Below are 57507 nucleotides of genomic sequence, written 5' to 3' on the forward strand. Positions count from 1 at the left end.
GTCCGGGCGGCAAGACGCTCACCTCGGCCAGTCGGGCTCGCTGCAGGCCGAGGCGGCGGTAGGAGTCCTTGTCGACCCGTTTCAGGTCCAGGACGTGTGTTAGAGCCGCGAGCAAGATCTGGTTTTCCGGGATATCGACGGTGTACTCGTCGAAGGAGATCTCCATCGGCATTGTCTGGCCATACCGACGGCGAAGCTGATCATTCTCCCGGATCCGCCCGCGGAGCGTGTACGAGCTTTCATCCACGGTCCGGTAACCCTGCAGAACCCCCAGCTGCAAGGCATCCTCCGCCTGCCGCCAGAGGATTTGCGCCACCGCCGCGAACACGCCCTCCGCCGTTCCGACGTCGACGGTGTCCTGCTGCCAGCCTGTGGAATTGCGGGCGTAGCCCGCCAGGAAGAGCAGCCTCGCGACGGAGATCTTCGGGTTGACTCGGATCTCCAGCGCACCCGCCCGAACAGTGCCGACCTTCCCGCGCTTGCCCGTCACCGTCCACAGGTGGGCGCCGCGCGCCGACTTGGTCACCGTGACCAACTCGGACGCCTCCAGCCTGCGGGCCTGTTCCGGGGTGAGCTCGACGACTTTCCCCTTCGATTCCCCGAGCTCGACCGGTGTCACGGTTACCCACCACCGACGGCGCTGCGAATCGACTCGAGTGCGTACTGCTCGAGGATGCTTCCGCCCGTACCGAAGTGATGCTCTGCCAGCAGTGGGAGGATTGATGCCTGCCAGACCCGCTCCAGGCCATCCTCCCGCCGGTAGATGCTCGGGCGCATCAGGAACGACGGGCCGATCGCGAGATTGCGGTCGCTGATTCGGATGTTCAGCTCATCGAGAACCAGCGGCGTATCCAGGTTGTGGACGACCTCTTGCGGGTTCTCGGCTCGGTGCCTGTTCAACCACGCTGCCAGCAGACCCTTTGTCGGTGCATCGGAGGGGTGCAGTTCGGTGAACACGAATCGGCGGCGGATCGCGGCGTCGACGTGGGCGATCGACCGGTCCGCGGTGTTCATGGTGCCGATGACGAACAGGTTCTCGGGAAGCGTGAACTCCGATTCGGCCGAGTAGAGCAGGTCGATGGGCGCGTTCCGGTACTCCAGCAGGAAGTACAGCTCGCCGAACACCTTCGCCAGGTTCGCCCGGTTGATCTCGTCGATGACCAGGATGTGCGGCTCGCCCGGGCGTTCGCGGGCGGCGTCGACCAGGTTGCGGAACGGGCCGGGGTGCAGTTTGAACGTCACCCCGCCGTTCTCTTGGACGGGCCGGAACCCTTCGAAGAAGTCCTCGTAGGTGTACGACGGGTGGAACTGCACCAGTTTCACCGCGTTGCGCTCCGCGAGATGCCAGGCCAGCTTCCTGGCCAAAAAGGTCTTTCCGGTGCCGGGGGGACCATGCAGGATCATCTGCTTGTAGTCCCAGAGCAGATCCGCCTGTCGTTGCAGCCAGCTGTGCTCGACGAACAGCTCCTCGGCCAGTTTGGCGCTGACCGGCCGAAACGCCAGCTGTCTGGCGGGGTTCACATTGGGCTTGGCCGCACCTGCGCCGTCAGCCAGGAGTTCCTCGATCGCGGCGAGATGTTCGGTCAGCTCCACGACCTCGGACTGGCTGTTGAGCTTCGCCTGCAATTCCCCCGGCAGGTCCGTGAACCTGCTGCTCCGCTGGAGCCAGCGCGCGAACCTGCGCAGGTTGGACTGCTGATCGGCCGACCGCAGGTAGGACGCCTCGCCCGTGATCTCGCCGAAGTGGACGGTGTCGCCGGATTCGGCGAGCAGGTGGTCGCCGGGGCGCATCCGGTTGAGGAACGCGTTGAACTCGGTGGTCCGCGCCTCCCGCACGGCGTAGGAGGTGTGCTGGTAGTCCTCATCGACGATCACCCTGAGCTCATCCCTGGAGACCGGTGGTGAGATAGGGCGCAGGTTCGTCGCGGGCAGCGAGACGAACTTCTCGGCGATCCACGACCGCACTAGGTCGTGGCCGTCGCCTGCGGCGCCGCGAATCAGCCAGGCCCGTTTGGTCTGCGGTTGCTCCTGCTCGACCTCTCCCAGTTCGGCCAGCCGCTGCTCCAGGTCGTCGGCTGTCATCTGCTGGGTCTGGGCCGCGCGGCCCTCGGTATCGAACTCAACCCCCTCGGCCTGGAGTTTGCGCCTGAGGTCCATCCCGCGGTGCAGGGCGTGCAGCGCGTTGTCCGGGGGCACCGAGCCATCCCGGTTCAGCACCCGGTACGCGCCGCTGATCGGCTTCTTGCCACCTGCGAGGAAGTGCGGGATGTCGGCGGGCTTCTTCCCGATCAGTTCGGCAACGTCGTCGTAGGAGGTCCACGATCCGGGCTCGACGACGTTCAACGCCCGCGCGACGAGCTGCTCCGAGCCGCTGAGTTCCTGCACAGCCCTGGCCCTACGACGGCGGATGTCGTTGTAGAGACGCCTGAGCTCGGAGACGAACTGTTCCTCGTCGTAGGTGTCGAGCGCTGTCTCACCCGCCTCGGTGAGGTCCCAGAGTCCGTCGCGCTTGGACATCCAGCCCACGGTCGCCACATCACCGGTGTGCCAGCGGAGGTGGTTTTCCCAGCGCGGCTGACCGGAATCCGGATAGGGCTCCCGCTCGTAGTCGGTGAGTTCGACGCGATCTCTGACCTGGCGGAAAACCTCACTGCCTGGTACGGGGCTCGGCGACTCCCTGAGCACCTGAAGACAGGCCCTGAGCAACGGCGCGATTCGAACGGCATCAGCCATCTCGGTTCCCCTGCCACTATTCGCGATGCAAGCCTGCGAATCTTAGCTATGCGGTCATGGCCTCAAGAAATCGCTGTGTTTCGGCGTCGGTGGAATACACACAAATCCCTCGCATTCCGCGAGTGAGCAGCACCTTGTAGGTGTTGGTGATCAGCGCGGTGAAACGGTTCTGATCGGTCTTGCGCAGGCTCGGGTCCTTGGACTTCGACGGGTCGACCACCCAGGATCCGTTGCGGTGAAGGAAGTCTGGACCGATAATCACGCCCGCCCAGTCGTATTCGAAACCCTGGGCTGTGTAGACGCAGCCGACTTGACCAAACCCACGCTCGTCCGATGCCCAGTAATCGGCGTCGGGCGCGTCGGGTACTTGCTTTCCGGGTTTGGCGTTCCAGGGGCGCTGCCAGTCGCCGATCCGGACGTCGTCGACGAGCTTGCGTCCGTGCTCGGTGTCGGCAGGATCGCTCCACGGCCAGCAGTAGCCCGCGGTGATCCGTGCTGTTCCGCCAAGGGCCCTGCTCTTGTTCTGCAACCACGTTTCCATGGCCCGCGGAGACTCCACGCAGGCCACCGTGAAATCCGCGTCCAGCGTAGTGGCAATGCGACTCCAGGGCACAGGCGGCTTGCGGTCAATGCCGAGCAGCCTGGCCACCCAGGAATCAAACGACACCGAACCACCGCAGCGGAACTGGCCGTCCAGGTGAACCACGTCCAGGTTCGAGCCGCGCGCCTCTGCCGCTGCAGCGATTTCCCCGAGCGAGCCCATCTCGCCGGGCCGCACGATCTGGTTCTCATCCAGGAGAAAGACCGGAACCCAGGCGACATCGAGCAGTTCGTCTATCTGCCTGCCTGCTTGTTCCCGGACCTGTTTCCCGGTGAAGCGGTTGACACTGGTTTCCCGAATGCGGTGGGACTCGTCACAGATCAGGACGCCCAGCTCTTTCGGCTCCGCACTCACATAGCTGTTGAAGTATTTGAACAGGGTCTTCTTCTGCTTGCGGCTTCCCTCGAACTTCCGCATGGTCATAGTGAACGCACGGGAGCCGGTGGCATGCTCCACGCGGAACCCGCGACTCTCCATTTCATAGAGCAGGGTGAGTGCGATGGCGCTCTTGCCGGAGCCAGGGCCGCCCAGCACCACGACAACCGTCTGCTGCTTCGCCGCCCGGGCGCGTTCCACGGCGCGCAGTACCTGCCGGTACGCGACCTGCTGCTCGTCGAGCAGGACGAAGCGCCGATGGTCCCGCGCCTTCAACGCGGACGGCTCAATCAAGGGCTTGGCCTTGCCGTTGCCCCACTGCGTGAACCGGTGGCCTGCATCCTGCGCGGCCGACCGCTCGGCGTCGACATCCAGTAGCGAACGCAGGTGGTACTGCAGGTCTGCGTGGTCGTCGGCGGTGAAGAGCCTGCCGAAGTCGGTGGCCCGGTACTGCATCAGCGACGACAGGCCATCGGCGTGATGGTTGTACAAGTAGGCGACCCCGTGCACGGCGTGGGGCCGCTCGGCCAATGGCGGTGCCACGTCCACCAGGTACTCGCAGTACTGCTGAACCTGTTCCGCGGGGTGGAGCACAGGCTGGCGCCTCCCCCCAACCTGGACCAAGCCCGCGGCCAGAAGCTCCGCATCCGACCACTTCGCCAACTGCACGAGTACATAGCTCGGTTCACCGGAATGGGGGTGGACGCCGCAGAGCACGGCACTGATCCGCTTGGGGCTGTTGGGAAGCTTGTGCTCCAGCAGGACTTCCACCTGGCCGAGACCCGCGTCGACCAGCAGGCGCAGGAAAGGCGGGACGAGTTCCCGCCACTGGAGCGTTTCGGCCGTTCCCGCGCGGGGTTCGGTCTCGTCCCGAACTGGACCGGCCGCGAGACGGCCGCTCTCCGCGGCAGCCAGCAGATCGACGGCACTTCCCTGGACAAGAGCCACTTCTTTTCCCCCACTGGACACACGTGAACCACGTGCGGGTGGGGGCAGCGACGAAGTGGCGCTTCGGTGCCCGGCGGGCCGCAACACCACAAAATAGAGGATCTCGGATGATCCGGCTTGGGCAGGTGCGCGTGACACCCGCCCAGCCGTCGCGTTCAGCCGGTATAGCCTGCGAAGATCTTGGCGAAGTCGTAGGGGCTTTGCTGGATGTTGGTGCACTGGTGGAGGGCGCCGTTGCAGGCGTTGCGGTCGCGGACGGTGTCCCACAGGGAGAGCATGCCGAGGTGCTTGGTTTTCGCGAAGGCGACTAGTTCCTGGGCGTCTTCCTGGTAGAAGATCTCGTTGCGGGAGTCGTTCATGCCGATCATCGGCGTGACGCCGACCATCGACCACAGGGCCGCGTCGGATTTCTCCGGGTAGACGGTCTTGAGTTGGGCGAAGAGGCTCATCGCGGCCTGGATGGCCTTCTTGCCCTGGTCGGCGGGGCCTTGGTAGTAGTCCATAGCCATGATGTCGACGAGGTCGAGGTTGACGCCGGCGGCCTTGGCGGACTTGACGACGTTGAGGCCGTGTTCGGTGAGGCCGGTGGGCAGGACCGGCAGGGTGAGGGAGATCTTCAGCTGGGGGTAGCGGCGCTGGAGGTCGGCCAGGGCCTGGGAGCGGCGCTCGACGGACGGCTTGTCCTGGACGGCGGTGCCTTCGATGTCGAGGTCCATGTAGACCAGGTCGTAGGCCTTGATGACGGCCTCGTATTCGCGGATGGTGCTCGCGACATCGCTACAGCCGACGGCGATCTCGATGCCGCTGGCGCCGCCGAAGGAGATCTTGACGTCACCGCCACCCGCGCGGATCTTGTCGATTTCCTCGCGCTGCCAACCGGTTCTGGGGTCGAAGGCGGCGAACCAGCTTGCCTTGCAGGCGGCTCCGGTGATGAAGCCGAGGGAGAAGCCCTTAGCCCCGCCCGCCTTCTGCATCTCGGTGAGGACCGGGGTCGGCCAGGCGCCCATGTCGACGTACGGCGCGTTGGGCAGCGCGGGGGCCGCGGCTGCCGGGGTGGGGGTGACGAGGGCGAGCGCCATCGCCACGACAGCGAGCAGTCTCATATCGCATGACCTCCTGCAGGGAAGGAGAGGCGGCGACATTGGTGTAGACCAGATGGTCTCACTGGTTGGCGAGCTTGGCCAGCGACTCAGGGTTGGTGTTGCCGCCGGACAGGACCATCACGATGGTGGCGGTCTCGGGGATGCGTTTGCGTTCGATGGCCGCCAGCCCGACTGCTGCGGAGGGCTCCACCAGCAGCTTCGTGGTGTCCATCAGGCGCCACCACGCCGAGAGGATCTGCTCCTCGGTGACCTCCACGGTGGCATCGACAAACGCCCTGACGTGCGCCATCGTGTGCACCCCGGCGAACGGTGCGCCGAGGCCGTCGGCGATGGTCTGCGGCGGGCCTGGCAGCGGTTCGGGGTGGCCCGCTTTCATCGCGCGGGTCAAGGCGTTGGCGGTGACCGGCTCGACGCCGACGATCCTGGTCTTGGGCCAGCCCGATTTGACCGCGGCGGCGGTGCCGCTGATCAGCCCCCCGCCGCCGACCGGCACCAGCAGCAGATCGGGTTCGGGGCAGTCCAGCAGGATCTCCCGGCCGACGGTGCCCTGGCCCGCGATGACGTCCAGGTCGTCGAACGGGTGCAGCAGGTCGTAGCCGCGTTCGGCGCCCAGCCGTTCGCAGGTGCCGACCAGGTCGTCGGTCGCCACCACCTCGCCGCCGTAGCGGCGCACCGCCTCGACCTTGGTGTCCACCGCCGTCGGCGGCATGCACACCATCGCGGGGATGCCGAGGTGGGCGGCGGCGTAGGCGACCGCTGCGCCGTGGTTGCCCGCGGAGAAGGTGACCACGCCCGAGGGGAAGGCGCCGCGTTCGCGGCGGGCGAGCAGGGCGTTGAACACGCCGCGGATCTTGAAGCTGCCGGTGTGCTGGAGGTTCTCCACCTTGACCAGCACGCGGGCGCCCAGATACTCGCTCAACCGCGGGCTCTCCAGGGCGGGCGTGCGGTTGACGTGCGGCTCGATGCGTTGCGCTGCCCGCTCGATGTCAGCGGGTCCGATGAGTTCTGGCTGCGACGTGATCACCCCGCGCTGAATTCAACCTCACCCCATTGCCGCAATCAAGACAGCGCGGACGCGAACTCTGGACAGCCAGGCATTTCCTCGTGATCAAGGGCTTCATCAGCGCAAACCCACATGTTCATTCAGAGGATAAGCACTGTGCGATGTCGATCTGGTGACGCTTGTGAGACGGACCACCTATTTTTCGCTCGGCTCGACTGACACCTTCTCCCCCTGCAGAAAGGAGGCGGTCAGCGTGAGCGAATCACGTCTGCGGCGATGGTTGCCCATCGGCGCGGCGGTGGGCGGTGCCGTGCTCATCGTGGCGTCCAACGTCGCGGCCAAGGACCACCCTGTCCAGGCCTCGGCGGAACTCCCGTTCGCCGTCAACGCGGCCCCGGCCAATATCACCCCGCAGGTCGTCCAGGACGGTGTGCGGACGGCGGCGGTCCGGGTCGGGGCCGTCGGGTCCGCGGCCAGGACCGAGCGGATCTGCCAGTCCGACGCCGCCTGGATGCGACTGCGCTTCGACCGGCTCTCCCTCAAAGGCGACGACTCCCTGACCGTGACCGGGTCCAAGGGCGGCAGCTTCACCTTCCGCGGCGACCACTGGGCGGGGCGGACGTTCACCACGAACACCTTCGACGGCGACTGCGTGACGGTCAGCCCCAGGATGATCAACCCGGCCAGCGGCTACTCGGTCGCGGCGGCCGAGTCCGGCACCGCGGCGGAGACGGTCGTGATCGCCGGGGCGGGCGATGTCTGCGGCTCCAACTGCGCGGCGACCGCCAGGGTGCTCGACGGGATCAACCCCGGCGCGGTGTTCATGGCGGGCGACGGTGCCTACAACGACGGCACGCTGAGCGAGTACCGCCAGAACTACGACCCGACCTGGGGCAGGTTCAAGAGCAGGACCTTCCCCTCGCCCGGCAACCACGAGTACAACACCCCCGGCGCCAAGGGCTACTACGACTACTTCGGCAGCATCGCGGGGACTCCCGGCCTCGGCTACAAGAGCTGGGACATCGGCGACTGGCATTTCGTCGGCCTGAACAGCAACAAGTCCAAGCTCGGCGACTCCGGGTGGAACACCCAGCTCCAGTGGTTGGAGAACGACCTCACCCGCAACACCAAGCCCTGCGTCGCGGCGTTCTGGCACCACCCGCTGTTCAGCATCGGCAACTACAACGGCGGGATCAGCACGGTCAGGCCGTTCCACGAGATCCTGGACAAGAAGACGGCCGATCTGATCCTCGTCGGCCACGACCACAACTACCAGCGGTGGGCCCCGAAGCTGGCCAACGGCACCCGCGACGATGTCAACGGCACCCGCCAGATCCTGGTCGGCACCGGCGGCAAGAGCTTCTACAACCTGAGCGGATCGCACCGCGATGTCGAGAAGGCGGGCAAGGCACACGGTGTGCTCAAGCTGACCGGCACCGGCACCGACTACAAGTGGGACTTCGTCAACGCCGAGGGCTACGACCTCGTCGACAGCGGAACCGGCAAGTGCAAGGCCAAGTCCGGCGGCACGCCCACCTCGACACCGACCACACCGCCGACCACGACGCCGAACCCCGGCAACCAGCTCTTCGCCGACGACTTCGAGTCCGACAAGGGCTGGGTCGTCAACCCCACCCGCGCCGACACCGCCACCACCGGCGCGTGGGAGCGCGGCAACCCCGAGAGCACCACGGACGTGAGCAGGCCCGCGCAGCTCGGCGACACCCCGAGTGGCAGCAACTGCCTGGTCACCGGGGCCGCAGCGGGTTCGGGACCGGGCAGCTTCGATCTGGACGGTGGAAAGACCTCCGTCCAGTCACCGGAGATCACCCTGCCCACCGACGGCGCGTTGCAGCTGTCTTTCAAGTACAGCTTCGCATCGGGTAACAACGCCACCTCGGAGGACTACTTCAAGGTCATCGTCATCGGGACGAACTCCACCGCCGTGCTCGACAAGCGCGGCACCGGCGCCGTGGTCGGCGGCGCATGGCAGGACCACACCGCCGACCTGTCCTCGTTCGCGGGCCAGAAGGTGCGCATCCTCATCGAAACCGCCGATGTCGGCACCGGCAGCCTCATCGAGGCCCAGGTCGATGACCTGAAGATCACGAAGATCTAGCCGATGTACCTCACCTCCGACACTCTGCGGCGACTGCGGCTCTCGTCCGCCAAGGCCGCCGTGCCGTCCACCGTGCTGACCCTCGGGACGGTCAGCCTTCTCACCGATATCTCCTCGGAGATGGTGACCGCCTTCCTGCCGGTGTACCTGATCTACGGGCTGGGCGTGGGTTACCTGCAGTTCGGCGTGCTGGACGCGGTGTACACGGGAGCGTCGGCGGTGTTGCGGCTGGTCGGCGGTCACGCCGCCGACCAGCTCGGCAGACCCAAAGCGGTCGCCGCGGTCGGCTACGGCCTGTCCGCGGTGACCAAGCTGGGCTTCCCCATGGTGGGCGGCTCGCTGACCGGGATCGGCGCCATGCTGGCGGTGGACCGCACCGGCAAGGGCATACGCACCGCGCCCCGCGATGCGCTCATCACCCTGACCACTCCGCCGGAGATGCTGGGCCGCGCCTTCGGCGTGCACCGTGCGATGGACACCGTCGGTGCGCTGATCGGCCCGCTGCTGGCGTTCGTGCTGCTCGCCTACGTCGGCGATGCCTACGACTCGCTGTTCGTGGTCAGCTTCTGCTTCGCCGCGATCGGCCTGATCGTGCTGCTCGCCTACGTGCGCGAGCCCGCGATCACCCGGCCCCGCCCACGCAGATCCCTCGACCTGCGCGCCGGGCTGCGGCTGCTGAGCGACCCGAAGTTCCGCCGCGTCTGCCTGCTCGCCGTGGTGCTCGGCCTGGCCACCGCGGGGGACGCGTTCCTGCTGCTGGCCACCCAACAGCGCGCCGGGCTGGACCTGCGGGCGCTGCCGTTGCTGCCGCTGGTGGTGGCGGCGACGTTCCTGCTGGCCGCCATACCCGTCGGCCGCGTCGCCGACACCATCGGCCGGTGGCCGATCTTCCTCGCGGGCCACGCCCTACTGGCCGTCGTGTACCTGCTGGTGGCGTCCTCGTTGGGCGGCTGGCCGCTGCTCATCGTGGCGCTGGGCCTGCACGGCCTGTTCTACGCCGCCACCGACGGCGTGCTGATGGCGCACGCGGGCCCGCTGTTGCCCGAGGACCTGCGCAGCAGCGGCCTCGCGGTGCTCCAGACCGGGCAGGCGCTGGCCAGGATGACCGCCGCCATCACCTTCGGCGCCGCGGCCACCACCTGGGGCCTCCAGCACGCTTTCGCCGGGTTCGCCTTCGTCCTGATCATCGGAATCGCTTGGGGGTGGACCCGCCGGTGAAACGCACCCTGCTGGTGACACTGTCCATTGTGGCTCTGCTCGCCGCGGGAGGCGTCTACGTGGCGATCGCCGTGGCGCGCAACGCCACCGCCCCGGATGAGCCGATCCGGCTTGACCCCACCGCGGCCGGAACCGTGCTTTACGTGGACGAGTCCAGCCGGAGGGTCGGCCAGGTGTCGCTGCGCGATCCCGCCGCGCAGACCGCGAACAGCCTGGGCTGCCAGCGCGTCTACTCGGCGGGCGGCACCACGGTGTGCCTGTACTCGGTCGCCGTGCCGCCGTCCTGGGAGGCCAAGGTGTTCGACTCGGCCATGCGGCCGGTCAAGACGATCCTGCTCGACGGCACGCCCAGCAGGGCGCGGGTCTCGCCATCGGGCAGGCTGACGGCGTGGACCGTGTTCCGGACCGGGGACACCTACCTGCCCGCGGGCTCCTTCTCCACCACGGCAGGCATCTACGACCGTGTCACCGGCAAGGTGTACGGCTCGCTGGAGAACTTCGAGTCCTTTGTGGACGGCGCACCGGACAGATCGGTGGACCGCAACTTCTGGGGCGTCACCTTCGCCACGGATGACCGCACGTTCTACGCCACCATGGCCACCGGCGGCCGAACCTGGCTGATGCGTGGCGACCTGGAGACCAGGAGGCTGGAGTCGGTGCGGGGCAACGCCGAATGCCCCTCGCTGTCGCCGGATGGCACCAGGATCGCCTACAAGAAGAAGATCGGCGACGGCTGGCGGCTGGTCGTGCTCGACCTGGCCACCGGCACCGAAACCGCCTCCGCCGAACGGGAGAACGTGGACGACCAGGCCGCGTGGCTGGACGACCGCACGCTCGCCTACGCCCGTTCGCCCGCTCGCGGTGAGCGGTCCGCGCTGTACTCGGTGCCCGCGGACGGCAGCGGCAGCCCGACGCTGTTGCGGCGGGACGCGTCCTCGCCGTCACCGCTGGGCGTCACTCCCAGTCCCAGCCGATGAGGTAGATGCCCGGCTTCGGGTCCACCTGCACCAGCTGCGCGGTGTGCGAGGCGCCCAGCAGCAGATCGCAGACCTCGACCCCGGTCTCGGCCGCCGTCGTGCGGTAGGTGCGGTAGCAGCGCGCGGGCAGCATCGAGGGCTCGAACTGCACCTGAAGCGACAGATCGCGCATGGTCCCGGCGGTGCGGAACGAGATGTAGTGGTCGTCCGGGTCCTCCGGAGTGCGCACGGTGTACTCGTAGACGACCAGTTCGCCCATCCGCAGCGGCTGGTCGAGAAGCAGTTCGACGAGGTGGAAGCCGGTCTCGTCATCCCGCCGCTGGCGGCCCGCCCGGCAGCCGCGGGTCTCGCTGATCACGCAGGCCGCCGGGTCGTCGCTGTTGTTGCGGTGCACGGCGATCGCCCGGTCCACGCCGTCGCGCTCGGCGCGTCCGACGACGGTGTAGTGCAGTCCGGCGATCCCGCGCTGCTCGTCCACGCGGCAGACGATGTGGGTGGCCACCTTCGCGACCGCGGTGGTGTCCTCGAGGGAGACACCCAGCCGGTCCAGTGCCCTGGCCAGCCCGTCCGGCCGGGCCCAGGCCTGGTCGGGGCGAAGTTCGCCGGGGGATTGGTGCAGCCACCGGCCCCGCGGCCGAGGTGGGCCGAGCAATGAGGACAGCGACTCAGGGCGCAGCCCGAGCACCTCTTCCAGCACGGCCAGCGCCCGCAGCGATTCGGGGCGTTCCGGCTGGTTGTGGCCGCGCTGCCAGTAGCTCAGCGCGGTGGTGCTGATCCGAACGCCGCGCTCGCGAAGCCGGTACTGGATGCGGTCCAGGCTCAGACCGCTGCCCTGCACCGCCAGCCGCAGGGCGAGGCTGAAGGGGCCGGAGGCCAGCGCCTGCGCGAGCTGCCTCCGATGGGTGTCAGACGGCATAACACCCCCAATCGGCGGGTATCGGAACTGGAAGCTTACGGCCGTTCGCGACCCCGGTGATGCCCCTCACGGTCTCCCGACACATGCACGTTTCGCTATATATTGAATGCCCTGGAAGGGAGTTGAACCATGGGTCAGGGTCACGGGCACGGGGTGTCGATGGCCGAGGCGGCCAGTGCGTCCGGCAGGCACCTGCGGGTCCTGTGGATAGCGGCGGGTCTGGGCGTCCTCACGCTGGTCATGCAGGTCGTCGTCGGGCTGTGGACCTCCTCGCTGGCACTGCTGTCGGACTCGGCGCACGTCTTCACCGACGTGTTGGGTATCGCCATGGCCATCGGCGCGATCCTCATCGCCCGGCTCGGCTCCCGGAACACCAGCCGCACCTTCGGCCTCTACCGGGCCGAGGTCTTCGCCGCGCTGGTCAACGCCTTCCTGCTGTTCGGCGTGGCCATCGCTGTCGGTTACGAGGCCATGACGCGCTTCGACTCCCCGCCCGCGGTGCCCGGCCTGCCGGTCGCGATCGTGGCCACCATCGGCTTGGTCAACAACGTCATCGCCTTCCTGCTGCTGCGCAGCGGCGCCAAGGAGAGCCTGAACGTGCGCGGCGCCTACCTCGAGGTGATGGCCGACATGATCGGCTCCGTCGGCGTGCTGCTCTCCGGTGTGCTGACGCTGGCCTTCGGCTGGCGCTACGCCGACCCGGTGATCGGCGTGGCGATCGGTCTGTTCGTGCTGCCCAGGGCGTATTCGCTGGGCAGGCAGGCGCTGCGCATCCTGCTCCAGCACGCCCCCGACGCGGTCGACGTGACCGCTATGCGCACCGAACTCGGCGGCCTCGCAGGCGTCACCGAGGTCCACGACCTGCACGTGTGGACGCTGACCTCGGGGATGGAGGTGTGCTCGGCGCACCTCATCACGCAGGCCGAGGCCGACGACCAGGACGTGCTGCGCCGCGCCCAGCAGTTGCTGGCCGAGCGGTTCCACATCGAGCACGCCACCCTCCAGGTGGAGTCCACGGCGAGCGCCCACCGCTGCCGCGAACTCACCTGGTAGTTCCTAGCGGACGAGGTGCAGCAGCCGGTTCGGGCTGTTCTCGGGGTCGGTGATCTTGCCTGACGTGGCGCTGTCGAGCAGCGCCTTGGTCACCTCGGCGGCACTCGCGGTCGGGTGCGCCGAGAGGTAGAGCGCGGCAACGCCCGCCACGAACGGCGCCGCCTCCGAGGTGCCCTGGACGCGGTGGGTCGCGGTGTCGGACTTGATGTCGGCGACGGTGATGTCCACGCCCGGTGCGAACAGGTCGACGCACTTGCCGTGGCTGGAAAAATCGCCGCGTCGGTCGTTGCGGTCCGAGGCGGCCACGGTGATCACGGCGGGCTCGCGGGCAGGCGAGTGGGAGCAGGCATCGTCGCTCGAGTTGCCCGCCGCCACCACCACCGCGATACCCGCGTCGACCACCCGCTTGGCGGCGGCGTCGAGCTCGGGGGAGGCGTCGACACCGAGGCTGACGTTGACCACGGCGGGCTTCTTGGCGTTCTTGGCGACCCAGTCCAATGCCTTGGGGATGTCGTCGAGGGCCTCGACCGACCACAGCGTGGCCTTGGGTGCGACGCCGATCCCGGTGCCGCCCGCGACCGACGCGACGCCGGTGCGGTGGCCCCATTTGTCGCCGGGTTCGCCGTAGGCGTGTTTCACCCGGCCGCTCATGGTGCGGTGGGTCGTGCTGATTCCACTGTCGACGATGTAGATGTTGACGTTCTCACCACCATTCGGCGGAGTGAATTTGTCATCCAGCGGCAGGTCGCGCTGGTCGATGCGGTCCAGACCCCATTGGCTGACTGGAGCGGCATTGGCGGAGGAACCGGAGAAACAGACCGCGGCCACCGCGATGATCAGCGCGGTCAGCCGGGATGCAGGGGAATTCACGGTCCCACTATCGGGCCAAACGCCCGTTCCGCGCCGGCTTTGGGCGCCGCATTATCCCGTATTCTTATATCCCATTCCTCCGCTTTCACCCCAACGGAGATTTTTCCCTGTTGCGCGGGCGTGCATCGCCGCTAGGTTCGAGGCATCCCTGCTCGGTGAGGAAAGGACCGATATGGCACGGCGTTTTCTCTGCACGCTGATGACCACCGCGGTGGCGGCTCTCGGTATCGCGCTGACCACCGGCCCCGCGACCGCGGCTACCACGGCGGCGCCCGACTACACCGGAATCATCAAGCTCAACAACTGCTCCGGTTCGCTGGTGCGGCTGCCCAACTCGAAGGACACCGACAAGGCGCTGGCGCTCACCAACGGCCACTGCCATGAGAATGGAATGCCCTCCCAGGGCACGGTGATCGTGGACAAGCCGTCCAGCCGCAGCATGACCCTGCTGGGCCCCACCGGCAGCAACCTCGGCACCGTCAAGGCAACCAAGACGGCCTACGCCACGATGACCGACACCGACGTCGCGGTGTACGAGCTCAGCACCACCTACGAGCAGATCGCGACCCAGCTCAAGGGCAAGGCCCTGGAGATCTCCGCGACCAAGCCCGTCGCGGGCGCCAAGATCAGCGTGGTGTCGGGTTACTTCAAGCGCACCTGGACCTGCAACATCGACAAGTTCGTCTACCAGCTCAAAGAGGGCGGCTGGACCTGGAAGGACTCGATCCGGTACTCCCAGCCCGGATGCGAGACCATCCACGGCACGTCCGGTTCGCCGGTGATCGACCACGCGACGAACAAGGTCGTCGGCGTCAACAACACGGGAAATGACGACGGCGAAGAGTGCACGTTCAACAACCCATGTGAGATCGACGAGCAGGGCAAGGTCACGTACAAGCAGGGCCTGACCTACGGCCAGCAGACGTACTGGATCGCCACCTGCGTGGATGACGGAAACAAGATCAACCTGGCGAAGCAGGGCTGCCTGCTCCCCAAGGGCAACAAGTAGGCGAAGCGGTGGGCTGACTCCGCACCTACGGGGTCAGCCCACCGCTGCCGGCTCTAGGAAATCCCGCACCAGGCGGCGAAACCGCGAACGGTGTCCGTTGCCCTGGCCTCGCTCCTGGCGAGCATCCGGATCGTCTCGTGCACCATCGGGTGGTACCGGGTCTGCGTCGGCGCGACCGCTCGCGCCTTGTGCAGGCTCTCGAAAGCCGATTTCCGATCACCGTGGATCAGATACGCCCGGGCCAGATCGATGTAGTGGTGTCCGACCCGCTCGCGCTGCATCGTTCTCGGGATGGTGACACTCGCCGACCGCTTGACTGCCTCGGTGCCATCCATCGCCTCGACCGCGAGCCCCACCGACCAGATGTCGACGTTCGTCGGGCCGAAGCAGAGCCGGTAGTCATCCCGGTCGACACCGAGCCGTCGAGCCGCATCCTTCGCTTCGGCCAAGTGATCATCGGCGAGGTCGGGCCTGCCCGCACGGGCTGCGGCCAAGCCGGATTTGAGATGCAGGTTTCCCCACATCGCCAGGACTGGAGGGTCGCCTGCACCGACTTGTGTCTCGATACGAGATCGGCTCCGCTCAAGGAATCGGAGTGCCAAACGCCAATCGGCAGTGCCGATCAGCTCCCCGGCGCGTTGGTAGTCACCAACGAGGACTGCCAGTTCGTCGCCTGATTGTGCGGCCGCCCATTCGTACCGCTCGACGGTGAGAGAAGCGAGATCGACATATCCGAGCCGCCAGGCCAACTGCCCGGCCGCAGCATAGGTTTCGGCGAGCAGACCGAAGGCTCGTTCGCGATGCGTTCCGGCCAGTGTGTGGATCGCCGCGCGCAGTTCGACCAGCAGCCCGGGCAGTTCTGCTCCCAGTTGGACCAAGCTGGCCGAGTGCCTGAGCTTGGATGCTTTCGCCACATCCGCGGCGACCAGGTGCAACTCGCGCACGGGTGTTCCGTCTATGGGCTCCATGCGGTAGGCGGCGATCTCCCGCCGAATCGGCCCGACGGCCGAAAACACATCCCGATCGTCCCTGCTTACCCGCTGATACGGCTGCTCCAGCAGATCGGCGACTCCGATCCCCAGAGCCTGTGCGACCGCACTGACAAATGCCGGGGAGGCGGGCGCCGCCCCCTGTTCCACCTTGCGCAGCAGGCTCAATGAGATGTGAGCGGAACGAGCCAACTCGGCTTGCTTCAAGCCGGCCAGCTTCCGCTCCTCCGCCACCCGCGACCCAACACCCGATGCTGCTTGCGTCCTGGCCACCAAGCCACCTCCGCGTACAGGGTTCCTCATCCACGATGCCACGCGCGGTTGAAGGGCCAGAAGCCGACTCCTCTTGGTCACTGATTTGTCACTAGAAGTTACGAAGCACTTCTAGCGTCTTGGTTGGCGGACTGGCATGCCCCCCGACCATGCCGGTCCGCCTCCGCGGATCGGGAGGGAGCCGATATGGACAGGGAAATCCGCCAACTGGATCTTGAGGATCTACTCAGCGAACTGCGGCTGCGCGGCTGGACCCTCTTCATCTTCGGGCCGCGGGAGTCCCCACAACTCGTGGCCGCCGCCTTTCACCACTCCGACTGCTCAGACGTCCTCATCCTCCGCGGTCCCAGCGATGCCACCGCCTACCGCCTCGTCCGCTTCCCCGACACCGACTTCTTCCGGCCAGAACGCATCGTCTGGAAGTACCACGGCAAACCCCTGTGGGCCTTGCGATCGATCCTCATCCTTCCCACTCCCGATGATCCGCTGGCGCCGAGGCGATTCATCCCGCTGGACGAACACTGCGGCGTGCCACCGAACCTCTCCAGGCCGATCACCATCCGCCCGCTGTTATGCCACAGCGGCGCCGCGTCGGAACGCGGCGCCGCCATAGCTACTTGCTAGCAGGTCGGTTCGCCCGAGACCGCACGCACGCTAACGGCCTCCCAGGCCGCCTTCGTCGTGTTGAACTCGGTGCAGCCGGTCGGGAACAGTGCCTTGGCCGCCTCAAGGGTGGCCTTGCGCGCCGCTGCGTGGGTCCAGCCGCTGGTCTTCTTCAACAGGCCGTTGTAGAAGATCTTAGCGGCGTTCTGCACGCCGATGCCGGTGATCGTGGTGTTGTTGCACGTCGGGCTGGTGGGCTTGCCGCCACCGGGGTTGGTGCCTTCGGCCAGCAGGTAGAACCAGTGGTTCTGCGGGCCTGCCGCCGCGTGCACCTCCGTATTGGGGATGCTGGCGCTGTAGCAGTTCGGGTGGTTCACCCTGGACGGGTCGTGCATGTAGCGGATCGGGCCGCGACCCGCGAGGTTGACCTCTTCGCCGACCTCATAGTCGAACGGGTCGTTCGGGTTGTTGGCGTAGGCCTCGGTGAGCGCACCGAAAATGTCGCCGGTGGACTCGTTCAGCCCGCCCGTCTCACGGCCACCGCCGGAACCGCCGGGGGTGTTCTGGAAGATGGCGTGGCCGTACTCGTGGCCAACCACGTCCATCGGCACCACCTGGCGCTGGTTGTCGCTGGAGTGACCGAAAGCCGTCGAGCTTCCGTTCCAGTACGCGTTGACGGCGTTGAGGCCGACGTAGGCCGGGAAGCCGCCGCCGCTGCCGTTGAAACCGTCGCGGCCCAGCCATTCCTTGAGCATCTTCCACTCGGTCTGCGCGGCATAGAGCGCGTCGACGCACGCCGTCTCCAGGTCGGTGCCGGAGCCGTTGCCCCAGTTGTCGTCCGGTCCGGTGTAGGGGCGCTTGGTGCTGTTCGACCCGCAGCTCAGGTTGCGGCGGTTGGGGTCCACTGTGGAGTACTGGCCGCCAGAGGACGTGGTGTCGATGGGCACGCTGTTTCCGTTGTAGTAGCTGTTGCCGGTGCCCGCCTTGACATCGTCGCGGGTGTGCAGCACGGCGCCGGTCTGGGCGTCCACGAAGACGTGCAGCTTGCTGGGCGCGTTCGCGGTGGCCCCGTGCACGAGCACCTCGTGCGCCAACCGCGGTTGGGCGCCCGCCAACACCACCAGGCGCGGCTGCTCGACGCTGTCCACGATGGGCAGCTGGCCGCGGGCGGCGGCCGTGGCCGCGTCGGCGGGCACGCGGGCCGTCGTGTCGACCGCGATCGGGGCGGTCGGCGCGGCGCTGGAGCCACGCAGGTTGCCCGCGCCGTCCACGACGACCACCGCGTCACCGTCCACGACGGGAAGGCCGCGGTAGGTGCGCTCGTAGGCGGCGTAGAACAGGCCCGCGCCGCCGGGGGTGAGGCCGACGCGGTGGAAGTCCTCCTCGGCGCCGTGGCGCAACTCGCCGACGCCGCGGTCGGCGGCCTGGTCGGCGGCGCTCGCGGCGCGTTCCGGCCCGGGTGGGGCCGCCTGGGCGGGCGCGGTCGTGGTGGCCACGGCGAGGGCCAGGCCCGCCACGAGGAAGGGCAGTCGAATCTGTCGCATGGGCAGGGCTCCTTCCGACGATGCCTGACGCGGGGGTCGCTGGGAGGGCATCGCCGAGTAGGGAAAAGACAGGAGTGCCGAAAAACGACAGGGGAGGCACGCCCGTCTTTCTTTGGGTGCCTCAAGTAGAAATTCGACCGCCATCCAAGTCAATTGGCCGTTTGGGGGCACGGACTGTGAAGATTGGTAACTTAAGTGAGTCCCAGATGGGACAGAAAAAGAGTCACCCCGCGTGTACGGGGCGACTCTTTCCGTTGTTGTTACTTCGCGGTGCCGAACTCCTGGGCCCAATACACGTCGTAGGTGCTGTTGGGGTTCGCCGCGTAACCGACGCCGATTTCCTTGAAGTTGCAGTCGAGGATGTTGCGGCGGTGGCCGGGGCTGGCCATCCAGTCATTCACCACCTGCGTGGGGCTGGCCTGTCCACCGGCGATGTTCTCGCCCCACTGCTTGGCGGGGTAGCCCGCCGCGGAGATGCGCTGACCGGGGTTGCGGCCCGCGGGGTCGGTGTGCGACAGGTAGTTCCGGTTGGCCATGTCCTGGCTGTGCCCCCTGGCCGCCTTGGTCAGCGGGCCGTTGGCGGTCACCGGGCCACAGCCGTTCTTTTGTCGGTGCTGATTGGTCAGGACGATGACCTCACCGGGGAAATCCGCGTTCACGCGAATCTCGGCCTGCGTCGGGGGCTGCGCGGCAGGCGGCGCGATGGTCATTCCCAGCGCTGCGGGCAGATATCCGAACAGCACCGTCAGGTTCCACGAAAACATGGGTCGCTCCTTCCAGGGCGTTTGTGCTGGTGGCGCGCCACGGAAGTTGCGGTGGAAATACCCTTGCGAAGATCGGGAAAACGGCTGCCGCGACCGTCACCCGAGTCGTTGCCCGACAGGGGGAGCCCGCGACGCCGGGTAGTACGGCGCGCAGCGCCGCACTACCCGAACAGGTGTCGCATCCGGGGTTTGACCCGGCGAAATCGGGTCAGCCGCGGGGGATCTTGCGGTGCACGTTCTCCTTCACCGAAGCCCCCGGCGCCGCGTCGGCGATCCACGGGCCGGGCACCGACGGGTCGAGCACGCCGTCCTCCAGCCACTGGTGCCTGCCCGCCAGCACCTCACGGACCAGCCGGTTGTCGGCATCGTCGGTGTTGGTCCACAGCTCGTCGAACAACTGCTCCACCCGCACCGTCGCCTGCCGACAGAACACATCCGCCAGTTGCCGGGCCGAGGTGCCCTTGTCGGCGTCCTGCTTGGCCAGCATCTCCGCCCGCACACAGCTCGCGCTCATCGCGAACAGCTCGGCGCCGATGTCGACGATCCTGGCCAGGAACCGCTGCTTGCGCTCCATCTTGGCCTGCCACCGCGACATCGCGTAGAAGGTCTGCCGCGCCAGCCGCCTGCTGCCGCGTTCCACGAACCGCAGGTGCCTGGCCAGCGGACCGAACTCGGCGTACGCGGCGGGCAGGTGGCCCTTGCCGGTGACCAGGGTGGGCAGCCAACGCGCGTAGAACGCACTCGCCTTGCCCGCGGCCTTGGCCTTGTCGTTGAAGCTCGCCTCGGGATCGATGATCTCGCCCGCCACCGACAGGTGCGCGTCCACCGCCTCCCTGGCGATGAGCAGGTGCATGATCTCGGTGGAGCCCTCGAAGATCCGGTTGATCCGCAGATCTCGCAGCAGCTGCTCGGCGGGCACCCCGCGTTCCCCGCGGGCGGCAAGGGATTCGGCGGTCTCATACCCGCGACCGCCGCGGATCTGCACGAGCTCGTCGGCGATCAGCCAGGCCATCTCCGAGCCGTAGAGCTTGGCCAGCGCAGCCTCGATGCGGATGTCCGCGCTGTGCGCGTCGGCGAGTTCGCTGGACAGCTCCAGCACCGCCTCCAACGCGAACGTGGTCGCGGCGATGAACGCGATCTTGCCGGAGATCGCCTCGTGCTTGCCGACCGGCAGACCCCACTGCACTCGCTCCGACGACCACTCCCTGGCGATCTTCAGACACCACTTGGACGCGCCCGCGCACAGGGCGGGCAGCGACAGCCGACCGGTGTTCAAGGTGGTCAGGGCGATCTTCAGGCCCTGCCCCTCCTTGCCGATCCGGTTGCGGGCGGGCACCTTCACCCGGTGGAAGCGCGTCACGCCGTTCTCGATGCCGCGCAACCCCATGAACGCGTTGCGGTGCTCCACGGTGATCCCCGGCGCGTCGGCCTCGACCACGAACGCGGTGATCCCGCCGCGCTGCCCGTCATGCTCGGGCACCCTGGCCATCACCACCAGCAGATCGGAGATCACGCCGTTGGTGGTCCACAGCTTCACGCCGTCCAGCACGTAGTCATCGCCATCGGGGACGGCGGTGGTGGCCAGCCGGGCGGGGTCGCTGCCCACGTCGGGTTCGGTCAGCAGGAACGCGGTGATGTCGGTGCTGGCGCAGCGCGGCAGGAACTCCCGCTTCTGCTCCTCGGTACCGAAGGTCTTCAGCGGCTGCGGCACGCCGATCGACTGGTGCGCCGACAGCAGCGCACCCAGCGAGGGGTGGGCGGAACCGGCGATCATCAGCGCCCGGTTGTAGTACACCTGGGACAGCCCGAGCCCGCCGTACTCGGTGTCGATCTTCATACCGAGCGCGCCGAGTTCCTTCAGCCCGTTGATCACATCGTCGGGGATCTTGGCCTCGCGCTCGATGAGCAGGCCGTCCACCTTGTCCTCGCAAAACGCCCGCAGCGTGGCAAGGAACGCCTCGCCGCGGGCGACCGCCTCCGGATCACCCTGCGGATGCGGGTGAATGAGGTCCAGCCGGAAGTGGCCGAGGAAAAGCTCCTTGCCGAAGCTGGGTTTGTCCCAGTCGGACTGTCGCGCGGCCTCCGCGACCTTCCTCGCCTGAGCCTCGCTGACCTGCGCCCCACCCGGCGGCGCGCTCTGCTCGGCGGCCGCGGCACGGACATTGCCCGCCGTGTGCTCTGCTGGGTCCACTGTGGTCATCACTGACCCCCTGAGGGATTCGGCTGAGTTCCCCAGGCTACTACCGCTCAGTAACTTGAGCTAGGCGGCAAAAGTGGTCACGGGTAGGGCAGCGGCTTGGCGCCGCGCTCGGCCAGCATCTGCTCCATGATCTTGGCCTCGGGTTCCTGCGTGCGCAGGATGGCGTCGGCGAGGTTGCGCACCTGCGAGGTGGTGGCGTTCTCCTTACCGTATTGGGCCATGCCGGAACCGCCAAGGTGGTGCCGCAGCATGAGCTGGAGGAACAAGGTGTCCTGCTCAGGCCCGGCGGGCATCGAGCGAAGCTGCTTCATCTCATCCTGGTTGGCCATCCCCGGCATCGGCCTGCCCGGCTGCGGGGCAGGCATGGACGCCGAGCCGCCGTGGCCGTGACCGCCCTGCATCCACGCCATCCGGTTGTTGCCGGAGGTCAGCTCGGGCTGGTTCCACAGGTCGAGGTAGCCGCGCATCCGGCCGATCTGCTGAAGCTGATTGGACTCGATGTCGAAGGCAAGCTGCTTGATCGCCTTGTCCGTGGTGGTGCGACCGACGATCACCGCCATCTGCACGGCCTGGTCGTGGTGGTACGACATGTCCTGGGCGAACCCGACATCCACCGAGTTCGCGCCCGGGGTCGCCTGATCGTCGCCGGACAGGCCGATCAGCAGGCCGCCCGCCGCACCCACGAGGAGCAGCGCCAGCGAAGCGGCCACCACGACGAAAACCTTTACCCACGCGGGCTGCTGACGCGCGGACTGGCCGGTATCGGTGTCGATACCGGCCAGGTCCTGGTCGTGCTCGGTCATCAGCCGCCGTTCCCCGGCAGCCACGGCAGTATTCCGCCGGGCTTGGTCGTCTGCGGCGGCGCGGGCGGCTGCTGCGCGGGCGGCGGCGGGTTCTGGGGCTTGGTCGGTGCGGGCTTGGGCTGCTGCGCGGGCTCCTTGTCACCCGCGGGCTTGCCCGGCGCGGCGCCGCCACCGGTGGGCGGAACCACGGGAGCCGAGGTCGCACCGCTGGTCGGAGCGCCCGGGGTGCCCATCTGGCCGGACTGCGTCGCGTCGGTGCCACCGGTCATCGGCACGCCCTCGGGACCGGGCGGGGTGCCCACGAACGGCGGCGGGTTGTCCACGTCGAAGTTGCCGGGGATCGCGTCGCAGCGGCCGTCCGGCTCAGGGTGCTGGAAGCGGTTTGCGCGCAGCGCGGAGATGAAGTGGTCGATCCGCTCGTCGGTCGCGTTGTCCACCTTGAGGCGGTGTCCCCAGGACTGCAGCGAGAGCGGCTTGTCCAGGCCGGGGTACGGCGAGATCGCCATGTACTCCTGGCCTTCGACCTTCTTCTTCAGGCCGTCCAGGTCGGCACCCTTGATCTGGTCCGGGTTGTAGGCGATCCAGACCGTGCCGTGCTCCAGGGAGTGCACCATGTTCTCGTTGCGGACCGGCTTGTCGTAGACGATGCCGGTGCAGGCCGCCCAGACGTTGTCGTGCGGGCCACCGAACGGCGGGGTCTTGTCGTAAGCGACCCGTTGGTCCGGGGTGACGTGCCGCTGCGCGACGTAGGAGGCCGTCTCGACGCCAGGGATGTCCTTGGACGGGTCCTGGTTCTCGTTCGAGGGCTTCCACTTGGCCAGCGCGGCTTCGCGCTCGTTCTTCTTGTAGACCTCATAGACCGGCCAGCCGACCGCGGCGCCGGCGAAGAGCAGCACCACCACGATGCCCGCGATCAGGCCCCAGGGGGTCTCCTTCTTCGCCACGACGTTGCCGCGCGTGTTGCGAGCCTTGCTGACGATCTTGCTACCTTTTGCGCTGGCCATGCCTCGTGGGTCCTCGCTGTCCTGTGGCATCCGGTGAGCCCGCGACCCTGGGGAAAGCAGGGGAGCCGCGCGCTGCGGGCGCCATTCTAAGGAGTGCCGTTGTGAAACGGTGATGAGCGGGGGATGAGTTGGGCCAAACGGCCCCGCTTGTCCACAATAGCGACCGCCCTCACGCCTGCCTCACGCGGGTGAACGCGGGTGAAAAAGCCCTGCACCCCACCTCCTAGACTGGTCGGCGATGACTCCCGCAGCGCTTGCCGAGAAGGTCCATTCCGTCGCCACCGAGGTGCTGACCAGCCGAGGGCTGGACACCGCGGTGCTGCCCGACGCCGTGACGGTGGAGCGACCCCGAAATCCCGAGCACGGCGACTACGCCACCAACCTGGCGATGCAGGTCGCCAAGCGGCTCGGTGTGAACCCCCGCGAGCTGGCGGGCTGGCTGGCCGAGGCGCTGTCGGCGGCCGAGGGCATCGACGTCGCCGAGGTCGCGGGCCCCGGCTTCCTCAACCTCCGGCTCGCCGCCGACGCCCAGGGCGCGATCGTCCGGGACGTGCTCGCCGCGGGTGAGGGCTACGGCCGCACCGACAAGTACGCGGGGCTGAAGATCAACCTGGAGTTCGTCTCCGCCAACCCCACCGGCCCGCTGCACATCGGCGGCGTCCGCTGGGCTGCCGTCGGCGACGCTCTGGGCCGGGTGCTTGCCGCCCAGGGCGCCGCGGTCACCAGGGAGTACTACTTCAACGACGCGGGCGCCCAGATCGACCGCTTCGTGCGGTCGCTGCTCGCCGCCGCGCAGGGCGAGCCGACCCCCGAGGACGGCTACGCGGGCGACTACATCGGCGAGGTCGCCCAAGAGGTGGTGCGGCAGGAGCCCGGCGCGCTGGAGCAGCCCGCCGAACAGCGCCACGAGACGTTCCGCCGGATCGGTGTCGGGCTGATGTTCGAGCAGGTCAAGCAGTCGCTGCACGAGTTCGGCACCGACTTCGACGTCTACACCCACGAGGACTCCTTCCACGCCTCCGGCGCGGTGGAGAAGTGCGTCAACGTGCTCAAGGAGTCCGGCCGCCTCTACTTCTCCGAGGGCGCCTGGTGGCTGAAGTCCACCGAATTCGGTGACGACAAGGACCGCCCCGTCATCAAGAGCGACGGCAACCCCGCCTACATCGCGGGCGACATCGCCTACTTCCAGGACAAGCGCGCCCGCGGCTTCGACCTGTGCATCTACATGCTCGGCGCGGACCACCACGGCTACATCGCCCGGCTCAAGGCCGCGGCCGCCGCGATGGGCGACGACCCCGGCACCGTCGAGGTGCTCATCGGCCAGCTGGTCAACCTGGTCAAGGACGGCAAGCCGGTCCGGATGAGCAAGCGCGCGGGCAACGTCATCAGCATGGACGACATCGTCGGCGCCGTCGGCGTCGACGCCGCCCGGTACTCGATGATCCGCTCCTCGGTGGACTCCTCGCTGGACATCGACCTCGACCTGTACTCCCGGCGCAGCAACGAGAACCCCGTGTTCTACGTGCAGTACGCGCACGCCCGGCTGGCCTCGGTGCTGCGCAACGCCGCCGACCTCGGCATCGCGAAGAAGGACCCGTCCGAGGTCGACCTCGGCCTGCTCACCCACGAGAAGGACGGCGCGCTGATCCGCACCATCGGCGAGTACCCGAGAGTGGTCGCCACCGCGGCCGAGTTGCGGGAGCCGCACCGCGTCGCCCGCTACCTCGAGGAACTCGCCAGCGCCTACCACAAGTGGTACGACGAGTGCCGCGTGCTGCCGCGCGGCGACGAGAACCCCACCCCACTGACCTATTCCCGGCTGGCGCTCAACGACGCCGCCCGCCAGGTACTCGCCAACGGCCTCGCGCTGTTGGGCGTGAGCGCACCGGAGCGAATGTGAGAGCGCACCCCGCCGGACCCCGGCACGCCGACGTCATGGTCCCGGCCAACACCGCGGGCCAGCGGCCGACCACCGCCGCGGACCTTGACCTGCTGCACCCGGCGGTCTGGCCGCGCCATGCCAGGCGCGCCGAGGACGGCGTGGTCACGTTGGCGGGCGTCGACGTGCGCGACCTCGCCGCGCAGTACGGCACCCCCCTGTTCGTGGTGGACGAGGCCGACTTCCGCTCCCGCTGCCGCGAGTTCGCCGAGGCCTTCGGCGACCCCGCCCGCGTGCACTACGCCTCGAAGGCCTTCTTGTGCGTCGCGATCGCCCGCTGGGTGGCCGAAGAGGGCCTGAGCCTGGACGTGTGCAGCGGCGGCGAACTGGCGATCGCGCTGCGCGCGGGCTTCCCGCCCGAGCGGATCACCATGCACGGCAACAACAAGTCCGTCGCCGAACTGGTCGCCGCGCTGGAGGCCGGCATCGGCACCGTCGTCGTCGACTCCTACTACGAGCTCGCCCGGCTGGACGTGCTGGCCGCCGAGCGCGGCATCAAGCAGAACGTGCTGATCAGGGTCACCGTCGGCGTCGAGGCGCACACCCACGAGTTCATCGCCACCGCCCACGAGGACCAGAAGTTCGGCTTCTCGCTGGCCGACGGCGACGCCGCCGAGGCCGCGCGGCGCATCCTCCGCTCCGAGGGGCTGGTGCTCGCGGGCCTGCACAGCCACATCGGCTCCCAGATCTTCGACGCCGACGGCTTCGAGGTCGCCGCGCACCGCGTCATCGGGCTGCTCGCCGACCTCCGCAAGGAGCACGGCGAGGACGCGATCGCCGCGCTGGCCACCGTCGACCTCGGCGGCGGCTTCGGCATCTCCTACACCCCCGACGACGACCCGCCGCCGGTGCGCGACCTGGCCGACAAGCTAGGCCACATCGTGGAACGCGAATGCGCGCTGGCCGAGCTTCCGCTGCCCGCGATGGCCGTTGAGCCGGGCCGGGCCATCGTTGGACCCAGCACCGTGACCCTGTACGAGGTCGGCACGCTCAAGGACCTGGTGCTCTCCGGCGGCGCGGGCCGCCGCTACGTCAGCGTCGACGGCGGGATGAGCGACAACATCCGCACCGCGCTGTACGACGCCGTCTACGACTGCCGCCTGGTGTCCCGAAGCTGTGAGGCCAGCCATGAAGTGGCCGATTCGGACACTCCGGGTGAGAACCTGGACCCGCCCGCGGTGCTGAGCCGAGTCGTCGGCAAGCACTGCGAGTCCGGTGACGTGGTCGTCCGAGACTGCTGGCTGCCCGCGGACCTCGCGGTCGGCGACCTGATCGCGGTGCCCGCCACCGGCGCCTACTGCTACGCGATGGCAAGCCGCTACAACGGCCTGCCCCGCCCCGCCGTCGTCGCCGTCGCCGATGGTCAGTCGCGGCTCCTGCTGCGTCGTGAAACCGTGGACGATCTGCTGAGCCTGGAGGTGGACGGTGCCTGACAAACCGGTCAGGGTTGCACTGCTCGGCTGTGGCACCGTCGGCACCCAGGTTGCGCGGCTGCTGCACGAGCAGGCAGGCGACCTGGCCGCCAGAGTCGGCGCGCCGGTCGAGTTGACCGGGATCGCCGTCCGCCGTCCGCACCGCCACCGCGAGGTCCCCGCCGAACTGCTCACCACCGACGCCGCCGCCCTCGTCCGCAGCGACGTCGACGTGGTGGTCGAGGTGGTCGGTGGCATCGAGCCCGCCCGCACGCTGCTGCTGGACGCGCTGCGCGGCGGGAAATCCGTGGTCACCGCGAATAAGGCGCTGCTGGCCGAATGCGGCGCAGAGTTGTTCTCCGCCGCCGACACCTCCGGTTCCGACCTGTACTTCGAAGCCGCCGTCGCGGGCGCCATCCCGCTGCTGCGCCCGCTGCGCGAATCGCTGGCCGGGGATCGCATCACCCGCGTGATGGGCATCGTCAACGGCACCACCAACTTCATCCTCAGCTCGATGGCCGACACCGGCCTCAGCTACGCCGAGGCGCTGGACGAGGCCACCCGGCTGGGCTACGCCGAGGCCGATCCCACCGCCGACGTGGACGGCTTCGACGCCGCCGCCAAGGCCGCCATCCTCGCCTCGCTGGCCTTCCACACCCGCGTCACCGCCGCCGACGTCTACCGCGAGGGCATCGCCGCGGTCACCTCCGCCGATATCGCCGCCGCCCGCTCGCTGGACCGCACCGTCAAGCTGCTGGCCATCTGCGAGCGCGAGGAACGCGACGGCGGCGAGGCCGTCGCGGTGCGGGTGCACCCGGCGATGATTCCCCGCAGCCACCCGCTGGCAGGCGTCAACGGCGCCTTCAACGCGGTGTTCGTTGAGGCGGAGGCCGCCGGTCAGCTCATGTTCTACGGGCAGGGCGCGGGTGGTGCCCCCACCGCCAGCGCCGTGCTCGGCGACCTGGTCGCGGTGGCCCGCAACCGGGTCGTCGGCGGCCGAGGGCCGCGCGAATCCGCCTATGCCGCACTGCCGATCCAACCGATGGGTCAGACCCTGACCCGCTACCACATCAGCCTCGACGTGGCCGACCGCCCGGGAGTGCTGTTGCAGGTGGCCGGTGTCTTCGCCGAACACGAGGTGAGCATCGCCGCCGTCCGCCAGCAGAACCGGGGTTCCGGCGCCGACACGGACGCGAGTCTTGTCGTCGTCACCCACGCCGCACCCGACGCCGCGTTGCAGTCCACCGTGGACAAGATCGCGGGGCTGCCGGTGGTGCGCGAGGTGGTCAGCGTGATGCGCGTCGAGGGAGAAGACACATGACTACCGCGCGAGCGTCCCTGCGCGGCCACTGGCCGGGCGTGATCGGGGCTTACCCGGACCGGGTGCCGATGCCTGCGGGCGCCAAGGTGATCACCCTCGGGGAGGGTGGCACACCGCTGGTCGAGGCGCCCTACCTCAGCGAGCGCACCGGCTGCCGGGTGCTGCTCAAGGTCGAGGGCCTCAACCCCACCGGATCGTTCAAGGACCGCGGCATGACCGCGGCCATCACCCACGCGCTCGCCACCGGCGCCAAGGCCGTCATCTGCGCCTCCACCGGCAACACCTCCGCCTCGGCCGCCGCCTACGCGGGCCGCGCCGGCATGACCTGCGCGGTGCTGGTGCCCCGCGGCAAGATCGCCCGCGGCAAACTGGCCCAGGCCGTGGTGCACGGCGCCAAGCTGCTCCAGGTCGACGGCAACTTCGACGACTGCCTCGAACTGGCCCGCAAGACCTCGGCCGAGTTCCCCATCGAGCTGGTCAACTCCGTCAACCCGGTCCGGCTGGAAGGCCAGAAGACCGCGTCCTTCGAGATCGTGGACGCCCTCGGCCGCGCGCCCGACGTGCACTGCCTGCCGGTGGGCAACGCGGGCAACATCACCGCGTACTGGAAGGGCTACCGCGAGTACCTCGCCGACGACCTGATCACCACCGCGCCGCGCATGTTCGGCTTCCAGGCCGCGGGCGCCGCCCCGCTGGTCCACGGCGAACCGGTGCCGCACCCGGAGACCATCGCCACCGCCATCCGCGTCGGCAACCCCGCCTCCTGGGCAGGCGCGGTGACCGCGCGCGACGAGTCGAACGGCCTGTTCGACGCGGTCACCGACGAGCAGATCCTCACCGCGTACCGCCTGCTCGCCGCCCGCGAGGGCGTGTTCGTGGAGCCCGCCTCCGCGTCCAGCGTCGCAGGCCTGCTGGCGCTGGCCGACCGGGAAGACTCCGCCGACCTGCTGCCTGCTGGTTCGCTGGTGGTCTGCACCGTCACCGGGCACGGCCTCAAGGACCCCGAGACCGCGCTGTCCACCCACATCGAGGTCGAGCCGCTGCCGGTGGACCCGCACGCCGTCGCGCACGCCCTGCACCTGAGCTGACCTCGTGAGTGATCATTGGGTGAGAACCGAACAACTCACTCACGAGGAGATCGACCGTGACTGACCTCGCCGCGCGCCGGATCAAGGTGACGGTGCCCGCCTCCTCCGCCAATCTCGGTCCCGGCTTCGACGCGCTCGGGTTGGCGCTAGGGCTGTACGACGAGGTGGAGGTCGAGGTCACCGGGGGCGGGCTGAGCATCGAGGTGGCGGGGGAGGGCGCCGCCGAGGTGCCGCGAGACGAAGGTCACCTCGTGGTGCGGGCGCTGCACGCCGCCGCGGGCAAGCTGGGCCTGGAGCTGCCGGGACTGGCGCTGCGCTGCCACAACCGTGTCCCCCATTCGCGTGGTCTTGGCTCATCGGCCGCCGCCGTGGTCGCGGGTGTCGCCGCGGCCTACGGGCTGGCCGGGCAGGAGCTGGACGAGGCGGCGCTGGACCTCGCCGCGAGCTTCGAGGGACACGCCGACAACGCGGCGGCGGCGATGTTCGGCGGGCTCGCGGTGGCCTGGCGGGAAGGCGACAGGTTCAAATCCGTTCGCCTGCAACCGCATTCCGAGCTCAACACGCTGCTGCTGGTGCCGCAGGACCGGTCGGCCACCGCGATCACCCGAGGGCTGCTGCCCGACTCGGTCCCGCACACCGACGCCGCGTTCACCGCGGGCCGCGCCGCACTGGCCGTTCACGCCTTCACCACCGCCCCTGACCTGCTGTTCTCCGCCACCGAAGACCGGCTGCACCAGGCGTACCGGGCGGGCGCATGGCCCGCCACGGCAGACCTGGTACACCGGTTGCGGGCCGCGGGCGTGCCCGCCGTGGTGTCCGGCGCGGGGCCCACGGTGCTCGCCCTGCCCGCCGACGGCACGCTGCCCTGCTCGGCCGAGGGATTCACCGTGCACCTGCTCCCCGTGGACACCGGCGGCGCGCGCATAGAGGTGATCTCCTAGCCGCGTTCCGCACCCGGTCGAGGTAACGGTTTGGCACCCATGTGCCGCCGTGTCCACAGCCGTCCGGAGCTGCGAGAACACGATCGGGCTAGCGAAATGGGCGACACGGCGCGGCGCGCCGGTGACCGGTTGTTGCACGGAACTTCATCGGCGTCTACTCTCAGGGTCGATCAGTCACCGCGCGCCAGGCGTCGGTAATCGTTCCCGGGCCACATTCCCCGAGGTGCAATCTCGCTGAGAGTCAACTCCGCCCCAAACGGTGGGTTGGCCGCTGGCGAGTTTCCGGCCATCGCAGTGACCGAGATAACCCTACGTCGGCGGTTCCCCGTCGTTTCGTGATTGCCACGCATCGTCGGAGTTCCGCCACATCCAGGGTTCGCGCGCTGCCCCGCGTCCCGCCGGGTAGCGGCACCGCTGGTCCGTCGTAGGAGGCGCGGGCCGGTCAGGAAGGACATTTGTGAGCGACACCGATCTACTGAGCAGCGAGTCAACCAATGGGGCTTCCCCATCGCAGGCCCAGGGGAGCGGGCCGGATGCGGGTGAGCAGACCAGCCAGAACACGGGAGCCAATGGCTCGTCTGCGCGCCGCCGTGCCGGTCTGACCGGCATGGTGCTGGCCGAGCTTCGGGAGCTCGCCGGGGAGCTGGGCATTCGCGGCACTGCCGGAATGCGTAAGGGAGACCTCATCGCTGCCATCAAGGACCGGCAGAGTGCGGCATCGCAGGGTGCCAGCCCCAGCCGGTCCGAGTCGGTATCCGACGCGCCTGTGGAACCCGCGTCCGGTGCCACCAAGACCCCGCAGCGGGCCGTAGAGGAGGCGCTTCCCATCGACGTGAGCAGCAAGCCTGCGACGGAGACGGAGGCCCGTCCCGCCGCCGAGGCGACCACCACCCAGGAACGGCGCCCCGAGCAGGCGCCGGAGCAGGGCGCGGAGCAGACCGAGCGCTCCGGCGACGAGGGCGACGGCCGTCGCAACCGCCGCCGCCGGTCGGCCAGCCGCCCCGCGGGCAGCCCCAACGGTGACGGCGACCAGCGCGGTGACCGTGGCGACCGTGGCGAGCGCAACGACCGTGGCGAGCGCAGCGAGCGTGGTGACCGCGGGGAGCGCGGCGACCGGAGCGAGCGCGGCGACCGCAACAACGACCGTGGCGACCGCAACGACCGCAACGACCGCAACGACCGCAACGACCGGGGTGACCGGCCGGAGCGCGGTGAGCGGTCCAACGCGGGCAACCAGGACCGTCAGGACCGCCAAGACCGCCAGGGCGGCAACCAGGACGACGACGATGACGAGCGCGGTGGCCGTCGCGGCCGCCGGTTCCGTGACCGTCGCCGAGGCCGCGGTCGCGAAGGCGGCGGCAGCACCGGCGGGGGCAACGAGCCCGAGGTCCGCGAGGACGACGTGCTGCTGCCGGTCGCGGGCATCCTGGACGTGCTGGAGAACTACGCGTTCGTCCGCACCTCCGGCTACCTCGCCGGTCAGAGCGACGTCTACGTCTCGCTGTCGCTGGTCCGCAAGTACGGCCTGCGCCGCGGTGACGCCATCAAGGGCGTCGTCCGCCAGCCCCGCGAGGGCGAGCAGCAGCGGCAGAAGTTCAACCCGCTGGTGCGGGTGGACGCGGTCAACGGCCAGGACCCGGACTCGGCGCGCAAGCGCCCCGAGTTCACCAAGCTGACCCCGCTCTACCCCAACGAGCGGTTGCGCCTCGAGACCGAGCCGCACCTGCTCACCACCCGCGTGATCGACCTGGTGATGCCGATCGGCAAGGGTCAGCGCGCCCTGATCGTCTCGCCGCCCAAGGCGGGTAAGACCTCGGTGTTGCAGGCGATCGCCAACGCGATCACCACGAACAACCCCGAGTGCCATCTGATGGTCGTGCTCGTCGACGAGCGGCCGGAAGAGGTCACCGACATGCAGCGCTCGGTCAAGGGTGAGGTCATCGCCTCCACCTTCGACCGCCCGCCGTCGGACCACACCACGGTCGCCGAGCTGTCCATCGAGCGCGCCAAGCGCCTGGTCGAGATGGGCCACGACGTGGTCGTGCTGCTCGACTCGATCACGCGACTGGGCCGGGCCTACAACCTGGCCGCGCCCGCCTCGGGCCGCATCCTCTCCGGTGGTGTGGACTCCACCGCGCTGTACCCGCCCAAGCGGTTCCTCGGCGCGGCACGCAACATCGAGGGCGGCGGCTCGCTGACGATCTTCGCCACGGCGCTCGTCGAGACCGGTTCCACCATGGACACGGTCATCTTCGAGGAGTTCAAGGGCACCGGCAACGCCGAGCTCAAGCTGGACCGCAAGATCGCCGACAAGCGGGTCTTCCCCGCCGTCGACGTGGACGCCTCCGGTACTCGTAAGGAAGAGCTGCTGCTCTCCCCGGACGAGCTGGCGGTCACCCACAAGCTGCGCAGGGTGCTGCACTCCCTGGACCAGCAGCAGGCGCTGGACCTCCTGCTGGACCGGCTCCGCAAGTCCCGCACCAACATCGAGTTCCTGATGCAGGTCGCGAAGACGACCCCGGGGTCCAACGAGGACTGAACCGGCAGTACGTGAGCGGCACCGCCCGGCTTCGGGCGGTGCCGTTTTCATACCCCGCTGGGCACCCGCACTTTTCGGTGGCGTCCTGGCGAGGGCTGCTGCTCCGGATTGGTGTGGAACGCCGTCTCGGGTCTGCACACCGTGCTCGCCAGCCGGATGTTGAGCGCCAGCAGCACCGCCGCGGGCAGCCCGAAGCCGATTGCCAGTGCGGCAGGTACTTCCGGCGACTTCAGTGCCGCCCCCAGGGCGATCACCGCGAGTCCGTAGGGCGCGTGTAACAGCTTCCGCTGGCGTTCCGAGCGCCAGTCGACGTCCGCGCCGATGCCGATGGTGATGCCCGCCGCCGCGCCGAACAGCGGTTCCGGCACCGTGATCAACCCGTGCAGCGGCGTTATCAACAGCGCCGTCAGCCCAGAGACCGCCGCGACGAACAAGATCGGGATTCCCAGCCAGCTGGCTACCGTGAGCCTGTGGCCGACTGTGCACAGCACGTGTTCATCGTGCTCCGCCCCGTCACCGTTGTGGGTGGACGACAGGCGCTTCTGCGACGGACGGCCGTATGTGTGCGGCCAACGGCGTTAACTGGAAGCCCAACATTCACAGACAGCAGCCGTTCGGCGCGAAATCCTTGTGCCCGCGGCGGTTGGCGTGCTCGGGAACAACGGCAGGGCCCGCGGCGTTGAGTGGACTGCGTCCCGGTGTCGGGTGTGACCAGCACATCTGGCACACTGGGAGGTCGAGTCCGGCTCCGGTTCACCCCGAGGCACCTTTGGGGACCCGGCGCCATTCCACGAGAGGACCCCTCGCATGAAGAGCGGCATCCACCCGCAGTACGTGGACACCCAGGTCACCTGTGGTTGTGGCAACACGTTCACGACCCGCAGCACGGCCAAGAGCGGTTCGATCCACGTCGAGGTGTGCGCGAACTGCCACCCGTTCTACACCGGCAAGCAGAAGATTCTGGACACCGGTGGCCGCGTGGCGCGGTTCGAGGCCCGCTACGGCAAGCGCAAGAAGTAGCGACGTGCACGCCGCCTGTCCCGTGTCGGGCAGGCGGCGTTGTCATGTCCTGCCTTGCGTTTCGGTGAAGGGAAACAGCGGTGAGCACGGATTCCAGGGCGTTGCAGTCGCTGCTCGGCGAGTACGCCGAGTTGGAGCAGCGGCTGTCCGAGCCGGACGTGCACGCCGATGCCGCGCAGGCACGCAAGCTGGGCCGCCGCTACGCCGAGCTGACCCCGGTGGTGCGCACCATCAGGGAACTGGAGCAGGCCCGCGCCGACCTGGTCGCGGCCCGCGAGCTGGCCACCGAGGACGCGGGGTTCGCCGTCGAGGCCGACGCGCTGGCCGAGCGCATCCCCCAGCTTGACCACCGGCTGACGGAGCTGCTGCTCCCGCGCGACCCCTACGACGCGTCGGATGTGGTGCTGGAGGTCAAGTCGGGCGAGGGCGGCGAGGAGTCGGCGCTGTTCGCCGCGGACCTGCTGCGCATGTACCTGCGCTACGCCGAGCGGCAGGGCTGGAAGGCCGACGTGCTGGACTCGGTGGAGTCCGACCTCGGCGGCGTGAAGGACGCGACCGTGGTCCTCAAGGGCAAGGCGGGCGAGCTCGAAGGCGTGTGGGCGCGGCTGAAGTTCGAAGGCGGCGTGCACCGGGTCCAGCGGGTGCCGGTCACTGAGACCCAGGGCCGCATCCACACCTCCGCCGCCGGCGTGCTGGTCTACCCGGAGGTCGAGGACGTCGAGATCGAGATCGACGAGAAGGACCTGCGCGTCGACGTATTCCGCTCCTCGGGCAAGGGCGGCCAGAGCGTCAACACCACGGACTCCGCGGTGCGCATCACCCACCTGCCCACCGGGATCGTGGTGTCCTGCCAGAACGAGCGCAGCCAGCTACAGAACAAGGCGCGCGCCATGCAGGTGCTGCGCGCCAGGCTCCAGGTGATCGCCGAGGAGAAGGCACAGGCGGAGGCATCGGCCACCCGCAAGAGCCAGATCCGCACGGTCGACCGCTCGGAGCGGGTGCGCACCTACAACTTCCCCGAGAACCGCATCTCCGACCACCGGGTGAACTACAAGGCCTACAACCTGGACCACGTCCTGGACGGCGAACTCGACGGCGTCCTCGCCGCCCTGATCGCCGCCGACCGCGAGGAACGCCTCTCCGCAGCAGCCCACGCCTGACCCTCCCACCCGGCCGGCGCGCCGCGAGTCGCACCTGCCGCGAGCGGTGGCTGTCGACTACGGCGCTCAACTCCCACTCCTGCGTGCACCTCGCCGGGGGCGCGCTGAGCGCGGTGCCTGCCGAGAAGGTGATGGCTGTCGAGCACTCCTGGCCTATACGCTCCCGCGGGCATCTGGCCTGGTGTGGCCGCGGGCTCTGCCCGCCGTGCGGGCCGCGGCTGCCGGTTGAGGGGCTTCAACCGGAAGCAGGACAGCCACGTCAGGATGAGCGCGGCCTCGGGTCGTCCCTGTCGTGCGGGTGGCGGCGGTCGGGCACGTCTGGCCCTCACACTCCTTCCGACACCTCGCTGGGCGTGGCCGCGAGTTGTGCCTGCCGTGGAGGCCGCGGCCGTCGAGCGTCGGGCTGCAATCGGAAGTAGAACAGCGACGCCAGCATGAGCGCGCCCGCCGCGAGCATCCACGCGGTGCCGACGCCGCGGGATGCCGCCACGGCCGCCAGCGCGGTCGCGCTGAACGCACCGCCCGCCTGCAACAGCAGCGAGTCGACCGACACCACCGAGGCCCGCTCCGTGGCGGCGACTCGGCCGTGCATGAGCTCGGACCGGATCGGGTCCATCACCCCGAGCCCGAAGTACACGCCCAGGAAGATCATCCCGGCGGCGGCCAACGCCGTGGCACCGGTCAACCCGGCGCTCAAGCCGAACGCCAGCAGCGATATCCCGGCGAGCAGGGCACCAGCCACGACCGTCCGCCAAGGCTTGCCCAGTAGCCGCACCAGGGCGGGGGCAAGCGCGCTGCCCGCCGCCCCGGCGACAAACCCCGAGGCCGCTGCCATCCCGTATACGCCGCTGGCCGCGGGCGTAATCCCGGCCAGCCAACCGGGGGAGAGCAGTTCCACGGAGTCCACTGCCATCCCGGTGGCGACGGCGGGCAGCAGCACCCGCGCCAGCACCCGGTCCGCGGTGACCAGCCGGACACCCCGCCCGATTGTCGCGGGCACCTGGCGCAGGAGCCGGCCGACCGCGGGTCGCGCCACGGCGCGCGGCGGCTCGGTGAGCAGGAGCAGTGTGGTGACCAGCAAGGCCACGTAGCTCAACGCCGCCAGCAGCACCGGCACCGCCAACGGCGTGATGGTGAAATCGGCGGGCAGCGCGAGCGGAATCGCACCGCCCAGCAGCATGCCCGCCGCCAGTGCCACCGAGCTTGCCGCGCGTCCCCGCGACAGCCCCCGCCGCAGCGAGGCCTCAGGATCGGTCGCGTGCACGGTGTCGACATACCAGGCCTCGGCGGGCCCGGTGGACAGCGCCCTCGCGGCTCCCTTGCACACCGCGTAGACCAGGAACTGCCACCACACCGTGGCGGTCGCCAGCAGCAGCGCCGCGACGAACGACATGACCGCCGCTGTCATCAACACCGGGCGCCGCCCCACCACGTCGGCCAGCCCGCCGGTGGGTAACTCCAGCGCGGCGACCGTGACCCCGTACAGCGCGAACACCAACCCAATATCGGTGATCGCGAGGCCGCGGGAGCCCATCAGCAGCACCATCGTCACGGCCTGCAACCCAATCGGGAACCACACCAGCGCGTTGATCAACGCGAACCGCCGCTCCGCCGCGGCAGCCGTGATCACGACGCCCGCACCGGATAGGCCGCGACGAACACCATGACCTTCTCGGCGTCCGAGGCCGCGGCATCCCGCTCCTCGTATTCATGCAGCAGCCCGGCGAACCGGTTCTGTAGCGCCAAAACCGAGGCGGCCGTCAACCGGGGCCGGTAGTCGGACTGGCCCGCCGCGTCGACCCAGTCACCCGTCCAGGTCTGCGCCTCGAAGGCCTCCGCGTGCTCGGCGAGCATCGAGCGCTGCCGCGAGCGCATGGCGGTGAGCGCCAGCCGTCCCTGCTCGCTGCCGATGAAATCGGACTCGTTGAAGTCGGTGTATCGGTGCAGCGCACGCCAGCGCCGTTCGCGCCCGCTTGGCTGGTGCTCGTCCTCACCGACGAAGCCGAACCTCGCCAACTGCCGGAGGTGGTAGCTGGTCGACCCGCTGCTCTCCCCGAATCGTCTGCCCAACTCGCTGGCCGTGGCAGGCCCGTCCGCCCGCAGCGCCCCCAATAGCCGGACCCGCAGCGGATGCGCCACCGCCTGCAGTGTCTCCACGTCCCTGACGTACTTCACCTCGTCCACGGCAGCCGAGACTACAACCGCAAAACGCCTTTGCAAAGCCTCTTTGCGGTTTGCGCCGTGGAAGAGTGGCGCCCATGAGTCGACAGCCCCTGCGCCTTGCGGTGATCGAGGCCGAACGGCTGCTGGCCAGGGCGGGCGTCGACAGCCCTCGTGCCGACGCCGAACAACTCGCCGCCCACGTGCTGGGCATCGAGCGCACCAAGCTGCCCCTCGTCCCGCTGGTCGACCCGCCCGTGGTCGAGCAACTCCGCAAGCTGGTGATGCGCCGCGCCTCCCGCGAACCGCTCCAGCACATCACCGGCCAGGCCTACATCGGCGCCATCACCCTCGACGTCGGCCCCGGCGTCTTCGTCCCCCGCCCGGAGACCGACCTCCTACTGGAGTGGGCCCTCGCGAACCTCCGCGAGGTCGCCGACCCGCTGGTGGTCGACCTCTGCACCGGCTCGGGCGCGCTCGCGCTCGGCTTCGCCAACGCGCGCCCCGACGCCGCGGTCCACGCCGTGGAACGCGACCCCAACGCCCTGAAGTGGGCCCGCCACAACGCCGACACCCGAGCCGCCGCGGGCGACACCCCCATCACCCTGCACGCGGGCGACGTGGCCGACCCGACCCTGTTGTCCACACTGGACGGCACCGTTGACCTGGTCCTGTGCAACCCGCCCTACGTCCCGCAAGGCACCGCGGTGCCGCCTGAGGTCTCCGACCACGATCCCGCCGCAGCGGTCTTCGGGGGTCCGGACGGCCTGGACGTGATCAGGCACGTGGTCACCGTGGCCGCCCGGCTACTCCGCCCCGGCGGCCTGCTGGCGATCGAACACGACGACACCCACGGCGAGTCCGTCCCCACGCTGCTGGCGGCCCGCCGAATTCTCGCCGAGGTCGCGGACCACCCCGATCTCTCGGGGCGGCCCCGCTTCGCGACCGCTCGCCGTGTCTAACCCAACGCGGTGAGGGTGATCGGCCCGCTCACGCTGTCGACTCCGCGGCCCAAGCAGGCGGTGAGATCGGTGGAAGGCAGCACCTTGGTCTGGGCGACGGTGGCGCCGGTGAAGGGCCCCGAGACGACCTCGCCCAGCAGGACCAGAACGGTCGTGCCATTGGGCTTGAGGTTGACCGCCCCGGTGCCCTTCACAGTGCTTTTGTGCCCGGTGTTCCAGCGGTAGACGGTGGTGTTTGTCGTCGATCCGCTGACACAGCTCAGGGTTCCGATGCCCTCGCTGGAAAATTGCCCGCCGGTGATGTCGGGGCGACTGGTCGAAACACAAGCTCCAACAACGCCATCCGCATGGAAACGCACCTGTTGCGGCGCGAGGGTAAGTCCAGGGTCGTACGTACCCACCTGGGTGCCCAACGCACAACTGATGAGTCCAGGCTGAGCCGTCGCGGCGGGCGTGGCCACCAGGCTCAGGCCCAGTATCAAAGCCGATGAGATACCGACGATGCGAAACCGTGACCGTACTGATGCGGCGTCCATGCGGAGCAGTCTCACAGGGCCACTCGACGGTGATCAATCGGACATTTGGTTACGCCCCGATTACTCTGTGTCAACCAAGCCCACGGGAGGGAGCCACCCACGACGTGACGCGACGTCCAAAACTCCGCCCACGGGTGACGCGACGCCCAGCATGCCGCCCAGGGCATGACGTGACGTCCAGCATGCCGTCCAGGGCGTGAGGCGACGTTGGGGCATGCCCGCCACGGCGTGACGTGACGTCCAGCATGCCGCCCAAGGTGCGACGTGACGTTGGGGCACGCCCGCCACGGCGTGACATGAGGTGGGACATGCCCGCCGCGGCGTTGCCGCGATGTCCGACATGCCCTTCGCGGAGATTCCCGGCATCCCAACACCAAAGCCCTAGGCTGGAATCGGGGGCAGCTCACCCCGCGAACGCCCTAGGGCGTCATGATGCCGACGCAGGGGCGCATGATGTTGACGCAGGGCGTCATCATGACGGTTCAGTGAGTTGGGGGAGGGGCCAGCCACTCACCGTGTGGGTGGACTTTGGCCACGATCTCGGTGTCGAGGGTGACCCAGTTGGGGCCCCAGCCGTCCTTGGTCACCTCGCCGGTGGAGTCCGGCCGCGCCCGCCCAACCCCCAAGCGTGCCAACACCGTCGCGCTGTCCATCGCCACCCGCACTCCGCCGAGTTCGCGCACCAGGCGCACGAACTCCAGGCGCCGCTCCAGCGGCACGTAGGGCAGCACCGCCGAGTGCATGACCACCAGCTGCGCATCTCGCGGCGCCTCGGCCGCGAGCCGGGGCAGGTCGTCGACGAGGTCACCCTGGCGCAGCGGCACCGGATTCCGCAGCGCGAAATCCACCGCCGCGTCGAGCCGTTCCACCCGTCCGGGCTGATCGGGCCAGACCAGGCACTTCAGCCACTCCACCTCGCTCGGCTCGCGCAGCGGGATCGGGTTCAGGTCCAGCCCGCCCCGCCACGCCACCTCCGGAATACCGGTGGGCAGCGCGACCTCGCCGCGCACGGCGCAGGACAACCGGACCGATGCATCCGCCGGACCGAGTTCCACGGTGCCGTCAGAGGTGGCATAGGAGTACCGGTAGCTGTCGAAGTGCAGACACAACCCGGCGCTCGCGCCGACCTCGATCACCGCCAGCGGACCGGGAATCCGCGCCAGCGCGGGCAGCAGCACCGAGCAGCGGTTCACCTCGTTGGTCTGCGTCCGCCGCGTGCGCAGCACCCGCTCGATGGCCTCCCACGATCCGCGCAGCCTGCGCAGCAGGTCCGGGCCGTCGGTGGGTACCGATCCGGTCACATACCGCACCGCCGCCAGCAGCAGCACCGGCTGTCTGCACCACTCGGGCAGCGCGGCGAGGCGGGCGCAGGTCTCGGCGTCCGCCGCCACCGCCGCCCCAAGCTCGGCATACCGCGGCGAGAGCGGCGCGGCGTCCCGCGTGGCGAACACCGCGTACCAAGCCGACACATCGTGCTGATCAGTCACCTGCTCAGCATCCTCCTTCGCGGACATGCCAATATCGTGACCGTGAGCACGGTCTATGACTGCAGTCGTCCGGACACCAGGGAAGCGGGACTCGCCGCAGCGGGCGGCGCGGTGCGCGCGGGCCAGTTGGTGGTGCTGCCCACCGACACCGTGTACGGCATCGGCTGCGACGCCTTCGACTCGGCCGCGGTCAGCCAGCTACTCGCGGTCAAGGGCCGCGGCCGGGACCTGCCGGTGCCGGTGCTGGTCGGCTCCTGGACCACGATCGACGGCCTCGTCTTCACGATGCCTTCCGGCGCCCGGCAGCTCATCGAGGCCTTCTGGCCCGGCGGGCTGTCCATCGTGCTGCCGCACGCGCCGTCACTGAGCTGGGACCTCGGCGATTCCCGCGGCACCGTCATGCTGCGCATGCCGCTGCACCCGGTGGCGCTGGAACTCCTCCGGGAGGTCGGCCCGATGGCGGTGTCCAGCGCGAACCGCTCCGGCCGCCCACCGGCGAGCACCGCGGCGGAAGCCCAGGCTCAACTCGGCGACGACGTCCCGATCTACCTTGACGGCGGCCCTTCCGGCGACCCGGTCGCCTCCACCATCGTCGACCTGACCGGCGACAAGCCCGTCCTGCTCCGCGAAGGCGCCGTCAGCGCCGAAGAGGTGGCCGAAGTCCTCGGCACCGAACTCACCCGCTGACCCTCATCGGCTCCCCGCGGCGGCCCGCGTTACCGTGGTCGCGATGAACGTTTGCCGAAGGGCAAACGGAAGGCGCCGCGATCCATGGGTTCAGCCGGGAAATAGCGCGATCGCCGATCGGAACACCCCCTGCTCCGATCGGCGACCGAGGGCGGGCCCCAGGCGATCGGTACACCCCCTGTGCCGATCGACGGCCCCGCCATGCCGATCCCGATCTAGCCCTACCCGGACTCGTGGTCCGTCTTTTACGCTAGTTGAGGTCGACACCGGTGAGCTTAGACTCAGGTTGCACAGAATTTCAACTGCTGTCGATGAGTACCGGCCGGTATGGTCTACGCCAGTAGAGCATGTGGGTGAAAACGAGGGGTTGCCGTGGTGGACGCGAAGAGGCCGGAGAGCCTCGCCGAGAAGCTGAACCACCTTTTCAAGACCGTGCACCCCGCGGGCAGGGGCGAGTACAGCAACGAAGAGGTGGCCGCAGCCGTCCGCGCAGCGGGCGGGGACATCTCGCAGAGCTACATCTGGCTGCTCCGTAAGGGTGAACGCGACAACCCGACCAAGAAGCACCTCGAGGCGCTGGCCGGGTTCTTCGGCGTGCCGCCCGCCTACTTCCTCGACGATGCCGCCGCCGAGCGCATCGACAAGCAGTTGGCCCTGCTCAACGCCATGAAGGACACCTCTGTCCGCGGCGTCGCGCTGCGTGCTTTCGGCGTTTCGCCGCAGAGCCTCGCCTCCATCGCCGAGATGCTCGACCGCGTTCGTGAGCTGGAAGGCCTCCCGCCGGAGCACCGTCAGGCCTAAACCATTGTCCCGTGAACGAACCAACCGCCGGCCCAGTTGAGACTATTGAAAGTTTGGCGCCTAACTTAAGATCTTGAAAAATCAGAGCGCATTCGTCCTATTTCGTCTGGCATGGTATCGGCGCTAGTGTTGATAAACCGATGAGCTCGGCCGCCCCTGACGTTGTCGCGAGGAGTGAAAATGCCCGCGCGATTGGACGAGCAACCCGCCCCCATCGTGCACCCGGGATGGGCGGCGAACCCTGTAGGACAAGAACTGGAACGGGTGCTGAGAACTGGGCCCTTCGATAGGGCGTTGTGGCTGGCTATTCGGGCTCGAGGTCTGAGCCTGGAGCGCCTCCACATGCGGCTGTGCAGCCGCGGCATCAGCGTGAGCATGGCCAGTCTGAGCTACTGGCAGCGCGGCAGGTGCCGCCCTGAACGGGCGGAATCCCTGCGGGCCGTGCACGCACTGGAGGAGATCCTGGAGCTACCGGCGGACTCGCTGGTCGCTCTGCTCGGTCCGCGGCGCCGTAGGGCGCCGATCGGCCCGGAGTTTCTCCCGTTCAACGCCATCAGCCCGATGCATGCCAGGCTCAACGCACTGGCCATGCGGAATGGATACATGGCTGATGATCAGCTTGAATGGCTCAGTTGTCATGAACATGTCCAGGTGGGGAGAAATCGCGATCAACAGCGAATCACCACGCGAGTGGTATTCCGCGCGATTGCTCCTCAAGTCGCCCGCTACGTAACCTTCTACCACTCTGAAAATGGAAATATCCCTGATATTCGGTGCGCGCGTTACAGTCGACTGGGTCGGGTGCAAACCGACCAGACAGCCGGCCTTACCGCGCTGGAACTCATCTTCGACCATCCCTTGGCCGAAGGCGAAACCTACCTGTTGGAATTCGAATTCGGACATTCCGGGTTGGGCGAGCTCACCAACAGCTGGTGGCGCGGAATGCGCATGCCGATCAGAGAATATCTCCTCAATGTGGAGTTCCACCCTGCCGCGGTACCCAGCCGCTGCTACCGCACCTGGAAGGCCAGTGCCACGGCCCCCATGCGCGATCTGCACGAACTCCGCATGGCCACCGCCAACACCGTGCACTTCCTCGGCCTTGATCTTTCCCCTGGCGTGCACGGCATCCGTTGGGACTGGCAGTAGCCGGCGGCGGTGGATGCACAACTAGACAAGGAGAACGAATGACCCCCTGCATGAATGATCGGTGGACTCCGGCCCTCGCGAAGTTCACCACACCGGCCACACCGGCCACAGCGGTTTCCCTGACCGCGCCGACCGGTGCGCCCTGAAGCGACTGCCATCAGTGACCGGACATTCGGCGAACCGGGCGACATGGCTTCGGTGGAATATCTGAAGTCAAAATTGAACGCTGGATTCAACACCAGCGCCCGGCTACAACGGATGCCACGGTTACGACTTTGTTGCGGACTGGCCACGGGCTGATGAAACACGGCCGCGTTGCCTGCCTCGGTCCCTGCCGAGGGCGTGCTGCGTACGCAGTGGCCACAACTGCATAAAAGGAGATCGGATGAAACCCTGCACGATCACCAGATGGACGACGGCGCTGACTTTTTGCACAGCGCTGGCCACCGCGGTGTCCCTGACCGCGCCTGCAAGCCTTGCCGCCCCCGCCCCTGATCGGGGCAGTGTCCAGCAGGTGCTTGCCCCGCCGCCGGAGATCCCCGGCGACGCCGTCATGACGCACATCAACAGGTTCCAGTCCATTGCCAACAGCAACGGCGGGAACCGGGCACACGGCAGGCCGGGCTACAAGGCCTCCGCCGATTATGTGAAGGCCACCCTGGATGCCGCGGGCTTCCAGACCACGATGCAGACGTTCAGCCATAACGGCGCGACCGGCTACAACGTGATCGCGGATTGGCCGCAGGGTGACGCGAACAACGTGGTGTTCCTCGGAGCACACCTCGACAGCGTCACCGCGGGCCCCGGCATCAACGACAACGCCTCCGGCTCCTCGGCGCTGTTGTCGGTCGCCCTGGCCGCCGCCTCGAACAAGGTGGTACCGAAGAACCGTCTGCGGTTCGGCTGGTGGGGCGCGGAGGAACTGGGCCTGATCGGCTCCAGGTACTACGCCAACAACCTGCCGTCGGCCGAGCGGTCGAAGATCAAGTCGTACCTGAACTTCGACATGGTGGGCGCCAAGGGCACCACCACCTGGGGTGTCTACAACGACACCCCGGCGCTGCAGCAGCGGTTCGAGGCCTGGTTCCGGAGCAAGGGCATCGCGACCCGGCCGTTCAACATCGGCGCCAGGTCCGACCACGCCTCGTTCAAGGCCATTGGAGTCCAGGTCAGCGGCATCGCCAGCGGCAATGACCCGTGTTACCACCAGGCCTGCGACACCACGAGCAACGTCGAGTCCGGCGTGCTCGGCCGTGCGGCGAGTGCCGCCGCGGCGGTCGGATGGCAACTGGCTGAAATAGCCTGACAGGTGTGTGAAGGCGGCGTTCGCTCCGAGGAAGCGGACGCCGCCTTCCGCGCAGGTCACAAGCGCCCCATTTCCGCTTTGCGTGATATTCACCCCGCGATAGGCCAGAATGGCCGCGTGTCTCGGCTCAGCGGTAGCGCCCTACGCAGGTTGCGCGAACGGTGTTACACCCGTGTCGCGGGCCTGACGCTGCCGCGCCCCTTCACTATCGAGGCGTTCTGCCGTTCCCTCGGCGAGCGCCGAGGCCGCCCCATCGAGCTGTGCCCGGTGGAAACCGACGGCTCCACCCCCTGCGGGATGTGGGTGGAGGGCAAGCACATCGACTACATCTTCTACGAGTCGGGCACCGCGGCCGTGCACCGCGAGCACATCATCCTGCACGAGCTGGGTCACCTGATCAGCGATCACCACGGCTCCGCCGCGTTCGAGGCGGGCCGCAACGCGCTGCTGCCCAGCCTGGACCCGACCATGATCCGGCGAGTGCTGGGCCGCGGCGGCTACTCCGACGTCCAGGAGCAGGAGGCGGAGATGATCGCCACCCTGATCTGGGAGCGCGCGGGCAGGCTGAAGCAAGGCGAGCAGCGGGCCGAACCGGAGGATGCCGAGGTCATCGGACGCTTCGGCGATGCGCTGGGGCCGGAGCCCAGTTGAGCGCCCTCACCTGGTTCGTCGTCGCGATCACTGTGGTCGGCGACGTTTTCGTGCTCTGGCGATTACCGAGGCTGATCCGCAACTGGCACAACCCGGCGCAGCGGTCTCTGTGGCTGGCGCTGTTCATGATCTTCGCGGTGTTCACCACCGACTTGCCGATGGAATTCGGCTGGATGCAGTGGGGTGCCCCCGATAGCGCGGACACCATCCTCAGTTATGTGGCCCTGCTGCTGGCCACCAACCTGTTCCTGATCTTCTTCCTGCACACCGTGCTGCCGCCTGCGAGGGCCAAGGTCCACGCGCGCAGGCAGGCCATGGTCGGGGCGCTGGTCTGTGTCACTTTCGCGGTCACCACGGCCACCGCGGAACTGCCCGCCGACGGTTCATTCCCCAAGGTGCCCTGGCTGGTGTGGGACGCCTACTCCGGTGCCGTGTGCTGTGTGCTGGTGGCCTTGAGCCTGCGCTGGTCACGGCGCGTCCCGCGGTCCTGGCTGTGGACCGGCCTGATCCTGTTGGCCACCGGCTTCTCCCTGTTCGCCGCCTGCATGCTGCACGACGTCGGCTTCCTCGTGGTCAATTTCCTGACGGGCTGGACGTACGAATTCAACGACGTGACATGGCCTGTCGAGGTGTTGGCGACCAGCTTGGTCACCTGCGGCGCCTTCCTGCCCGCATTGGGCCCGCGGCTGACCGCGGCTTGGACCTGGCTGCGGGCCTACCGAGCACTGCGCAGGCTGTACCCGCTGTGGTCGGCGCTGTGTGCGCACGCGCCGCGGATCGCGTTGGTCCCGGACGCCGGCCCACTGGCCGACCGGCTGCGGCTGCGCGGCGTGGACTGGTTGGCCTACCGGCGGGTGATCGAGATATGGGACGGCCTGCTGTACCTGCGCACCGAACTCGACCTGCCCGAACTGTGGGCCTCCGACACCGCGGTCGCGGTGCGCGCGGAGGTCGACCTCGCCTCCGAGGTCGACCGTCTCACCAGACTCGCGCCCACGGTGACGGCGGCGCTGAGCGGACGGTGAGCGGTGACCGAGGTCGTCGAGGCGTTGGTGGCGCTGGTCTGCCTGCTGTTCGTCGCCATTCGGCTGCCCAGGACGGTCCGGAACCGGCATGACCCGGCGCAGCGCACGCTATGGCTGGCGATGCTGCTCATGGCGGCTGCCAACCTCGTCGCGCTGCTACCCGCCGCGGATTCCAGCAACCGCGACACCACCTGGTTCGTGACGCTGCACCTGCTCCTGCTGGGTACCAGCAACCTGCTGCTCGGCTTCTTCCGCCAGGTCGTGCTCGGTCCCGAAGGGGCCCGGCGGCGGTCCCGCACGCATGCGGCGATCCTGCTCGCGGTCGCCGCGGCCTTCGTGATCACCTCGGTCGCCGCCGAGGCCGACGGACGGTTCGCCATCCACCCGCAGCGCGAACTCGTGCCGCTGCTGATCTTCAGCGGCTACGTGGGACTGGTGTTCGCCGCGCTGGTAACACTCGGTTCGCGCTGGGCCCGGCGCACCGGTCAGTTCTGGCTGAGCACCGGTCTGATCGTGCTCACCACCGGGTTCGGACTGGTGTTCTTCGAGGTCACCCTGCGAGTGGTGGGCATCGTCGGGCTGCTCACCGGCACGTCCGACGTGCTGGCCCGTCCGTTCACCCCGCTGTGGTCGCATGCTGCGCTGATCGTCACCGGCGCGTTGCTGCCGATTCTGGGCCACCGCCTCACCGCGGCCCGGTCCTGGTGGCGCGGCTACCGGCTGCTGCGCAGGCTGTATCGGCTGTGGTCGCTGCTGTGCATGCGGCACCCGAACATCGCGCTGGCCGCCCCGCCGGGTCCGCTGGCCGACCGGCTTCGGCTGCACGATGTGAACTCGCGCCTCTACCGCAGGGTCATCGAGATCTGGGACGGTCTGATGCAGGAACGCGCCACGCTGCCGCCGGACCTCATCGGCATGCTCAGCACCTGCTCCATGCAGGAGCCCGGCAAGCTGTCCGCCGAAGCAGGGCGACTGGCGGAGCGCGCCCCGGAACTGCTCGCGGCGATCAGACCGCGGTGACCTAGCCGACCGCGCGGCTGGTGCCGAACATCTCATCCAGCGTGACCCACTCCAGGCCGCGTTCGACGCGCAGCGCCTCGATGCGGTCGAAGACGTGAATCGCGGTCGGGGCGTTGGCGTGCGCCAGCATCACCACACCGCCGTGCAGGTACTTGTGCACCTCGCCGAGCAGCACGTCCGGCGTCAGGAAACCGGAGTCACCGAACGACCCGCTCCACACCACGACGTGCGTGAAGCCGATCCGGGCCGCGGCGGTGTCGACGCGGGCGTTGTGGTTGCCGTAGGGCGGGCGCAGCCATGGCCGCGAGGTGGTGCCGAAGACGCGTTGGATCCAGTCCTCGTTGCGCTGGATCTCCGAGGCGATCTCCGCGTCGGACAGCTTGATCAGGTTCGGGTGGCTGAACGTGTGGTTGCAGATCTGCACCCGCCCGGCCGCGACCAGCGCCCTGATGCGGTCGGCGGAGGGCTCCCAGTTGTGCGCGTACCGCGCGTTGGGGCAGAAGGTCACGTGCAGCCCGTTCTCGGCGAGCCGGACATAGCCCTCGACGCACTCCTTGCAGGCGCCGTCGTCGATGGTCAGCGCCACGAGGTTGCCTGCGGGTCCTTTGCGGATGACCTGGGCTGCGCCGGGATGCGCGGCGGGCACGGGCGGCAGCGTCGGTAAAACAGTGGAGAACGCCGGTGGAGCGGCGGATGGCGGCTGTTGGCAGGCCACGAGGGCGAAAGCGCACGTCAGCGCCGCAATCAACGAAATAACGACTGCTCCTTTGCTAGCCACGTCTCATTGACGTCACGAGCAGCCGAAGGTTGGCTTCACCTGGCCGAATGGCTACTTTCATCACACCATGGCGGGTAACTCTCACGTGAGCGCGAAGCGGTAGCGTGAGCACAGCCCAGTCATTGTCGACGCGAGGAGCGAACAGCTGTGAGCACGCCGTTCTGGGGGCCCGACTTCGACGCCCTGCAGTCCCAAGATCCGGAGATCGCCGACGTCATCCTCGGTGAGCTCGATCGGCTCCGCGGCGGCCTCCAGCTGATCGCCAGCGAGAACCTGACCAGCCCGGCCGTGCTGGCCGCACTGGGCTCCACGCTGTCCAACAAGTACGCCGAGGGCTACCCCGGCAAGCGGTACTACGGCGGCTGCGCCGAGGTGGACAAGGCGGAGAACATCGCCATCGCCCGCGCCAAGGAGCTGTTCGGCGCCGAGCACGCCAACATCCAGCCGCACTCCGGCGCCAGCGCGAACATCGCCGTCTACGGCGCGTTCTGCAAGCCCGGCGACACGGTGCTGGCGATGGACCTCAAGCAGGGCGGCCACCTCACCCACGGCTCGAAGGTCAACTTCTCCGGCAAGTGGTTCAACCCGGTCTCCTACGGCGTCCGCGACGACACCGAACTGATCGACTACGACCAGGTCCGCGACCTGGCCAAGGAGCACCGCCCGAAGATGATCATCGCCGGGGCCACCGCGTACCCGCGCCTGATCGACTTCGCCGCGTTCCGGGAGATCGCCGACGAGGTCGGCGCGATCTTCATGGTGGACGCCGCGCACTTCATCGGCCTGGTGGCGGGTAAGGCGATTCCCTCCCCGGTGCCCTACGCCGATGTCGTCGCCTTCACCACGCACAAGGTGCTGCGCGGACCCCGCGGTGGCATGATCCTGTGCCGCGAGGAGCACGCCAAGAAGATCGACAAGGCGGTGTTCCCGATGATGCAGGGCGGCCCGCTCATGCACGGTGTCGCCGCCAAGGCGGTCGTGCTCAAGGAAGCGGCCACCCCCGAGTACCAGGGCTACGCCGCCCAGGTGGTGGCCAACGCAGGCGCGCTGGCCAAGTCGCTGGAGGCCGAGGGCATGCGCCCGGTGTCCGGCGGCACCGACACCCACCTGGCGCTGATCGACCTGCGGCCGCTTGGCGTGACGGGGGCGGACGCGGAGGTCCGCTGCGACGCTGCCAAGATCACCCTGAACAAGAACGCGATCCCGTACGACCCGCAGCCCCCGATGACCGCCTCCGGCATCCGCATCGGCTCGCCCTGTGTCACCACGCAGGGCATGGCCGAGGCCGAGATGGTGGAGATCGCCAAACTGATCGGCAGGGCGGTCAAAGCGGAGCCGGGCACCGGGGCTGGCGAGGCCGAACTGGCCAAGGTCGGCGAGGCGGTGTCCGAACTGGTTGCCGCGCACCCCGCTTACCCGCGCGGGTGATCAGGGGGATCGCGGCCGACACCGGAGAAGAGAGCTAGCCTGTCGCCGTGGGTCTCCCCCCAGCTGTCTATGAGAACGTGCTCCCGATCAGGGAGTTCCTGCTGGTCTGCCTCATTTCGGCAGCCGCGACGTTTCTGCTGACCGGCCTCATCCGGCTGCTCGCCATCCGGATGGGGGCGGTCGCCTACCCGCGGGCGCGCGATGTGCACGTGACGCCGATGCCTCGGATGGGCGGCGTGGCGATGTACGGCGGCGTGCTGGTCGGCGTGCTGCTGGCGCACAGTCTGCCGGTGCTGCGCAACTCGTTCTTCGAGACCGATGTATTCGCCGCGGTGGTGGCGGGCGGCGTGATCATGCTGGTCGGCATGCTGGACGACCGCTTCGAGCTGGACTCGATCACCAAGCTGGCGGGCCAGGTCACCGCGGCGGGGCTGCTGGTGCTGTTCGGCGTGCAGTGGCTGTTCATCTGGGTGCCATGGAACGGCTCACCCGGCAACATGGGTTCGGTGCTGATCCTGTCCGGCAACCAGGGCAGCATCCTGACGGTGTTGCTGGTCGTCACGATGGTCAACGCGATGAACTTCGTCGACGGCCTCGACGGCCTGGCCGCGGGCATCGGCCTGATCGCCTCGGTCGCCACGGTGGCCTTCTCCATCAATGTGCTGCACGAGAACAACTACAACGCCCAGGCCTACCCACCAGCCCTGATGGCCTCGGTGATGGCGGGCGCCTGCCTCGGCTTCCTGCCCTTCAATTTCCAGCCCGCCAAGATCTTCATGGGCGATTCGGGCTCCATGCTGATCGGCCTGATGCTGGCCACCTCGATCACCTCGGCCGCGGGCAAGCTCAACCTCGCCAACATCGGCGGCGACGACGTGGTCGGCCTGCTGTCCCCGTTGGTCGTGGTCGCCGCGGTGTTGTTCGTGCCGCTGCTGGACCTGCTGCTGGCGGTGATCCGCCGCACCAAGGAGGGCAGGCACATCTTCAGCGCGGACAAGATGCACCTGCACCACCGCCTGCTGGAGATCGGCCACTCCCAACGCCGCGCCGTGCTGCTCATCTACCTGTGGGCGGCGGTGCTGGCCTTCGGCGCCGTGGCCCTGACGATCTTCGACCTCAACGTCGTGATCTGGGCCGTCCTCATCGGCCTGCTGGCGGCCCTGCTCGCCTCGGCGATCCCGCGCCTGCGCTCACGCTGAGCCGTTGTCATCACGGAAGCGCTTGATCTCCTCCCGGCTGGCCAGCCGGTGCTGCCGCCGGATCTCGGCCTCCGCCCACCGCCGCTTCGCCTGCGGGGTGTCGGGCAGGACCGGCGGGATCGGCCGCGACTTCCCATCCGCGTCGATGCCCACGAACACCAGATAGGCGCTGGCCACATGGGTCGCGGGCGTGGACTCGTTCCACCGCTCCGCCATGACACGCACCCCGACCTCCATCGAGGTCCGCCCCGTCCAGTTGATCTGCGCGCTCGCGTGCACCAGGTCACCGACGTGGACCGGCGTCATGAACACCATCTCGTCCATGAATGCGGTCACCGCCGGGCCACCGGAGTGCCGCCCCGAACAGGCGCCCGCCACCTCGTCGACCAGTTTCATGATCACGCCACCGTGCACGGTCCCGTACAGGTTGGTGTCCACCGCGGTCATGATCTGACTCAACGTCGTCGCCGACACCGACGTCGGTTTCCCCTGGAGCTCACTCATCACACTGCGACCCTAACTCTGCCCTGACCAGCCGACAGGCGGGATGGATCACAGGCGGAAGTCCTCGCTATCCAGATACGCGACGACCGCATCCAGATAACGCCGGTACCGTGCGCGGGTTGTTGGCACCGCCGCCGCCACACGCTCCAGATCGATGTGGATGCCACCGTGCCTGAGGTATCTGTGCAATCCGACTGACGGCGCCAGTTCGCGCGCAAGCTCCTTGCTGAGCACACCCACCTCGGCCGCGTAGCTGAATGACTCGCCGACATTGGCATCAGCGTGGCAGTTCTTGGTGGTCAGCTGATCGTTGATGCCCGCCGCCAGCTCGACAAGGTGACTCAGGATGTGTTCGGCGGCAAGTCGCAGGACGGTGTCGGAGCGCAGTACCGCAGCATCGTCCAAGCCAGCGTGATCGAGATTCTGAAGCATCAGGCGCATCGAGTTCACCCGCCGACGAAGCGTCTGCTGATCCAAACAAGACGGCAACACGGGATGAACTCTCCCAAACATCCGCAAACTGGTTTCCAGGCGAAGCTGTCGCAGCGCGGCCATCTAGGCTGTCCGTATGGGGGAACGCCGTCTGCTCGCCACCAGCGACCTGCACATCGGGTACGCCGAGAACCGGAAGCTCACCGCTGAGTTGCGGCCGACCACCGATGAGGACTGGCTGATCGTCGCGGGCGATATCGCCGAGACCTGGGCCTCCATCGAGTGGACGCTGCGGCTGCTGGCCGGGCGGTTCGCCAAGGTCATCTGGGCGCCGGGCAACCACGAGCTGTGGACCGTGCCCAAGGACGAGGTGCAGGTCAGGGGACAGGTCCGCTACGAGATGATCGTCAAGCTCTGCCGCGAACTCGGCATCCACACCCCGGAGGACGAGTACCCGGTCTTCGAGACCGACGCCGAGCGCCTGGTCATCGCGCCGCTGTTCCAGCTGTACGACTACACCTTCAGCGTCGGCGGCGAGTCCAAGGAGGCGGCGCTGGAGCGGGCACACGCGTCGGGCGTGGTGTGCACCGACGAGTACATGCTGCACCCCGACCCCTACGCGACCCGCGACGACTGGTGCCGGGCCCGCATCGGCCAGACCGTGGAGCGGCTGGAGGCGATCCCAGGGGACCTGCGGACGGTGCTGATCTCGCACTGGCCGCTGCACCGCGGGCCGACCGAGATCCTGCGCTACCCGGAGTTCGCCATCTGGTGCGGCACCACCGCCACCGCCGACTGGCACCTGCGCTACCGCGCGGCGGTCGCCGTGTACGGGCACCTACACATTCCGCGCACCCACCACTATGACGGCGTCCGCTTCGAAGAGGTCTCCCTCGGCTACCCCCGCGAATGGAAGCCCCGCGCCACCGCGCCGGTGGTGCCCCGGGTGATCCTCTAGCCGGGGTGTAACTTGGGGTGTTCGGGTTTTGAGGTGAGGGTGGATGAGCGAGACGCCTGATACGGCGACGTTGATGGACCTGGTCAAGACGGGCGGAAAGGACGATCCGCACGCCAAGGCCGTCCGCGCATTGGCTGCCAACATGCTGCGGGCTGTGCTGACCGTGGGCGGGGCGACGGTGGCGATCGGAATCGCCGTGTTCGCCGTGCTTTACGGGTGGCCCGGCGCCCTTGGTGCGTTGGTCGGCGGAGCCGTGGCGATCGTCGCGGCGCTCATGACCCTGGGGCTGATGCACGCCACCGCCCGGCTCGGGGTCCACCTCGTGATGGCTGCATCGCTCGGCGGCTTCGCGCTCAAGATGGTGATCCTGCTTGTTGTGATGCTGCTGTTGCGTGGCGTCTCGGTTCTTAACCCGGACGCACTAGCGTTCACCATGCTGGCTGCGGTTCTCGTCACAGCCGGTGCGGAGGCAATTGCGTTCCGCCGGACCCGTATTCCCACGATCATTCCCGAATCGGGACCTACGTCCTAGGCCGATCGGCGTTAACTGGTACAGCCGTCTGGTATCGATTTACCGGCTGATATCGTGCACATCGTGGAGCGAGGCACCCTCCGCGCGGGAGCAACCGCGAGGGTGCCGCTTCCTGATGCTCGGAACGCGTCAGGTACGTTACTCCCGATCGTGACGATTCCCCCGGCGGAGTGAACGCCGGCCGGGAGAACCGGAAGGAGCCCAGGTGCGCCTGGTACTGGCTGAGGGTGGCACGTTCGTTCCCCCAGGGGCGAAGGACTTCGAGCTACCGCCCCTATTCGGCTTCGTCACGAAGCCGATGCTGCTGGTGGCGTTGTCCGTGGTCATCATCGCCGTGGTCTTCCTGATGGCGACCCGCCGGATGTCGCTGGTCCCTGGCAAGTTCCAGTTCGCCGCCGAGTCGATCTACGACTTCACGCGCAACGGCATCGCCCGCGAGCAAATCGGCTCCAAGGACTTCAAGCCGTTCATCCCGCTTATTTTCTCGTTGTTCACCTTCATGTTGGTGAACAACATCTACGGGCTGATTCCAGTCGTCCAGTTCCCGACGATGTCGCATATCGGCTTTCCGCTCGCGGTCTCGGTGCTGATCATGTACCCGATCTACCACGGCGTGGGAATCAAGCGGCATGGATTCTTCGGCTACATGCGCAAGGAACTCTTCCCGGCAGGCGTCCCGAAGCCGATCTACCTGCTGCTCACGCCGATCGAGGCGTTCACGAAGTTCATCATGAACCCGATCACGCTCGGCATCCGAATCTTCGCCGCGATGTTCGCAGGCCACCTCATCCTGATGCTGTTCGCACTCGGCGGTGAGTACCTGCTGATTCACGGCAGCATCGCGTTGAAGCCGCTGGCGCTGTTTGCGTGGGCATTCGCCATCGCGATGACCTTCCTTGAAGCGTTGATCATGGTGATTCAGGCGTACATCTTCGCCCTGCTGTCCGCGAGCTACATCGGAATGGCGCTGGCCAGCGATCACTGAGTGGTCGACACAAGCACCCGATCCGCGAAGACCGCGGACCGAGTTTGAAAGGGAAACACACGTGAGCATGATCCTTGCCCAGGCGACCGAGGCGATCAACCTTGCTCAGGCGGCCGACAAGACCCCCCAGGGCCTCGCTCTGATCGGCTACGGCCTCGGCGCGATCGGCCCCGGCATCGGCGTGGGTCTGATCTGGTCCGCGGTCATCAGCGGCACCGCCCGCCAGCCGGAGGCCCGTGGCGCCCTCATGGGTATCGCCTGGACCACCTTCGTTCTGGTCGAGGTGCTCGCCCTGATCGGCCTGGTGCTGTTCTTCACCGTCTGATCCGAGGCCGATCTCGCTGGGAGGCGTAAGTGGTTACTCCTCAATTGAATCTCGCGGCGACAGAGGTCAACCCTGTCCTTCCGCACACGGTCGACATCATCGTTGGCCTCGTCGCCTTCCTGCTGCTGCTTTGGGTCGCGAAGAAGTACATCGTTCCTCGGTTCGAGGCGATGTACGCCGAGCGCACCGCGAAGATCGAGGGTGGCATCAAGCAGGCCGAGCAGGCTCAGGCCGAGGCCAAGGACGCGCTGGAGCAGTACAAGGCGCAGCTTGCCGAGGCGCGTCAGGAAGCGGCTCGGATCCGCGACGACGCACGGGCCGAGGGCCAGGTGATCGTCGACGAGATGCGCCAGGCGGCGCAGTCCGAGGCGGACCGCATCGTCGCCCAGGGCCAGGCGCAACTTGCCGCCCAGCGGGCTCAGATCGTCGCGGAACTCCGCGGTGACCTTGGCACGATGGCGGTCACGCTGGCGGGCCGGGTGGTTGGCGAGTCCCTCGAGGACGAGGCCCGCCGCCGCGGCACGGTCGACCGGTTCCTGGACGAGCTTGACTCCGCGTCCGCGACGGCAGCCAAGTAGGGAGTAGTGAGGACGATTTCTACTACCCTGCACGCCGCAAGCCGGGATGCGCTCGCCGCGGCGGAGAACGCGCTGCAACGGGTCGTCGACGGCGTCGAGGGCGACGCGCTGAGCAAGATCGGCGGCGAGTTGTACGACGTCGTCGGTCTGCTGGCACGGGAGCCGGGCCTGCGTCGCGCGCTTGCCGACGCGTCCACCGACCCCGCAGGCCGCGAGAAGCTGATTCGCGGCCTGCTGGGTCGGAAGGCGGGCAAGGCGGCCAAGGACATCGTGGCCGCCGCTGTCACCCAGCGCTGGTCCAGCCCGCGGGAGCTGCTGGACGGCCTGGACGCGCTGGCCACCACGGCACTGCTGATCCGCGCCGAGCGGGACGGCAGGCTGGACGCGGTGGAGGACGAGCTGTTCCGGTTCGCCCGCATCGTGGCGGCCCAGCCCGAGCTGGACAGGCTGCTGTCCGACCCGCTCGGTCCGCGCGAGGGCAAGCTGGCGCTGGTGCGCGGCCTGGTCGGTGACAAGGTCGAGTCGGTGACCAAGGCGCTGCTCGAGCAGCTGGTCAGCCAGCCGCGGGGCCGGGGCGTCGTGGACGGGCTCGACGAGTTGGCCGCACTGGCGGCCAAGCGCCGGGAACGGTCGGTCGCGCATGTGGCGACCTCCGTCGCCCTCAGCGAAGAGCAGCAGAACCGGCTCTCCTCGGCACTGGAGCGGATCTACAACCGGCCCATCGCACTGCATGTGCAGTTGGACCCGTCGCTGCAGGGTGGCCTGGTCATCCGCATCGGTGACGAGGTCATCGACGGCAGTGCGGCCGGACGGCTGGACGCGCTGCGCCGCGAACTCGCCGGCTGACAACAGAAGAGACCTATTCCGTAGGCCCAGCGTGCGGCCAGGACGAAGTTAGTGAGAGCAGGACAGACATGGCGGAGCTGACGATCTCGTCGGACGAGATCCGCAGTGCGATCGAGCAATACGTCTCCTCCTACTCCCCGGAGGTCAGCCGGGAAGAGGTCGGAGTCGTCACCGAGACCTACGACGGCATCGCCAAGGTCGAGGGCCTGCCGTCCGCGATGACCAACGAGCTGCTGGAGTTCCCCGGCGGCGTGCTTGGTCTGGCGCAGAACCTGGACGCCCGTGAGATTGGCGCGGTCATCCTCGGCAACTTTGAGCACATCGAGGAGGGCCAGGAGGTCAAGCGGACAGGCCAGGTGCTCTCGGTGCCGGTCGGCGATGGCTTCCTCGGCCGGGTGGTGAACCCGCTGGGCCAGCCCATCGACGGCCTCGGCGACATCGTGGCCGACGACAACCGCGCCCTGGAGTTGCAGGCAGCCTCCGTGCTGCAGCGTCAGCCGGTGAAGGAGCCGCTGCAGACCGGCATCAAGGCCATCGACTCGATGACCCCGATCGGCCGCGGCCAGCGTCAGCTGATCATCGGTGACCGCAAGACCGGCAAGACCACGGTCTGCGTTGACACGATCATCAACCAGAAGAAGAACTGGGAGACCGGCGACCCCAAGCAGCAGGTGCGCTGCGTGTACGTCGCCATCGGCCAGAAGGGCTCCACCATCGCGGGCGTCAAGACCGCGCTGGAGGAGGCGGGCGCGCTGGAGTACACCACCATCGTCGCCGCCCCTGCCTCGGACTCCGCGGGCTTCAAGTACATCGCGCCCTACACCGGTTCTTCCATCGCGCAGCACTGGATGTACCAGGGCAAGCACGTCCTGATCGTGTTCGACGACCTGTCGAAGCAGGCCGAGGCCTACCGCGCCGTGTCGCTGCTGCTGCGTCGCCCGCCGGGCCGCGAGGCCTACCCCGGTGACGTCTTCTACTTGCACTCCCGCCTGCTGGAGCGTTGCGCGAAGTTGTCGGACGACCTGGGCGGCGGTTCGCTGACCGGTCTGCCGATCATCGAGACCAAGGCCAACGACGTGTCGGCCTACATCCCGACCAACGTCATCTCGATCACCGACGGCCAGTGCTTCCTGGAGTCCGACCTGTTCAACGCGGGTGTCCGGCCCGCGATCAACGTCGGTATCTCGGTCTCCCGAGTCGGTGGCTCGGCGCAGATCAAGGCCATGAAGACGGTGTCCGGTTCGCTGCGCCTGGACCTGTCGCAGTTCCGTGAGCTGGAGGCCTTCGCGGCCTTCGCCTCCGACCTCGACGCCGCGTCCAAGGCTCAGCTGGAGCGCGGTGCCCGCCTGGTCGAGCTGCTCAAGCAGGCCCAGTACTCGCCGGTCCCGGTCGACGAGCAGGTGGTGGCGATCTTCCTCGGCACCCAGGGTCACCTGGACTCGGTGCCGGTGGCGGACGTTCGCCGGTTCGAGGCCGAGTTCCTCGACCACGTGCGCCGCAACCACGAGGGCATCCTGGCCGAGATCCGGGACAAGAAGACCCTGTCCAAGGAGCTCGAAGAGCGCATCGTCAACGCCGTGAACTCCTTCAAGGAGGGCTTCACCGGCACCGACGGCAAGCCCGTCACCGAGGCGCCCGCCAAGCCGATCGACGCGGACAAGGTCAGCTCCGAGGCCGTCAAGGTCAACAAGCCCGCACCGGCGAAGAAGTAACCCATGGCCGTTCAAGTTCGAGAACTGCGTGGACGGATCAAGTCCGTCCAACAGATGAAGAAGATCACCAAGGCGCAGGAGCTCATCGCGATCTCGCGGATCGCCAAGGCCAAGGCGCGGGTGGCCGAGTCGCGTCCGTACGCGGTGGAGATCACCGACGTGCTGACCGAGCTGGCCACGGCGGCATCCAACCTGGACAATCCGCTGCTCACGCCCCGGCCCGAGCCCAAGCGGGCGGGCATCCTGGTGGTCACCAGTGACCGCGGCCAGTGTGGTGGCTACAACGCCAACGCGCTGAAGGCCGCCGCCGAGCTCCAGGAACTGCTCCGGTCCGAGGGCAAGACCCCGGTGCTGTACGTGATCGGCCGTAGGGGTGTGAGCGCCTACAAGTTCCGCCAGCGCAAGGTCGCCCAGTCGTGGACCGGCTTCTCCGAGAAGCCGTTCTACTCGGACGCCGCGGCCGCGGGGGACACGCTGGTGGAGGCGTTCCTGGCCGGTGCCGACGACGAGGGCGACGACCCGGGCGCGGACGGTATCCTGGGTGTTGACGAGCTGCACATCGTCTACACCGAGTTCGTCTCGATGCTGACTCAGCGCGCGGTCGCCAAGCGCATCGCGCCGATGGAGATCGAGTACGGCGAGGACCAGCACAAGCTGAGCTCCGCCTACGAGTTCGAGCCCAGTGCCGAGACACTGCTCGCGGCCCTGCTTCCGAAGTACATCAAGACCAGGATTTACGCAGCGCTGCTGGAATCGGCCGCATCCGAGTCGGCTGCACGGCGTACCGCCATGCAGGCGGCAACGGATAACGCGACGGAGCTGATCCGGACGTTGTCCCGCGAGGCCAACCAGGCCCGCCAAGCCCAGATCACCCAGGAGATCAGCGAGATTGTCGGTGGCGCCAACGCTCTCGCTGCCGCC

Annotated in this window: 53 protein-coding genes (2 of these 53 cut by a window edge); 32 read left to right on the forward strand and 21 right to left on the reverse strand. The window is 68.2% G+C overall.

Annotated features, from left to right (window positions below):
* The 5 genes from ACU6XJ_RS16220 to ACU6XJ_RS16240 all read right to left on the reverse strand — a co-directional run.
* Positions 1 to 619 carry the 5' portion of an McrC family protein gene (locus ACU6XJ_RS16220; protein ID WP_476311887.1) on the reverse strand. The gene continues 560 nt to the left of window position 1, outside the view, so the window shows 619 of its 1179 coding nt (coding positions 1-619); its start codon is at positions 617 to 619; its stop codon lies beyond the left edge, outside the window.
* Positions 620 to 621: 2 nt separating this feature from the next.
* The gene (locus ACU6XJ_RS16225; protein WP_476311889.1) at positions 622 to 2733 is read right to left on the reverse strand and encodes an AAA family ATPase; all 2112 of its coding nucleotides are present in this window, start codon (positions 2731 to 2733) and stop codon (positions 622 to 624) included.
* Between the two features lie 46 nt (positions 2734 to 2779).
* On the reverse strand, positions 2780 to 4657 hold the full coding sequence (locus ACU6XJ_RS16230) for a DNA/RNA helicase domain-containing protein (protein WP_476311892.1): 1878 nt from the start codon (positions 4655 to 4657) through the stop codon (positions 2780 to 2782).
* A gap of 155 nt (positions 4658 to 4812) precedes the next feature.
* Entirely contained in the window at positions 4813 to 5760 is a 948-nt protein-coding gene (locus ACU6XJ_RS16235; protein ID WP_476311895.1) for a chitinase, read from the reverse strand.
* Between the two features lie 58 nt (positions 5761 to 5818).
* Positions 5819 to 6784, reverse strand: a complete 966-nt coding sequence (locus ACU6XJ_RS16240; protein WP_476311898.1) for a threonine ammonia-lyase — start codon at positions 6782 to 6784, stop codon at positions 5819 to 5821.
* A gap of 232 nt (positions 6785 to 7016) precedes the next feature.
* Between ACU6XJ_RS16240 and ACU6XJ_RS16245 the strand changes: the two genes are divergently transcribed.
* Genes ACU6XJ_RS16245 through ACU6XJ_RS16255 form a run of 3 tightly spaced genes read left to right on the forward strand, consistent with a single transcriptional unit; the run spans position 7017 to position 11077 of the window.
* Positions 7017 to 8882 carry a metallophosphoesterase gene (locus ACU6XJ_RS16245; RefSeq protein ID WP_476311901.1) on the forward strand — a complete coding sequence of 622 codons (1866 nt, stop codon included), beginning with the start codon at positions 7017 to 7019 and terminating at the stop codon, positions 8880 to 8882.
* A gap of 3 nt (positions 8883 to 8885) precedes the next feature.
* Positions 8886 to 10100 (forward strand): MFS transporter, encoded by a 1215-nt coding sequence (locus ACU6XJ_RS16250; RefSeq protein ID WP_476311903.1) that lies wholly within the window; start codon positions 8886 to 8888, stop codon positions 10098 to 10100.
* Positions 10097 to 11077 carry a TolB family protein gene (locus tag ACU6XJ_RS16255; protein ID WP_476311905.1) on the forward strand — a complete coding sequence of 327 codons (981 nt, stop codon included), beginning with the start codon at positions 10097 to 10099 and terminating at the stop codon, positions 11075 to 11077. The genes ACU6XJ_RS16250 and ACU6XJ_RS16255 overlap by 4 nt, the downstream gene beginning before the upstream one ends.
* Here the strand turns inward: ACU6XJ_RS16255 and ACU6XJ_RS16260 are convergent.
* The gene (locus ACU6XJ_RS16260) at positions 11055 to 11993 is read right to left on the reverse strand and encodes a hypothetical protein (protein WP_476311907.1); all 939 of its coding nucleotides are present in this window, start codon (positions 11991 to 11993) and stop codon (positions 11055 to 11057) included. The genes ACU6XJ_RS16255 and ACU6XJ_RS16260 overlap by 23 nt on opposite strands.
* Positions 11994 to 12122: 129 nt before the next feature.
* Here ACU6XJ_RS16260 and ACU6XJ_RS16265 point away from each other — a divergent pair, with 129 nt between their 5' ends.
* Positions 12123 to 13046, forward strand: a complete 924-nt coding sequence (locus ACU6XJ_RS16265; protein ID WP_476311909.1) for a cation diffusion facilitator family transporter — start codon at positions 12123 to 12125, stop codon at positions 13044 to 13046.
* A 3-nt stretch (positions 13047 to 13049) separates the two neighbouring features.
* Here the strand turns inward: ACU6XJ_RS16265 and ACU6XJ_RS16270 are convergent, their stop codons facing one another.
* The gene (locus ACU6XJ_RS16270; protein ID WP_476311912.1) at positions 13050 to 13916 is read right to left on the reverse strand and encodes a S8 family peptidase; all 867 of its coding nucleotides are present in this window, start codon (positions 13914 to 13916) and stop codon (positions 13050 to 13052) included.
* Positions 13917 to 14088: 172 nt separating this feature from the next.
* On the opposite strand from ACU6XJ_RS16270, the gene ACU6XJ_RS16275 reads away from it, so the two are divergent.
* Complete coding sequence (locus ACU6XJ_RS16275) at positions 14089 to 14925, forward strand: trypsin-like serine peptidase (protein ID WP_476311913.1); 837 nt, start codon at positions 14089 to 14091, stop codon at positions 14923 to 14925.
* A gap of 53 nt (positions 14926 to 14978) precedes the next feature.
* Here the strand turns inward: ACU6XJ_RS16275 and ACU6XJ_RS16280 are convergent, their stop codons facing one another.
* Positions 14979 to 16148 carry a helix-turn-helix domain-containing protein gene (locus ACU6XJ_RS16280; protein WP_476311916.1) on the reverse strand — a complete coding sequence of 390 codons (1170 nt, stop codon included), beginning with the start codon at positions 16146 to 16148 and terminating at the stop codon, positions 14979 to 14981.
* Positions 16149 to 16373: 225 nt separating this feature from the next.
* Here ACU6XJ_RS16280 and ACU6XJ_RS16285 point away from each other — a divergent pair, with 225 nt between their 5' ends.
* Positions 16374 to 16811, forward strand: coding sequence for a hypothetical protein (locus ACU6XJ_RS16285; RefSeq protein ID WP_476311919.1), 438 nt, complete (start codon positions 16374 to 16376; stop codon positions 16809 to 16811).
* Here the strand turns inward: ACU6XJ_RS16285 and ACU6XJ_RS16290 are convergent.
* The 5 genes from ACU6XJ_RS16290 to ACU6XJ_RS16310 all read right to left on the reverse strand — a co-directional run bounded on the left by ACU6XJ_RS16290 (position 16808) and on the right by ACU6XJ_RS16310 (position 23105).
* Positions 16808 to 18334, reverse strand: a complete 1527-nt coding sequence (locus tag ACU6XJ_RS16290) for a M4 family metallopeptidase (RefSeq protein ID WP_476311921.1) — start codon at positions 18332 to 18334, stop codon at positions 16808 to 16810. The two genes, ACU6XJ_RS16285 and ACU6XJ_RS16290, sit on opposite strands and share 4 nt — an antisense overlap.
* 260 nt (positions 18335 to 18594) lie before the next feature.
* Positions 18595 to 19098, reverse strand: a complete 504-nt coding sequence (locus ACU6XJ_RS16295; protein WP_476311923.1) for a CAP domain-containing protein — start codon at positions 19096 to 19098, stop codon at positions 18595 to 18597.
* Positions 19099 to 19306: 208 nt separating this feature from the next.
* Complete coding sequence (locus tag ACU6XJ_RS16300) at positions 19307 to 21298, reverse strand: acyl-CoA dehydrogenase family protein (RefSeq protein ID WP_476311925.1); 1992 nt, start codon at positions 21296 to 21298, stop codon at positions 19307 to 19309.
* A gap of 77 nt (positions 21299 to 21375) precedes the next feature.
* The gene (locus tag ACU6XJ_RS16305; protein ID WP_476311928.1) at positions 21376 to 22125 is read right to left on the reverse strand and encodes a DUF305 domain-containing protein; all 750 of its coding nucleotides are present in this window, start codon (positions 22123 to 22125) and stop codon (positions 21376 to 21378) included.
* Positions 22101 to 23105, reverse strand: a complete 1005-nt coding sequence (locus ACU6XJ_RS16310) for a DUF3105 domain-containing protein (protein WP_476311929.1) — start codon at positions 23103 to 23105, stop codon at positions 22101 to 22103. The genes ACU6XJ_RS16305 and ACU6XJ_RS16310 overlap by 25 nt, the downstream gene beginning before the upstream one ends.
* Before the next feature lie 238 nt (positions 23106 to 23343).
* Here ACU6XJ_RS16310 and argS point away from each other — a divergent pair, with 238 nt between their 5' ends.
* The 6 genes from argS (at position 23344) to rho (ending at position 32345) form a co-directional block, all read left to right on the forward strand.
* Positions 23344 to 25005, forward strand: a complete 1662-nt coding sequence (gene argS / locus ACU6XJ_RS16315; RefSeq protein ID WP_476311932.1) for an arginine--tRNA ligase — start codon at positions 23344 to 23346, stop codon at positions 25003 to 25005.
* On the forward strand, positions 25002 to 26477 hold the full coding sequence (gene lysA, locus ACU6XJ_RS16320; RefSeq protein WP_476311935.1) for a diaminopimelate decarboxylase: 1476 nt from the start codon (positions 25002 to 25004) through the stop codon (positions 26475 to 26477). Before argS ends, lysA begins: the two co-directional genes overlap by 4 nt.
* Complete coding sequence (locus ACU6XJ_RS16325) at positions 26470 to 27777, forward strand: homoserine dehydrogenase (RefSeq protein ID WP_476311938.1); 1308 nt, start codon at positions 26470 to 26472, stop codon at positions 27775 to 27777. The genes lysA and ACU6XJ_RS16325 overlap by 8 nt, the downstream gene beginning before the upstream one ends.
* Entirely contained in the window at positions 27774 to 28865 is a 1092-nt protein-coding gene (gene thrC, locus ACU6XJ_RS16330; protein ID WP_476311941.1) for a threonine synthase, read from the forward strand. The genes ACU6XJ_RS16325 and thrC overlap by 4 nt, the downstream gene beginning before the upstream one ends.
* Before the next feature lie 56 nt (positions 28866 to 28921).
* Entirely contained in the window at positions 28922 to 29806 is an 885-nt protein-coding gene (thrB, locus tag ACU6XJ_RS16335) for a homoserine kinase (protein ID WP_476311944.1), read from the forward strand.
* A gap of 457 nt (positions 29807 to 30263) precedes the next feature.
* A complete protein-coding gene (rho, locus tag ACU6XJ_RS16340) occupies positions 30264 to 32345 on the forward strand; it encodes a transcription termination factor Rho (RefSeq protein WP_476311946.1) in 2082 nt (693 codons plus the stop codon).
* 47 nt (positions 32346 to 32392) lie between these two features.
* Here the strand turns inward: rho and ACU6XJ_RS16345 are convergent, their stop codons facing one another.
* The gene (locus tag ACU6XJ_RS16345; protein WP_476311948.1) at positions 32393 to 32836 is read right to left on the reverse strand and encodes a hypothetical protein; all 444 of its coding nucleotides are present in this window, start codon (positions 32834 to 32836) and stop codon (positions 32393 to 32395) included.
* Between the two features lie 316 nt (positions 32837 to 33152).
* Here ACU6XJ_RS16345 and rpmE point away from each other — a divergent pair, with 316 nt between their 5' ends.
* A complete protein-coding gene (rpmE, locus tag ACU6XJ_RS16350; RefSeq protein ID WP_476311951.1) occupies positions 33153 to 33365 on the forward strand; it encodes a 50S ribosomal protein L31 in 213 nt (70 codons plus the stop codon).
* 80 nt (positions 33366 to 33445) lie between these two features.
* Positions 33446 to 34525 (forward strand): peptide chain release factor 1, encoded by a 1080-nt coding sequence (gene prfA, locus ACU6XJ_RS16355; protein WP_476311953.1) that lies wholly within the window; start codon positions 33446 to 33448, stop codon positions 34523 to 34525.
* Between the two features lie 325 nt (positions 34526 to 34850).
* Here prfA and ACU6XJ_RS16360 read toward each other — a convergent pair whose 3' ends face one another.
* Entirely contained in the window at positions 34851 to 36155 is a 1305-nt protein-coding gene (locus ACU6XJ_RS16360) for an MFS transporter (protein WP_476311955.1), read from the reverse strand.
* Positions 36152 to 36709 (reverse strand): winged helix-turn-helix domain-containing protein, encoded by a 558-nt coding sequence (locus ACU6XJ_RS16365; protein WP_476311957.1) that lies wholly within the window; start codon positions 36707 to 36709, stop codon positions 36152 to 36154. Before ACU6XJ_RS16365 ends, ACU6XJ_RS16360 begins: the two co-directional genes overlap by 4 nt.
* A gap of 74 nt (positions 36710 to 36783) precedes the next feature.
* On the opposite strand from ACU6XJ_RS16365, the gene prmC reads away from it, so the two are divergent.
* Positions 36784 to 37647, forward strand: coding sequence for a peptide chain release factor N(5)-glutamine methyltransferase (gene prmC / locus ACU6XJ_RS16370; RefSeq protein ID WP_476311959.1), 864 nt, complete (start codon positions 36784 to 36786; stop codon positions 37645 to 37647).
* Here prmC and ACU6XJ_RS16375 read toward each other — a convergent pair.
* Together ACU6XJ_RS16375 and ACU6XJ_RS16380 are read right to left on the reverse strand one after the other, a co-directional pair.
* Positions 37644 to 38183 (reverse strand): hypothetical protein, encoded by a 540-nt coding sequence (locus ACU6XJ_RS16375; protein ID WP_476311960.1) that lies wholly within the window; start codon positions 38181 to 38183, stop codon positions 37644 to 37646. The two genes, prmC and ACU6XJ_RS16375, sit on opposite strands and share 4 nt — an antisense overlap.
* Positions 38184 to 38665: 482 nt before the next feature.
* Positions 38666 to 39697: a DUF2332 domain-containing protein gene (locus ACU6XJ_RS16380; RefSeq protein WP_476311963.1), complete on the reverse strand. Its 1032-nt coding sequence runs from the start codon at positions 39695 to 39697 to the stop codon at positions 38666 to 38668.
* A gap of 15 nt (positions 39698 to 39712) precedes the next feature.
* Between ACU6XJ_RS16380 and ACU6XJ_RS16385 the strand changes: the two genes are divergently transcribed.
* The 7 genes from ACU6XJ_RS16385 to ACU6XJ_RS16415 all read left to right on the forward strand — a co-directional run bounded on the left by ACU6XJ_RS16385 (position 39713) and on the right by ACU6XJ_RS16415 (position 46309).
* Entirely contained in the window at positions 39713 to 40357 is a 645-nt protein-coding gene (locus tag ACU6XJ_RS16385; RefSeq protein WP_476311966.1) for an L-threonylcarbamoyladenylate synthase, read from the forward strand.
* Positions 40358 to 40732: 375 nt separating this feature from the next.
* A complete protein-coding gene (locus ACU6XJ_RS16390) occupies positions 40733 to 41158 on the forward strand; it encodes a helix-turn-helix domain-containing protein (RefSeq protein ID WP_476311969.1) in 426 nt (141 codons plus the stop codon).
* A gap of 180 nt (positions 41159 to 41338) precedes the next feature.
* The gene (locus ACU6XJ_RS16395) at positions 41339 to 42307 is read left to right on the forward strand and encodes a hypothetical protein (RefSeq protein ID WP_476311972.1); all 969 of its coding nucleotides are present in this window, start codon (positions 41339 to 41341) and stop codon (positions 42305 to 42307) included.
* 385 nt (positions 42308 to 42692) lie between these two features.
* On the forward strand, positions 42693 to 43613 hold the full coding sequence (locus tag ACU6XJ_RS16400) for a M28 family peptidase (protein ID WP_476311975.1): 921 nt from the start codon (positions 42693 to 42695) through the stop codon (positions 43611 to 43613).
* A 117-nt stretch (positions 43614 to 43730) separates the two neighbouring features.
* A complete protein-coding gene (locus ACU6XJ_RS16405) occupies positions 43731 to 44264 on the forward strand; it encodes a toxin (protein WP_476311978.1) in 534 nt (177 codons plus the stop codon).
* On the forward strand, positions 44261 to 45289 hold the full coding sequence (locus ACU6XJ_RS16410) for an MAB_1171c family putative transporter (protein WP_476311981.1): 1029 nt from the start codon (positions 44261 to 44263) through the stop codon (positions 45287 to 45289). Before ACU6XJ_RS16405 ends, ACU6XJ_RS16410 begins: the two co-directional genes overlap by 4 nt.
* Before the next feature lie 3 nt (positions 45290 to 45292).
* Positions 45293 to 46309, forward strand: coding sequence for an MAB_1171c family putative transporter (locus ACU6XJ_RS16415; RefSeq protein WP_476311983.1), 1017 nt, complete (start codon positions 45293 to 45295; stop codon positions 46307 to 46309).
* Between the two features lies 1 nt (position 46310).
* Here ACU6XJ_RS16415 and ACU6XJ_RS16420 read toward each other — a convergent pair whose 3' ends face one another.
* The gene (locus tag ACU6XJ_RS16420; protein ID WP_476311986.1) at positions 46311 to 46955 is read right to left on the reverse strand and encodes a polysaccharide deacetylase family protein; all 645 of its coding nucleotides are present in this window, start codon (positions 46953 to 46955) and stop codon (positions 46311 to 46313) included.
* A gap of 279 nt (positions 46956 to 47234) precedes the next feature.
* On the opposite strand from ACU6XJ_RS16420, the gene ACU6XJ_RS16425 reads away from it, so the two are divergent.
* Together ACU6XJ_RS16425 and ACU6XJ_RS16430 are read left to right on the forward strand one after the other, a co-directional pair.
* Positions 47235 to 48515, forward strand: a complete 1281-nt coding sequence (locus ACU6XJ_RS16425) for a serine hydroxymethyltransferase (RefSeq protein ID WP_476311989.1) — start codon at positions 47235 to 47237, stop codon at positions 48513 to 48515.
* Positions 48516 to 48562: 47 nt separating this feature from the next.
* Positions 48563 to 49714 (forward strand): glycosyltransferase family 4 protein, encoded by a 1152-nt coding sequence (locus tag ACU6XJ_RS16430; protein ID WP_476311991.1) that lies wholly within the window; start codon positions 48563 to 48565, stop codon positions 49712 to 49714.
* Here the strand turns inward: ACU6XJ_RS16430 and ACU6XJ_RS16435 are convergent.
* Both ACU6XJ_RS16435 and ACU6XJ_RS16440 read right to left on the reverse strand, forming a co-directional pair.
* Positions 49706 to 50218, reverse strand: a complete 513-nt coding sequence (locus ACU6XJ_RS16435; protein WP_476311994.1) for an acyl-CoA thioesterase — start codon at positions 50216 to 50218, stop codon at positions 49706 to 49708. The genes ACU6XJ_RS16430 and ACU6XJ_RS16435 overlap by 9 nt on opposite strands.
* A gap of 48 nt (positions 50219 to 50266) precedes the next feature.
* Positions 50267 to 50773: a HepT-like ribonuclease domain-containing protein gene (locus ACU6XJ_RS16440; RefSeq protein ID WP_476311997.1), complete on the reverse strand. Its 507-nt coding sequence runs from the start codon at positions 50771 to 50773 to the stop codon at positions 50267 to 50269.
* Positions 50774 to 50786: 13 nt separating this feature from the next.
* Here ACU6XJ_RS16440 and ACU6XJ_RS16445 point away from each other — a divergent pair, with 13 nt between their 5' ends.
* The 8 genes from ACU6XJ_RS16445 to ACU6XJ_RS16480 form a co-directional block, all read left to right on the forward strand.
* Positions 50787 to 51608: a metallophosphoesterase family protein gene (locus ACU6XJ_RS16445; protein ID WP_476311999.1), complete on the forward strand. Its 822-nt coding sequence runs from the start codon at positions 50787 to 50789 to the stop codon at positions 51606 to 51608.
* 43 nt (positions 51609 to 51651) lie between these two features.
* Positions 51652 to 52140: a hypothetical protein gene (locus ACU6XJ_RS16450; RefSeq protein ID WP_476312002.1), complete on the forward strand. Its 489-nt coding sequence runs from the start codon at positions 51652 to 51654 to the stop codon at positions 52138 to 52140.
* 217 nt (positions 52141 to 52357) lie between these two features.
* Positions 52358 to 53125: a F0F1 ATP synthase subunit A gene (atpB, locus tag ACU6XJ_RS16455; RefSeq protein WP_476314057.1), complete on the forward strand. Its 768-nt coding sequence runs from the start codon at positions 52358 to 52360 to the stop codon at positions 53123 to 53125.
* A 67-nt stretch (positions 53126 to 53192) separates the two neighbouring features.
* Positions 53193 to 53450: an ATP synthase subunit c family protein gene (locus tag ACU6XJ_RS16460; RefSeq protein WP_476314059.1), complete on the forward strand. Its 258-nt coding sequence runs from the start codon at positions 53193 to 53195 to the stop codon at positions 53448 to 53450.
* A 44-nt stretch (positions 53451 to 53494) separates the two neighbouring features.
* Entirely contained in the window at positions 53495 to 54028 is a 534-nt protein-coding gene (locus tag ACU6XJ_RS16465; RefSeq protein ID WP_476314061.1) for a F0F1 ATP synthase subunit B, read from the forward strand.
* A gap of 15 nt (positions 54029 to 54043) precedes the next feature.
* A complete protein-coding gene (locus tag ACU6XJ_RS16470; protein WP_476314063.1) occupies positions 54044 to 54874 on the forward strand; it encodes a F0F1 ATP synthase subunit delta in 831 nt (276 codons plus the stop codon).
* 68 nt (positions 54875 to 54942) lie between these two features.
* Complete coding sequence (gene atpA, locus ACU6XJ_RS16475; RefSeq protein WP_476312005.1) at positions 54943 to 56586, forward strand: F0F1 ATP synthase subunit alpha; 1644 nt, start codon at positions 54943 to 54945, stop codon at positions 56584 to 56586.
* A 3-nt stretch (positions 56587 to 56589) separates the two neighbouring features.
* Positions 56590 to 57507, forward strand: partial view of a F0F1 ATP synthase subunit gamma gene (locus tag ACU6XJ_RS16480; RefSeq protein WP_476312007.1) — the 5' portion only. 18 nt of this gene lie beyond the right edge of the window; the window shows 918 of its 936 coding nt (coding positions 1-918); the start codon lies at positions 56590 to 56592; its stop codon lies beyond the right edge, outside the window.

The sequence above is a fragment of the Actinorectispora metalli genome, assembly GCF_056323685.1.

Excerpts from the sequence above, each read along its gene's own strand:
- ACU6XJ_RS16225 (WP_476311889.1), bottom strand. The coding sequence starts at position 2,733 with ATGGCTGATGCCGTTCGAATCGCGCCGTTGCTCAGGGCCTGTCTTCAG.
- ACU6XJ_RS16395 (WP_476311972.1), top strand. The coding sequence starts at position 41,339 with ATGCCCGCGCGATTGGACGAGCAACCCGCCCCCATCGTGCACCCGGGA.
- ACU6XJ_RS16450 (WP_476312002.1), top strand. The coding sequence starts at position 51,652 with ATGAGCGAGACGCCTGATACGGCGACGTTGATGGACCTGGTCAAGACG.
- ACU6XJ_RS16400 (WP_476311975.1), top strand. The coding sequence starts at position 42,693 with ATGAAACCCTGCACGATCACCAGATGGACGACGGCGCTGACTTTTTGC.
- ACU6XJ_RS16265 (WP_476311909.1), top strand. The coding sequence starts at position 12,123 with ATGGGTCAGGGTCACGGGCACGGGGTGTCGATGGCCGAGGCGGCCAGT.
- ACU6XJ_RS16285 (WP_476311919.1), top strand. The coding sequence starts at position 16,374 with ATGGACAGGGAAATCCGCCAACTGGATCTTGAGGATCTACTCAGCGAA.
- ACU6XJ_RS16375 (WP_476311960.1), bottom strand. The coding sequence starts at position 38,183 with ATGGACGCCGCATCAGTACGGTCACGGTTTCGCATCGTCGGTATCTCA.
- ACU6XJ_RS16380 (WP_476311963.1), bottom strand. The coding sequence starts at position 39,697 with ATGTCCGCGAAGGAGGATGCTGAGCAGGTGACTGATCAGCACGATGTG.
- ACU6XJ_RS16290 (WP_476311921.1), bottom strand. The coding sequence starts at position 18,334 with ATGCGACAGATTCGACTGCCCTTCCTCGTGGCGGGCCTGGCCCTCGCC.
- ACU6XJ_RS16435 (WP_476311994.1), bottom strand. The coding sequence starts at position 50,218 with ATGAGTGAGCTCCAGGGGAAACCGACGTCGGTGTCGGCGACGACGTTG.
- ACU6XJ_RS16235 (WP_476311895.1), bottom strand. The coding sequence starts at position 5,760 with ATGAGACTGCTCGCTGTCGTGGCGATGGCGCTCGCCCTCGTCACCCCC.
- ACU6XJ_RS16250 (WP_476311903.1), top strand. The coding sequence starts at position 8,886 with ATGTACCTCACCTCCGACACTCTGCGGCGACTGCGGCTCTCGTCCGCC.
- ACU6XJ_RS16295 (WP_476311923.1), bottom strand. The coding sequence starts at position 19,098 with ATGTTTTCGTGGAACCTGACGGTGCTGTTCGGATATCTGCCCGCAGCG.
- ACU6XJ_RS16275 (WP_476311913.1), top strand. The coding sequence starts at position 14,089 with ATGGCACGGCGTTTTCTCTGCACGCTGATGACCACCGCGGTGGCGGCT.
- rpmE (WP_476311951.1), top strand. The coding sequence starts at position 33,153 with ATGAAGAGCGGCATCCACCCGCAGTACGTGGACACCCAGGTCACCTGT.
- ACU6XJ_RS16310 (WP_476311929.1), bottom strand. The coding sequence starts at position 23,105 with ATGGCCAGCGCAAAAGGTAGCAAGATCGTCAGCAAGGCTCGCAACACG.
- prmC (WP_476311959.1), top strand. The coding sequence starts at position 36,784 with ATGAGTCGACAGCCCCTGCGCCTTGCGGTGATCGAGGCCGAACGGCTG.
- argS (WP_476311932.1), top strand. The coding sequence starts at position 23,344 with ATGACTCCCGCAGCGCTTGCCGAGAAGGTCCATTCCGTCGCCACCGAG.
- ACU6XJ_RS16260 (WP_476311907.1), bottom strand. The coding sequence starts at position 11,993 with ATGCCGTCTGACACCCATCGGAGGCAGCTCGCGCAGGCGCTGGCCTCC.
- ACU6XJ_RS16445 (WP_476311999.1), top strand. The coding sequence starts at position 50,787 with ATGGGGGAACGCCGTCTGCTCGCCACCAGCGACCTGCACATCGGGTAC.
- ACU6XJ_RS16300 (WP_476311925.1), bottom strand. The coding sequence starts at position 21,298 with ATGACCACAGTGGACCCAGCAGAGCACACGGCGGGCAATGTCCGTGCC.
- ACU6XJ_RS16460 (WP_476314059.1), top strand. The coding sequence starts at position 53,193 with ATGATCCTTGCCCAGGCGACCGAGGCGATCAACCTTGCTCAGGCGGCC.
- ACU6XJ_RS16440 (WP_476311997.1), bottom strand. The coding sequence starts at position 50,773 with ATGGCCGCGCTGCGACAGCTTCGCCTGGAAACCAGTTTGCGGATGTTT.
- thrC (WP_476311941.1), top strand. The coding sequence starts at position 27,774 with ATGACTACCGCGCGAGCGTCCCTGCGCGGCCACTGGCCGGGCGTGATC.
- atpA (WP_476312005.1), top strand. The coding sequence starts at position 54,943 with ATGGCGGAGCTGACGATCTCGTCGGACGAGATCCGCAGTGCGATCGAG.